The sequence below is a fragment of the Kitasatospora sp. NPDC096128 genome, from assembly GCF_040303105.1.
In the GTDB taxonomy this organism is placed as follows: Bacteria; Actinomycetota; Actinomycetes; order Streptomycetales; family Streptomycetaceae; genus Kitasatospora.
The window spans coordinates 8,824-65,378 of the sequence record NZ_JBEOSP010000033.1; the positions used below are offsets into that span (position 1 = coordinate 8,824).

Genomic DNA, 56,555 nt, shown 5'->3' on the forward strand with positions numbered 1-56,555 from the left:
TTCCGCAAGGGATCGCCAGGATGCCCCCGTTGTGTAGCGGCCTAGCACGCTGCCCTCTCACGGCAGTAGCGCCGGTTCGAATCCGGTCGGGGGTACTGATTCCGCAAGGGATCGCCAGGATGCCCCCGTTGTGTAGCGGCCTAGCACGCTGCCCTCTCACGGCAGTAGCGCCGGTTCGAATCCGGTCGGGGGTACTTCAGAGCAGGAAGCCGGTGGCTGTGTTCCTTTCGAGGGCATTCCCATCGGCCCTTGCTTTGCGTTGGGGTATGGTGTAATTGGCAGCACGAGTGATTCTGGTTCATTTAGTCTAGGTTCGAGTCCTGGTACCCCAGCCAGAAATTGGAAAGGCCCCGCCCGGCGGGGTCTTTTTGTTTTTCCGCCACCCGGGCATTCGAAGGGCCCCGCTCGATCCGAGCGGGGCCCTTTCGATTTCGGTGGGGGTGGGGGGAGTGGGGGTGGGTGGGGGATCCCGCCGGATCAGCTGCGGCGCAGGGCCTCGGTGAGCCGGTTCGCGGCCTCGATGATGGCCTGGGCGTGCAGCCGGCCCGGGTGGCGGGTCAGGCGCTCGATCGGGCCGGAGACGGAGACGGCGGCCACCACCCGGTTGGAGGGGCCGCGCACGGGAGCGGAGACGGAGGCGACGCCCGGCTCCCGCTCGCCGATCGACTGGGCCCAGCCGCGGCGCCGCACGCCGCTCAGCGCGGTGGCGGTGAACCGGGCGCCCTGGAGGCCGCGGTGGAGCCGCTCGGGCTCCTCCCAGGCCAGCAGGACCTGGGCGGCCGAGCCGGCCTTCATCGGCAGGGTGCTGCCGACCGGGACGGTGTCCCGCAGGCCGGACAGCCGCTCGGCGGCGGCGACGCAGATCCGCATCTCGCCCTGGCGGCGGTAGAGCTGTGCGCTCTCGCCGGTGACGTCGCGCAGGTGGGTCAGGACCGGGCCCGCGGTGGCGAGCAGCCGGTCCTCGCCCGCCGCGGCGGAGAGTTCGGAGAGACGGGGGCCGAGGATGAACCGCCCCTGCATGTCCCTGGTGACCAGACGGTGGTGTTCGAGTGCGACGGCGAGTCTGTGGGCCGTGGGGCGCGCCAGACCGGTGGCGGCGACCAGCCCCGCCAACGTGGCGGGGCCCGACTCCAGTGCGCTGAGCACCAGAGCGGCCTTGTCGAGAACGCCGACGCCGCTAGAGTTGTCCATGCCCTAAGACTGCAGTCTCATTCCGCGAGACGCAAGTTCAATCTTCCCGGAAAAGCGCCACTCTGGATGCAGCAGCCCGGGAGACATCCAGGATGGGGCCTCGTCAGAGTGTCCGCATCGTGGACAGCGATCCGGCGTGCAGGTCTCGCGAACGCGCTCCCCACGGGCGGATGAGCAGTGACCTCGACGACACGAGAAGGCCGGCAACGCGGCCGGCTGGAGGGAATCCGATGGGACGGACACTCGCAGAGAAGGTCTGGGACGACCACGTCGTGCGGCGCGCGGAGGGCGAGCCCGACCTCCTGTTCATCGACCTGCACCTGCTCCACGAGGTGACCAGCCCGCAGGCCTTCGACGGGCTGCGACTGGCCGGCCGTACGGTCCGCCGCACCGATCTGACGATCGCCACCGAGGACCACAACACCCCGACCCTGGACATCGACAAGCCGATCGCCGACCCGGTCTCCCGGGTGCAGCTGGAGACGCTGCGCCGCAACGCGGCCGAGTTCGGCGTACGGATCCACTCGCTCGGCGACGTCGAGCAGGGCGTGGTGCACGTGGTCGGCCCCCAGCTCGGCCTGACCCAGCCCGGCACCACCGTGGTCTGCGGCGACTCCCACACCTCCACCCACGGCGCCTTCGGCGCGCTGGCGTTCGGCATCGGCACCAGCCAGGTCGAGCACGTGCTGGCCACCCAGACCCTGCCGCTGGCGCCGTTCCGGACCATGGCGGTCACCGTCGAGGGCGAACTGCCCGAGGGCGTCACGGCCAAGGACCTGATCCTGGCCGTCATCGCGAAGATCGGCACCGGCGGCGGCCAGGGCTACGTCCTGGAGTACCGCGGTTCGGCGATCCGGAGCCTGTCCATGGAGGCCCGGATGACCGTCTGCAACATGTCGATCGAGGCGGGTGCCCGGGCCGGCATGATCGCCCCGGACGACACCACCTTCGCGTACCTCGAAGGCCGCCCGCACGCCCCGCAGGGCGAGGACTGGGAAGCCGCCGTCGAGTACTGGCGGACCCTGGCCACCGACGAGGACGCGGTCTTCGACCACGAGGTGTTCATCGACGCGAGCACCCTCACCCCGTTCGTCACCTGGGGCACCAACCCCGGCCAGGGCGCCCCGCTCGGCTCCGCCGTCCCGGACCCGGCGGACTTCGCCGACCCGCAGGAGCGCGCGGCCGCCGAGAACGCCCTCGCCTACATGGGCCTTGAGGCGGGCACCCCGCTGCGCGAGGTCGCCGTCGACGCCGTGTTCGTCGGCTCCTGCACCAACGGCCGGATCGAGGACCTGCGCGCCGCCGCCGCCGTCCTGGAGGGCCGCAAGGTCGCCGACCGGGTGCGGATGCTGGTCGTCCCCGGCTCCGTCCGGGTCGCCCTGCAGGCCGTCGAGGAGGGCCTGGACAAGGTGTTCACCGCCGCCGGGGCCGAATGGCGGCACGCCGGCTGCTCGATGTGCCTGGGCATGAACCCCGACCAGCTCGCCCCGGGGGAGCGCTGCGCCTCCACCTCGAACCGCAACTTCGAGGGCCGCCAGGGCAAGGGCGGGCGCACCCACCTGGTCTCCCCGCAGGTCGCCGCCGCGACCGCCGTCCTGGGCCGACTGGCCGCACCGTCCGACCTGTCCGCCGACATCGCCGTGGAGGCCTGAGCCATGGAGAAGTTCACCACCCACACCGGCCGGGCCGTCCCGCTGCGCCGCAGCAACGTGGACACCGACCAGATCATCCCGGCCCATTGGCTCAAGAAGGTCACCCGATCCGGTTTCGAGGACGGCCTGTTCGAAGCCTGGCGCAAGGACGAGTCGTTCGTCCTCAATCGGCCCGAGCGCCGGGGCGCCAGCGTCCTGGTGGCCGGCCCCGAGTTCGGCACCGGCTCCTCCCGCGAGCACGCCGTCTGGGCGCTGCAGAACTACGGCTTCCACGCGGTCATCTCCTCGCGCTTCGCCGACATCTTCCGCGGCAACTCGCTGAAGAACGGACTGCTGACCGTCGTGCTGCCGCAGGAGGCCGTGGAGCGCCTCTGGTCGCTCACCGAGAGTGACCCTTCGGCCGAGATCACCGTTGATCTGGAGAAGCGGGAAGTCCGGGCCGAAGGCGTCCACGAGCCCTTCGAACTGGACGACAACGTCCGGTGGCGGCTGCTCAACGGCCTGGACGACATCAGCATCACCCTGCAGAACGAGGCCGACATCGCCGCCTACGAGGCGACCCGCCCGGCGTTCAAGCCCCGTACTCTGCCGGTCTCCTGAGTTCCCCTCAGAACAAGCATTCTGACGATCCACCGGATGGCCCGCGCTCCCCCTCGGGGGGGCCGGGCCATCCGGCGTTCCGGAGCACGAGTTAGCGCCGGGGCCTCCCCGGATTGCCCATTCGGCTTTGCGGAAGAGGGCCCCGCGCAAGTACAACTGCGGGTAGATGGCACAATCAGTACATGCACCGGCACCATGAACCTCCGTACGCGGGCGGCGAACCCGCGTCCGAGGAGTCCACGGGCCGGGGATCCGAACGCCGAATTGACGATCGGCCGGACGTCACCTCCGCAACACCAGCTGAGGCGCCGGACGACCAGGAAGTCGCAGCGCTCTACGCGCTTGTGGCCGAGCGGTTGAAGCAAGCTCACGCCCGCGTGCATGCGCTGAACGTGTCTGTCGATGCAAAGACCGCTCTCACCCGTCAACTGCTCATCGTCACGGAGACCGCCAAGCGCGATCTTCCGGAGGCGGCAAGGCGGTTGAGTCGCTTTGTACATGACCTCGACGAGGGGCACCCGCCCCGCGCCTGAGGTCGCGGACGCGCAAATCCATTGCGACACTAGGGTGATTCGCGCGTTTGGTAATTGAAAGTCCGCAGATACATACCTAACGTGCGAAAAGAACGGATGGAATCATCCGGCGCCCGTTTCCGAAGGGGAAGACGTGAACAAGGCTCAGCTTGTCGAAGCGGTGGCCGAGCAGCTGGGCGGTCGCAAGGCTGCCGCAGAGGCTGTCGACGCAGTGCTCGACACCATGGTCCGTGCCGTTGTGGCCGGTGACCGGGTTTCGGTCACCGGTTTCGGCACCTTCGAGAAGGTGGAGCGCTCCGCGCGCTTCGCCCGGAACCCGCAGACCGGCGAGCGGGTCAAGGTCAAGAAGACCTCGGTCCCCCGCTTCCGCCCGGGCCAGGGCTTCAAGGACCTGGTCAGCGGCAGCAAGAAGCTGCCGAAGGAAGGCCCCTCGGTGAAGAAGGCCCCCAAGGGCTCCCTCACCCCGGGCAAGACCGGTGTCGCCGCGACCCCGGCCGCCAAGCGTGCCGCCACCAAGCGCGCCGCCACCGCTGCCGCCGCCGCCCCGGCCGCCGCCAAGAAGGCCGCCGCCAAGAAGGCCACCACGGCCGCCGCCGCCAAGAAGACCACGGCCACCGCCGCGAAGAAGGCGACCGCCACCAAGAAGGCCACCACGGCCGCCGCCGCCAAGAAGACCACGGCGACCGCGACCAAGGCTGCTGCGACCAAGGCCGCTGCGACCAAGTCCGCCGCGACCAAGAAGACGGCCGCCGCCAAGAAGGCGACCACCACGGCTGCCGCCAAGAAGACCACGGCCACCGCCAAGAAGGCGACCGCCACGGCCAAGAAGACGGCGCCGGCGAAGAAGACCGCCACCCGCAAGACCACTGCGCGCAAGACCTCCGCCAAGTAAGTCCCGCGCGACTGTCCTCGGACGGCCTTCGGCTCAGAGCCGCGGCACCCCCCCTTCCGCGAATTGCGGAGACCGGGTGGCCGCGGCTCTTTCGATTTCCGGGCGCTTAGTCAGGAATCCCCGGCAGCCGTTGCCCGGGCGCGGAAAAGCACGGGAGCGCCGGAGTTCCGGGAAGGTTTGTGGAGATCCGGGGCGGACGGTGCGGGCGGACCGGCGGGACGGTCAGCGGGCGTTGACGCCGCTCAGCTTCCGTCGGCCGGGTCGGGGAAGGTCTGCAGGGTCACGAAGACCACCCGGCAGGCCTCGCCGGCACCCTCGGTGCGGATCCGCACCCGCTGGCCGGGCCGCAGCAACAGCAGGCCGCCGGCGTCGAACGCGGCCGCGTCGAACGGCACCGGGGTCCCGTCGTCGAGCAGCACGGAGCCGGCTCGGGTGGCGGGGTCGAAGGTGAACGCGGTGGCCTGCATGCCAGCAGCATAGCGAGCGGGCCCGCCGGGCCCGCTGGTCAGGAGCGGTCCAGGCGGGCGAACAGCGCACTGGTGTACGGGCCGAGGCCGAGCGTCGCGGCCTCGCCGAGGTCGGCGCCGGTGTCGACGTCCCGTCGCACCGACTCCACGTCCGCCAGGCGCAGTTCGAGCGCCCCGCCGGCCGCGTGCCGGGCCCGTGAGCCGTCCCCGAACGCGGGGGCGAGCGGCCGGCCGGGGCCGCTGGCGAGCAGGGTGGTGCCCAGGCCGGGGGAGTCCGGCAGGAAGGCCCGGCCGTCCGCCGGCACCGCGCCCAGCACCCGGGCGAGTTCGGCCGGGCGCAGGGCCGGCAGGTCCGCCGAGAGGGCGGCCAGCGGGGTCCGCGGGGCGAGCGCCAGGGCGGCCGAGGCGCCGTGCGCCAGCGCCCGGTTGAGCCCGCCGCCGGGCTCGTCGGCGACCACCACGGCGCCGAGCTCGGCCAGCCGGGCGCCGGCGGCGGCGTCCGGGGTGACCACCAGGACGCGCGCGACGCCCGGGGTGGCCAGCGCGGCGGTGACCGTGTCGAGGGCGAAGGACAGGGCCAGCGCGGCCCGGTGCGGGCCCGCGTACGGGGCCAGTCGGCTCTTCGCGAGGGCGAGCGGCTTGAGCGGCAGCACCAGCGACCAGTCGGCGGCGGGTGCGGCGGGCGCGGCGGGCCCGCTGGGGCGTACGGTGTCCTGGGTCATCGGCGTCATTGTGACGCCGGTCCCGGAGCCCTCGCCAGGCCGTCCGAGCTGTGCGGACGTGCGTTTGATCACGCCCGCCCGGCGGGTTGGCGCGGCCGCTCGACAGCCGGTGAGCAGGCGGGCGACACTGTTCCGCGCCCGTGCGCCGGGCCCCGGTCGCAGCCGTGCGCGGCACCGGGAGGCTATGACCGCGGCACCCCACGTGCCGCATCGGATGAGAAGGAGCTGGGGTGGCTCGCCGCTCGTACGCCAAGTTCGGCAACGCCGACTACGGCATCTGGTACCGCTTCGCGGCCGTGCTGGTGAAGCCGGTGACGACCGCGCTGGTGAAGCCCGACTGGCGGGGCTGGGAGCACATTCCCGAGAAGGGCGGCTTCATCGCCGCCGTTAACCACAACTCGATCATCGACCCGGTGATCTACGCGCACTGGCAGTACAACAGCGGGCGTCCGCCGCGGATCCTCGGCAAGTCCTCGCTGTTCTCGATCCCCTTCATCGGGTTCATGCTGCGCAAGACCGGCCAGATCCCGGTGTTCCGGGAGTCCACCGACGCCGCGCAGGCCTTCCGGGCCGCGATCGACGCCGTCAACAACGGGCAGTGCGTGCAGTTCTACCCGGAGGGAACGCTCACCCGGGACCCGGACCTGTGGCCGATGACCGGCAAGAACGGGGTCGCCCGGGTCGCGCTGATGACCGGTGCGCCGGTCATCCCGGTCGCGCACTGGGGCGCCCACGAGATCATCCCGCCGTACGGCCGGGCCGGTTACGGCAAGGGCAGGTTCAACCTGTTCCCGCGGCACCGGGTGACCGTGGCGGCCGGGCCGGCGGTGGACCTCAGCAAGTACGCGGGCATGGAGCTCACCGCCCAGGTGCTCAACGACGCGACCGAGGACATCATGGCGGCGATCACCGACGTGCTGGCCGGGATCCGCGGCGAGGAGCCGCCGGCCGAGCGCTACGACATGCGCAAGGCCGCCCGCGAGCGGGCCGCCGCCGCGGTGGCCGAACGCCGCCGCGCCAAGGGCGGCCGGAACGGCAACGACGAAGAGGGGACGGGCCGGTGACCCGCTGCGCAGTGATGGGGACGGGCTCCTGGGGCACCGCCTTCGCGATGGTGCTGGCCGACGCGGGCTGCGAGGTCGTGCTGTGGGCCCGCCGCCAGGAGCTGGTGGGCGCCGTCAACACCACCCACGAGAACCCGGACTACCTGCCGGGCGTCCGGCTGCCGGACGGCGTCCGGGCCACCACCGACGCCGCCGAGGCGCTGGCCGGCGCCGACTTCGCGGTGCTGGTGGTGCCCTCGCAGACGCTGCGCGACAACCTGGCCGCCTGGGCGCCGCTGATCGAGCCGCAGACCGTGCTGGTCAGCCTGATGAAGGGCATCGAGCTCGGCACCGCGAAGCGGATGAGCGAGGTCATCGACGAGGTCACCAAGGTCGGCCCGGAGCGGGTCGCCGTGGTCAGCGGACCCAACCTGGCCAAGGAGATCGCCAACCGGCAGCCCGCCGCCAGCGTGGTCGCCTGCACCGACGAGGCGGTCGCCAAGCGGCTCCAGGCCGCCTGCCACACGCCGTACTTCCGCCCGTACACCAACACCGACGTGATCGGCTGCGAACTCGGCGGTGCGGTCAAGAACGTGATCGGCCTGGCGGTCGGCATGGCGGCCGGGATGGGGCTCGGCGACAACACCAAGGCGACCCTGATCACCCGTGGGCTGGCCGAGACCACCCGGCTCGGCGAGGTGCTGGGCGCCGACCCGCACACCTTCGCGGGACTGGCCGGGATGGGCGACCTGGTCGCCACCTGCTCCTCGCCGCTGTCGCGCAACAACACCTTCGGGATGAACCTGGGCCGGGGCATGTCGCTGGCCGAGACCATCGCGGCCACCCGGCAGACCGCGGAGGGCGTCAAGTCCTGCGAGTCGGTGCTGGACCTGGCCCGGCGCAGCGGGGTCGACATGCCGATCGTCGAGGCCGTGGTGGACGTGGTGCACAACGGGCGGCCCACCCAGGAGGCGCTGCAGGTGCTGATGTCCCGCGCGGCCAAGGCGGAGCGCCGCTGAGTGAGGCACGGCCGGTCCGGCGCCGTGCGCGGTGCCACGCCCGGGGGGGCGAGGTGCCGGGCGCGGACTCTCCGGACCTGCGTTGACTTCCCGGAAACACCTCGCACGGTAGTCTCAAAGACGATATGAGCATCGAACAGACCTCCCCGAACCCGTCCGCCCCGAAGCCGCGCGTGGCGCTGGTCTTCGGCGGGCGCAGCTCCGAGCACGCGATCTCGGTCTCCACCGCGGGCAGCGTTCTCCGGGCGATCGACCGTGACAAGTACGACGTGCTGCCGATCGGTATCACCCACGAGGGCCACTGGGCGCTGACCAGCGACGAGCCGGCCCGGATGGCCATCACCGACGGCAGGCTGCCGGACGTGGCCCACGTCGCCGAGGACGTCGACGGGCAGGTCACGCTGCCGGTCTCCCCGGGCAGCCGGGAGGTGCTGCTGAGCGAGCCGGGAAGCGCCCCCAAGGTCCTCGGCGAGGTCGACGTGGTGTTCCCGCTGCTGCACGGCCCGTGGGGCGAGGACGGCACCCTCCAGGGCCTGCTGGAGCTCTCCGGCGTCCCGTACGTCGGCAACGGCGTGCTGGCCAGCGCGGCCGGCATGGACAAGGAGTTCGCCAAGCGGATCCTGGCCTCGCACGGTCTGGGCGTCGGCCACTACACGATCGTGCGGCCGCGCGACTGGGAGACCGAGCAGGGCCGCGCCGCGGTGCGCGAGCGGGTCGCCGAACTCGGCCTGCCGGTGTTCGTGAAGCCCTGCCGGGCCGGCTCCAGCATCGGCATCACCAAGGTCCGGGACCTGGCCGAGCTGGACGCCGCGATCGAGGAGGCCCGCCGGCACGACCCCAAGCTGATCATCGAGGCGGGCGTGTCCGGCCGCGAGATCGAGTGCGGCGTGCTGGAGTTCGAGGACGGCCCGCGGGCCAGTGTCCCGGCCGAGGTGCTGGTCGGCGAGGGTTTCGACTTCTACGACTTCGAGGCCAAGTACATCGACTCCTCCGAGGTGCGGATCCCGGCCGAGCTGACCGCCGAGGAGGTCGCGGAGATCCGGCGCCAGGCGGTGGCCGCGTTCGAGGCCTTCGGCTGCGAGGGCCTGGCCCGGGTCGACTTCTTCCTGCTGGAGGACGGCAGCTGGATGATCAACGAGATCAACACCATGCCGGGCTTCACCCCGATCTCCGCCTACCCGAAGATGTGGGAGGCCGGCGGGGTCTCGTACGCGGAGCTGATCGACCGGCTGCTGCAGACCGCGCTGCGCCGCTCGACCGGGCTGCGGTAGCGGGACCGGACACGCGACAGGACCGGACACGCGACAGGACCGGACACGCGACAGGACCGGACACGCGACAGGGGCGGGCCGGAAGCCTCCGGCCCGCCCCGTGTGCGTGTTCAGCCCGGGACGTTCGCCTTCACCGCGTCGGTCAGGGCGGCCGCCGGGTCGAAGGGGTTCTGCGCGGCGCCGGCCGGGACGGTCACCTCGACGTAGGCGGCGCGCATGGTCGTCACGAAGCGGTAGCCGCCGTCGGTGAGCTTCTGCGACCACCAGGTGACGTCGTCGACGGTCGGCGACCAGTCCTTGGCGTGCTCGCCGTCCAGCTCGTCCGGCCGGTCGATGCCGCAGCGCAGCACCACCCGGGGCGAGTCGCCCCAGGCGGCCACGTACGGCGAGGCCGGCGAAGGGTCCCGGCGGGTCCGGCCGAGCAGATCCCGGGGCAGCGCGGCGCCCAGCGCCCGGCAGTAGTCCGCGGCCTTCCCGCTCGGCTGCGGGACCTCCACCGCGGGGTCGTCGGCCGAACTCCAACTGCCGATCAGCACCACCGCGGTGCAGGCCAGGGCGACGGGCGCGGCCAGCCAGCGGACCGGCGCGGGAAGCGCGGTCAGCGCCTCGGGGATGCGGAGTTCTCTGGCCACCCGCCGATGGTAGCCGGGCTCAGAGGTGCACCACCGGACAGGTGAGGGTGCGGGTGATGCCCTCCACCTTCTGGATGTTGGCGACCACCATGCGGCCCAGGTCGTCCATGGTCTCGGCCTCGGCCTTGACGATCACGTCGTACGGGCCCGTGACGTCCTCGGCGGTGAGCACTCCGGGGATCTTGCCGATCGTGTCGGCCACGGCGCTGGCCTTGCCGACGCCGGTCTGGATCAGGATGTATGCGTGTACCACGGGGGCCTCCCGGCGGCTGCTCTACGGGGATCGCCGCCGTGTTCGCCCGGTCTGGCGCAGGGGTGGATGCGGGCTCACCGGCAGGCTGATCACCACGCTACCGCGCAGCGGGCCGGGGAGGGGAGACTTCGGCACCCCCGGAAGGGCGTACGCTGCGCGCGGGGGAGCGACGGGGACCGGGTTCCGGATGGCGGCGCCATCCGGGAAGGTAAGGCGAGAGGACGGCAGATGCAGGGGACCGTGGGCGAGCTCGGCGAGTTCGGCCTCATCAGGGAGCTGACCGCGCGGGTACCGCTCACCGACGCGGTCGACCTCGGCCCCGGGGACGACGCCGCGGTGGTGAAGGCCCCGGACGGTCGGGTGGTGGCCACCACGGACGTCCTGATCGAGAACCGGCACTTCCGCCGGGACTGGTCCACCGCCTACGACGTGGGCCGCAAGGCCGCCGCCCAGAACCTCGCCGACGTGGCCGCGATGGGCGCGGTGCCGACCGCGATACTGCTCGGGCTGGTCACCCCCGCCGACCTGCCGACCACCTGGGCCACCGAGCTGATGGATGGGCTGCGCGACGAGTGCCAGGTCGCCGGGGCGACGGTGGTCGGCGGCGACGTGGTGCGCGGCGACACCGTCATGCTGGCGATCACGGCGCTCGGCGACCTCCAGGGGCGCGCGGCGGTGACGCGCTCCGGCGCCCAGGTCGGCGACGTGATCGCGGTGTGCGGCTGGCTCGGCTGGTCCGCGGCCGGACTGACGGTGCTGCAGCGCGGCTTCCGCTCGCCGCGGGCCTTCGTCGAGGCGCACCGCCGGCCCGAGCCGCCGTACCACGCGGGCCCGGCCGCGGCCGAGTTGGGCGCGACCTCGATGATCGACGTGAGCGACGGGCTGGTCGCCGACCTCGGCCACGTGGCCCGGGCCAGCGAGGTGGACATCGACCTCAAGGCCGCCGACTTCGACGTCCCGGCGCAGATGGCCGACATCGGCCAGGCCGTCGGGGTGGACCCGTTGGTCTGGGTGCTGTCCGGCGGGGAGGACCACGCGATCGTGGCGACCTTCCCGCGCGGGGTCCAACTCCCGTCCCGCTGGCGGGTGGTGGGCGAGGTGACCGGTCGCCCGCGGGGTTCGCGCAGCGGCCGGGTGACGGTGGACGGGGCGCCCTGGGACCGGGTCGGCGGCTGGGACCACTTCGCCGAGTGAGCTACGGAGTACGGCTGATGGGGCGTGGACGCCGGTACGGCGCGTAACGCTCCGGACGTGCGGCGGACGGGATTCGCGGGTGCGTTTTGCGTAGGCTTGCGGCATCCGAGCCCGCCCGCCGCCGTGCGCGGGCGGGCCGAACCACGGCGAGCGGGAGCACCCCACAGATGCGCATCGGTGTCCTGACCAGCGGCGGCGACTGCCCCGGTCTCAACGCGGTGATCCGCTCGGTGGTGCACCGGGGTACGGACGTCCACGGCGACGAGATCGTGGGCATCGAGGACGGCTTCCTCGGCCTGATCGAGGGCCGCACCCGGCCGGTCTCGCACGACGACGTCACCGGTCTGCTCACCCTCGGCGGCACCATCCTGGGCTCGGCCCGGGTGCGGCGCGAGCGGATCGCCTGGGCGGTGGAGAACGCCAAGACGCTGGCCCGGGACATCGGCATCGACGCGCTGATCGCGATCGGCGGCGAGGGGACGCTCACCGCCGCCAAGCTGTTCAGCGACGCCGGACTGCCGGTGGTCGGGGTGCCCAAGACCATCGACAACGACATCGGCGCCACCGACGTCACCTTCGGCTTCGACACCGCGGTGCACGTGGCGACCGAGGCGATCGACCGGCTGAAGACCACCGCGGAGTCCCACCAGCGCGTCATGGTCGTGGAGTTGATGGGCCGTCACACCGGCTGGATCACCCTCACTGCGGGCATGGCCGGCGGCGCCCACGGCATCCTCCTCCCGGAGAAGCCCTTCGACATCGAGGCGGTGGCCCGGATGGTCGAGGACCGCTTCGCCCGCGGCAAGAAGTTCGCCATCATCGCCGTCGCCGAGGGCGCCGCCCCGATGCCCGGCACCATGCGCTTCGACCACGGCGAGGTCGACCAGTACGGCCACCGGACCTTCGGCGGGATCGGCAACCGGCTCGCCCACGAGCTGGAGAACCTGCTCGGCAAGGAGGCCCGCCCGGTCATCCTCGGCCACACCCAGCGCGGCGGCACCCCGACCGCCCGGGACCGGGTGCTCGCCACCCGCTTCGGCTGGCACGCGGTGGAGGCCGTCCACCTGGGCGCGTTCGGGCACTTCACCGCGCTGCGCCGGACCGGCATCGAGCTGGTGCCGATCGGCGACGCGGTGACCAGGCTGAAGACGGTGCCGGAGGACCGCTGGGCGGAATCGGAAGCGGTGCTCTGAACGCGGCGCCCTGACCGCGCGCGGGTAGGTTGGGGGCCATGTCTTCGACCGCACCTCCCCGCGTCCTCACCGTCGCCGGCTCCGACTCCGGCGGCGGCGCCGGCATCCAGGCCGACCTCAAGGCGATGCTCGCCCTCGGCGTCCACGGCATGAGCGTGATCACCGCCGTCACCGCGCAGAACTCGCTCGGCGTCCAGGGCTACTGGGAACTGCCCGCCGAAGCCGTCCGGGCCCAGTTCCGCAGCGTGGTGGACGACATCGGGGTGCAGGCCGTGAAGACCGGCATGCTCGCCTCGACCGAACTGGTCGAGACGGTCGCCGAACTGCTCGCCGGGGTGGCCGCCCCGGTGGTGGTCGACCCGGTCGGGGTCTCCAAGCACGGGGACGCGCTGCTGGCCGCCGAGGCGGTCGCCACCGTCCGGGAGCGGCTGCTGCCGGTCGCCACCGTGGTCACCCCCAACCTGCACGAGGTGACGCAGCTCACCGGTCGGACCGTCGAGGACGAGTCGCAGATGCTGGCCGCGGCCGAGGCGCTGCTCGACCTCGGGCCGCGCTGGGTGCTGGTCAAGGGCGGCCACCTGGAGGGCGAGGCCGCCGACCTGCTGTACGGCGGGCCCGGCGAGGCGCACTGGTACCGCGCGCCGCGCTACGACAACCGGCACACCCACGGCACCGGCTGCACCCTGGCCAGCTCGATCGCGGCCGGCCTGGCCAAGGGCGAGTCGGTGCCCGAGGCGGTGGGCACGGCCAAGGAGTACGTCACCGGCGCGATCGCCGGGGGCTTCGCACTGGGCGCCGGGATCGGACCGGTCGACCACGCCTGGCGCTGGCGCTGAGCCCCGCCCGGCCCGGAACGCGGTGATGGGCGGGTTCCCTGGGGAACCCGCCCATCACCGGTGCGTGCGGAAAGCCCGACCGGTCCCGGAAACAGCGAAGCCGGCCCATCCGGGGATGAGCCGACTCACTGGAGGACCGGCATGCCGGTCTGCGCGTCAGCGCGAGACCTTACCGGCCTTGATGCACGAGGTGCAGACGTTGAGCCGCTTCGGCGTACGCCCAATCACAGCGCGCACCGTCTGGATGTTGGGGTTCCAACGACGGGGGGTACGGCGGTGAGAGTGGGAGATGCTGTTGCCGAAGCCCGGCCCCTTGCCGCAGACGTCGCAGTTGGCAGCCACAGGAGTCACTCCAAGACTTCAGATCAGATACTTTCGAAAACCCACTCACCCACCAGAACACTCGCGTGAACCGGACCGGACAAGGGGGTGAGCCTGGACGGTTCCAGGCAACCGGAAGAGCATACAACGCTTGCTTCCGTCCCACGAAACTACCATGACCGGCCGAGTGATCGCTCCGGTCGGCAGCCCCGGCGGCCCTCCCCGGGCCCCGATAATCTGCCGGTATCACCCCTCGCCGCCGCCCCCGGGCCAGGTCGGCGTCCCGTTCCGGAGGAGACCTGGTGCTGCACACGCTCGACGCCCCGGCCGTGCGCACCTGGTGCCAGCTCGCCCTGCGCGCGCTCGGCCAGGCGCGTGAGGAGATCGACGCGCTCAACGTGTACCCCGTCCCGGACGGTGACACCGGCACCAACCTCTACCTGACCGTCGAGTCCGCCGCCGCCGAGGTGGAGAGCCGCTTCGCCGACCCCGCCGCCGGCCCGGCGCCCGGGCTGGCCGACGCCGTCCGGGCGATGGCCCGCGGCGCGCTGATCGGCGCCCGCGGCAACTCCGGGGTGATCCTCGCCCAGTGGCTGCGCGGCACCGCCGAGACGCTCGCCGAGGGCGGCGGCGCCGAACAGCTGCGGGCCGCCCTGCTGCGCGCCGCCGACTCCGCCTACCAGGCCGTCGCGGAGCCCGTCGAGGGCACCCTGCTCACCGTCGCCCGGGTCGCCGCCCGCGAGGCGGTGCGGGCCGGGGACGGCCTCGCCCAGGTCGCCGACACCGCCCACCGGGCCGCCCGGGACGCGCTGCGGCACACCCCCGAGCAGCTCGCCGTGCTGGCCGAGAACGGGGTGGTGGACGCCGGCGGGCGCGGCTTGGTGGCCGTCCTCGGTGCGCTCGCCGACGCCGTCGCCGGGCAGCAGCCGATGGGGCCGGTCGCGCTGCGCGGGGACGTCCGGGCGGTGGAGAGCTGCGAGGTGCACCTGCGCCCGCCCGGCCCGGGCCACCCCGCCTTCGAGGTCATCTACCTGCTGGACGCGCCGGACGAGGCGCTGCCCGCGCTGCGCGAGCGGCTCGGCGGGCTCGGCGACTCGCTGGTGATCGGCGGCGGCGACGGCCTGTGGAACGTGCACGTCCACGTGGACGACGCGGGCGCCGCGGTGGAGGCCGGGGTCCGGGCCGGGCGCCCGCACCAGATCCGGATCACCCACTTCGCCGAGGCCGCCGCCCGGGCCGGGACCGCCGCCGAGCGCGGCGAGCGCGAGGAGCGGGCCCGGGCGGTGCTCTCCGTGGTGTCCGGCGACGGGCTGGCCGAGCTGTGCGAGCAGGCCGGCGCCGTCGTCCTGCACGCCGACCCGGACCGCCGCCCGGCCAGCGCCGAACTCGCCGACGCCGTCCGCGGCTCGGCCGCCCGCGAGGTGGTGCTGCTGCTCAACGACCCCGAACTGCGCGCCGCCGCCGGGGCCGCCGCCGACCAGTTGCGCGAGGAGGGGGTGCGGATCGCCGTGCTCCCCACCCGCTCCCCGGTGCAGGGCCTCGCCGCCCTCGCGGTGCACGAGGGCGGCCGCCGCTTCGACGAGGACGTGGTCGCCATGACCTCCGCCGCCGGTGCCACCCGGTACGCCGAACTCGCCGTCGCCGAAGGGGAGTCCTGGACCATGGCCGGGGTCTGCCAGGCCGGCGACGTGCTCGGGCTGATCGACGGGGACGTCGCGGTGATCGGCGCCGGACTGGCCGAGGTCGGCGAGAGCGTGCTCGACCGGATGCTCGGCGCGGGCGGCGAACTCGTCACCCTGATCCTCGGCGAGGGCGCCGACCGGGCGCTCGCCGACCGGCTGGTGGCGCACGTCCGCCAGCAGCGGCCGGAGGTGGACTCGGTGGTCTTCCACGGCGGCCAGGAGTTCACCCCGCTGCTCATCGGGGTGGAGTAGCGCCCACCCGCCCCGGAGGCGAGCGGGCGAGTACCAGCCCGGTTCGTCGGTGCCTTGGTGTAAACAAGGGCCTGATGGGCGCTCTCGATGAACCACTGACCAAACTCGTCGGCGACCGCACCGCGAAGGTGCTCGCCGACAGCCTCAAGCTGCGCACGGTCGGGGACCTGCTGCACCACTACCCGCGCCGGTACGTCGAGCGCGGCCAGCTCACCAGCCTGGACGAGCTGGAGGTCGACGAGCACGTCACCGTGCTGGCCCGGATCGAGAAGGTCACCCTGATCCCGTTCCGCGGCCGCAAGGGCGACCGGCTGGAGGTGGTCGTCACCGACGGCCGCAGCCGGCTCTCGCTGGTCTTCTTCAACCAGGGCTGGCGGCAGAAGGAGCTCAAGGCCGGCGCCCAGGGCCTGTTCGCGGGCAAGGTCGGCGTCTTCAACCGCAGCCGCCAGCTGGTCTCGCCGGACTACCAGCTGCTCGACGAGGACGCGGGCTCCGACGCGGCGAAGCAGTTCGCCGGCCGGCTCATCCCGGTGTACGGCGCCAGCGCCCAGATGCCCAGCTGGAAGCTGTCCATCTGCATCGAGACCGCGCTCACCAAGCACCTCGGCGACGTCGGCGAACCGCTGCCCGCCGAACTGCGCGAGCGCCACGACCTGATCCCGCTGCCCGAGGCGCTGGAGCTGATCCACCGCCCGCGCGGCCAGGCCGACCGCGAGCGCGCCCAGAGCCGGCTGCGCTGGGACGAGGCCTTCGTCCTCCAGGTCGCCCTCGCCCAGCGCCGGGCCGCCGACTCCGCGCTGCCGGCCAAGCCGCGGGTGGCCCGTACCGGCGGGCTGCTGGACGCCTTCGACGCCCGGCTGCCGTTCACCCTCACCGAGGGCCAGCGGAAGGTGTCCGCCGAGATCGCCGCCGACCTGGCCACCGAGCACCCGATGCACCGGCTGCTCCAGGGCGAGGTCGGCTCCGGGAAGACCCTGGTGGCGCTGCGGGCCATGCTCGCCGTGGTGGACGCCGGCGGCCAGGCCGTACTGCTCGCGCCCACCGAGGTGCTGGCCCAGCAGCACCACCGCTCGATCGTCGAGATGATGGGCGACCTCGCCGAGGGCGGGATGCTGGGCGGATCCGAGCACGCCACCCGGGTGGTGCTGCTGACCGGCTCGATGGGCACCGCCGCCCGCCGCCAGGCGATGCTGGACATGGCCTGCGGGGACGCCGGGCTCGCCATCGGCACCCACGCGCTGATCGAGGACAAGGTCCAGTTCCAGGACCTCGGCCTGGTCGTGGTGGACGAGCAGCACCGCTTCGGCGTCGAGCAGCGGGACGCGCTGCGCGCCAAGGGCGAGCAGCCGCCGCACCTGCTGGTGATGACCGCCACCCCGATCCCGCGCACCGTCGCGATGACCGTCTTCGGGGACTTGGAGACCTCCGTCCTGGACCAGCTCCCGGCCGGCCGCTCGCCGATCTCCACCCATGTCGTCCCCGCGCTGGAGAAGCCCAACTTCCTCACCCGGGCCTGGGAGCGGGTTCGCGAGGAGGTCGGCAAGGGCCACCAGGCGTACGTGGTCTGCCCCCGGATCGGGGACGAGGAGCCGGCCGCCGACCCGAAGGCCGCGAAGAAGCGGCGCAAGGCGGCCGAGGAGGACTTCGAGGAGGTCGGCGACGCCGACGCCGGTGCCGGGAGCGACGAACGGCGGCCCCCGCTCTCGGTGGTGGAGACCGCCGAGAAGCTGGTGAAGGGCCCGCTGGCCGGACTGCGGGTGGAGATCCTGCACGGTCGGCTCGCCCCCGAGGCCAAGGACGACGTGATGCGCCGGTTCGCCGCCGGGGAGGTGGACGTGCTGGTCGCCACCACGGTCATCGAGGTCGGCGTCAACGTCCCCAACTCCACCGCGATGGTCATCATGGACGCCGACCGCTTCGGCGTCTCCCAGCTCCACCAGCTGCGCGGCCGGGTCGGCCGGGGCAGCGCGGCGGGCCTGTGCCTGCTGGTCAGCGAGATGCCCGGCGGCAGCGCGGCCCGGGCCAGGCTGGACGCGGTGGCCGGCACCCTGGACGGCTTCGAGCTGTCCCGGATCGACCTCGAACAGCGCCGCGAGGGCGATGTGCTGGGCCAGGCGCAGTCCGGGGTGAAGTCCTCGCTCAAGGTGCTGTCGGTGCTGGAGGACGAGGAGGTCATCCTGACCGCCCGGACCGAGGCCACCCGACTGGTCGCCGAGGACCCGGAACTGGCCGCCCACCCGGAGCTGCGCACCGCGCTGGAGAGCCTGATCGACGAGGACCGCGCGGCCTACATGGAGAAGGGCTGAGCGCGCCTGCGGACAGCCCGGATTGTCAGACCCCCGGGAGAGAATGTAGTTGTTCAGGGCGCACCCCCAAGGTGCGTTCCTGGCACGACACTTGGGGGTCCTGCCATGGCATTCCGTCATCTCAACGAGCTCCCGCTGGGCGACAAGGTCTTCCGGATCGAACTCGCCAGCGACGACGACCGCGAGGTCACCCTGACCCTCACCGGCTGGCGCGAGGGGGCGGCCGCCGCACCGCTCGCCTCGGGCAAGCTCCGCCTGCCGGTCGAGGACGTCGCCTCGCTGCGGATCGCGCTCAACCGCGCGCTGCGGGCGCTGGCGATCGTCGCCGATGTCGCCGAGCCCATCCCCGACCGTGACGTGCTGCGCGAGCTGTACCCCGGCCACGGCGCCCCGTGGGTGCCGCAGCACGAGGAGGAGCTGGTCCGGCGCTTCCACGACGGCGAGACCGTCGCCCGGATCGCCGCCCGCTTCGGCCGCACGCCCGACTCCGTCCGGACCAAGCTGCGCGAGCTCGGGCACGACCCGCGCCGCCCCGAGTTCTGCCCGCCCGACGGCTGCCTGTCCTGGTCCCGCTACGCCTCGCCGGCGCTGCTCGGCGCGGCGGTCCCGAGCCAGGGCGCGGGCTCCGAGGCGAGCTAGCCGCACTGCCCCCGGGCCCCGCCGACCCGTCGGCGGGGCCCTACCGCGCGTCCCCCTTCGGCGTGGGGCGGGATAGCGTGGTCGGGCAGCGACGAAAGGACCTTCCACCACCATGACCCGCGTGATCGCCGGGGCGGCCGGCGGCCGCCGACTGGCCGTACCGCCCGGCCGGGGCACCCGGCCGACCTCCGACAAGGCCCGCGAGGCGATGTTCTCCACCCTGGAGGCGTTCCGCGGCACCCTGCACGGGGCTCGGATGCTGGACCTGTTCGGCGGATCGGGCGCGGTCGGCCTGGAGGCGCTCTCGCGCGGCGCCGAGCACGTCCTGCTGGTCGAGGCGGACGCCCAGGCGGTCCGGGTGATCCGGGAGAACGTCCGCACGATCGGCCTGCCGGGCGCGGAGGTGCGGGCCGCCAGGGCCGAGAAGGTGATCGCCGGGCCGCCCCCGCAGTCCCCGTACGACCTGGTCTTCCTCGACCCGCCGTACGTGGTGACGGACGACGAGGTGCGCGAGATGCTGATCACACTGTCGGCTGGGGGCTGGCTCGCGGAGGACGCACTCGTCACCGTGGAGCGCAGCACCCGTGGCGGCGAGTTCGGCTGGCCCGAGGGCTTCGAGGTGCTGCGCTCCCGCCGCTACGGCGAGGGCACGCTCTGGTACGGTCGCGCCGCCGCCGGGGCCAGCGATCACGAGTAGCGGGCCGCGGCCCGCAGCAGCCGTCACCCCACGAGGGAGCACACACGCCATGCGCCGAGCCGTCTGCCCGGGTTCGTTCGACCCGATCACCAACGGTCACCTCGACATCATCGAGCGGGCCTCGAAGCTGTACGACGTGGTGCATGTCGTGGTCGCGATCAACCCGAACAAGCAGGGCATGTTCACCACCGAGGAGCGGATCGGCCTGATCGAGGAGGTCACCGCCCCGCTCGGGAACGTGGTGGTCGAGTCGCACCACGGCCTGCTGGTGGACTTCTGCCGGGAGCGCGGCATCCCCGCGATCATCAAGGGCCTGCGCGCGGTCAGCGACTTCGACTACGAGCTGCAGATGGCCCAGATGAACAACGGGCTGACCGGCGTGGAGACGCTGTTCGTGCCGACCTCGCCGACGTACAGCTTCCTCTCCTCGACGCTGGTCAAGGAGGTCGCGGCCTACGGCGGCGACGTCTCCCACCTGCTGCCGCCGACGGTGCACGACCGCCTGGTCGAGCGGATCGCGGAGCGTAGGGCCGCGCAGTAGGGCCGGACGGCGGGCCGGGTCCCTTTCTGCCGGTTCGTCACGGCTTGTCCGGGGTGGTGGAGGCCGGTTCGGCGCAGGCGTTGTGAGCTCACCGCGCGAGGGTCGTACAGTCTGTAGTCCTGCCCTGCGGTGAGGTTTCACCGCGCCGGGCCTGCCTCCGCCGGACCGTCGGCGGCACACGGAAAGACGAAGCCCCCGTGGACGTGCAGAACAAGGTCGACGAGATCGTGGCGGCGGTGGAGAACGCCCGCTCGATGCCGATGTCGGCCTCCTGCGTGGTGAACCGGGCCGAGCTGATCGGCCTGCTCAACGACCTCAAGGCGGCCCTGCCCGCCGAACTCGCCCAGGCCCAGTCGGTGATGGCCGACCACGAGCTGGTGGTGGCCGACGCCCAGGCCGAGGCGGACCGGATCATCCAGGGCGCGCACTCCGAGCGCGGTTCGCTGATCTCCGACACCGAGGTGGTCCGCCGGGCCCAGTCCGAGGCCGACCGGCTGCTGGCCGAGGCCCGCGCCGACGTCGAAGCCAAGCGCGCCGAGGCCGATGACTACGTGGACAGCAAGCTCGCCAACTTCGAGGTCGTGCTGACCAAGACGCTCGGCGCGGTCGGCCGCGGCCGGACCAAGCTGCGCGGCGACGCCGGCGGCTTCGAGACCGAGGGCGAGAGCGACGGCGAGGAGTTCCGGCCGCAGCAGCTCAGCCCGAGCCCCGAGGTCGACGAGTACGTCGATGTGAAGCTCGCCACCCTGGAGAACGTGCTCAGCGCGACCCTGGAGGCGGTCGGCAAGGGCCGCGACAAGCTGCTCGGCAAGAAGCCGATCGACGAGCTGGGCGCCTACCTGGCCGCCGCCGACGAGGCCCAGCAGGCCAAGGAGCGCGCCGAGGCGGTGGCCGCCGGCTTCGCCGAGGACGCCGACGGCACCGAACTCGCCTGGTACCGCGAGGACGTCCCGCAGCAGCAGACCTGGCCGGAGCAGACCCCGGCCGCGGGGGGCTGGCAGGCCCCCGGCGCCGACCAGTACGCGGCGGTAGCCCAGCACCAGACCGGCCAGCACCAGACCGACCAGCACCACCAGCAGCAGGCCGACCCGCACCACCAGCAGCACCAGGGCGACCAGCACCACACCGGCCAGCTCCAGGCCGGGCAGTACGCCGAGGTGTACGGCGGGGGCTTCGACCCGGCCGGCCAGGGCGACCCGTACCACGCCCAGTGGGGCCAGCAGCAGGGCGGCTACCCCCAGCAGCAGCCCCACTACGAGGGCCAGCCGCACCAGGGCCAGCAGCAGGGCGCCTACGGCTATCCGCAGCAGCAGGACGGCTACGCGGCCCAGCCGTACGACGGCTACGCCTACCCGCAGCAGCCCGCGCTGCCCCCGGCCGTGCCGCACCAGCAGCAGCAGAACCTGGACGAGACCAGCTTCTTCGACACCAGCATGATCGACATGACCAGGCTGCGGGAGCTCGGCGGCCGCTGAGCGGCCGCCCGCGGGGTCCGCGGAGTCTCCTGACGGGACCGAAGTTGGGCCTGGCGGGAGACTCCGGTAGTCTGACCACTCCGGCATCCCCATGTCCGGCTGTCGGCTTGCCCTCGCAACGCCGACTCGTGATGGGGAACACAGCGCTGATCCCTATGGAAGTCAGGACACCTTGAACCGCCTCGACCACCGCGACCCCCTCGTGTTCGACACGCACGAGCTCGGCCGTCGCCCGGGCTCGATGCGCAAGGTGAGCCGGACCCTGGAGGCCCCCGAGGGCTTCGGGATCATCGACGTGATCGGCGTCCCGGAGAAGAGCCCGATCGAGCTGGAACTCCGCCTGGAGTCCGTGGTCGAGGGCGTGCTGGTCACCGGCACCGCCGACGCCCACGTCGAGGGCGAGTGCGTCCGGTGCCTGGAGCCCGTCGACTTCGACATCGACGTGGACTTCCAGGAGCTGTTCTACTACCCGGAGTCCGAGGAGCGTCACCGCGCCCGGACCACCGGGGCCGAGGACCTCGACGAGGACTCGGAAGAAGAGACTTACCGCCTGGAGGGCGACCTGTTCGACCTCCAGCCGGTGCTGCGTGACGCGGTGGTGCTCGCACTGCCGCTGCAGCCGGTGTGCCAGGACGACTGCCTGGGCCTGTGCTCCGAGTGCGGAGCGCGCCTGAGCGACGACCCGGCGCACCACCACGACGCCGCCGACCCCCGGTGGGCGGCTCTGCAGGGACTCTCCGCCGCCCCCGGCGACGAGGGTGACGGGATCAAGAACAGCGACACCCGTGAGGGTGCCGCCGAGAACCAGGAGAAGTAGCCGTGGCTGTTCCGAAGCGGAAGATGTCGCGCAGCAACACGCGCCACCGTCGGTCCAACTGGAAGGCCGTTGTTCCGGCTCTCGTGGCGTGCGACCGCTGCCACGAGCCGAAGCTCGGCCACATCGCGTGCCCCAGCTGCGGCACGTACAACCGCCGCCAGGTCCTCTCGGTCTGATCGGCGGGGTGCACGGATCGATGTCGGACGGTAACTCCACCCGCAAGGCGTCCTCTGCCTCGAAGGGTTCTTCGGGCAGCGGCAAGGCCGGTGGGCCGGCTTCGACCGAATACGACGTCCTGGAAGGGCGCCTCGGGTACACGCTCGAGCGCGCCCTTCTGGTACGCGCCCTGACCCACCGCTCGTACGCGTACGAGAACGGGGGTCTGCCCACCAACGAGCGCCTGGAATTCCTCGGCGACTCGGTGCTGGGCCTGGTGGTGACCGACACCCTCTACCGCGTCCACCCGGACGTCCCGGAGGGCACGCTCGCCAAGCTGCGCGCCGCGGTGGTCAACTCCCGCGCGCTCGCGGACGTCGGCCGGGGCCTGGAGCTCGGCACCTTCATCCGCCTCGGCAAGGGCGAGGAGGGGACCGGCGGACGCGACAAGTCGTCGATCCTCGCCGACACCGTCGAGGCCGTGATCGGCGCCGTCTACCTGGACCAGGGCCTGGACGCGGCCACCGAATTCGTCCACCGCCTGTTCGACCCGCTGATCGAGGAGTCCTCTCAGCTGGGCGCGGGCCTGGACTGGAAGACCAGCCTCCAGGAGCTCACCGCCTCGGTGGGCATCGGCGTGCCCGAGTACGTCGTCATGGAGTCCGGTCCGGACCACGAGAAGACCTTCACCGCGGCGGCCCGGGTGGCCGGCGAGGACTTCGGCAGCGGCGTCGGCCGCTCGAAGAAGGAAGCCGAGCAGAAGGCTGCCGAGAGCGCCTGGCGCGCGATCAAGGAGAAGTACGCCGACCGGCTTCCCGCCGGGGCGTAGGCGCGAGTGCAGCGGGCGACCAGCCGGAAGGTGCCCGCTGCGCGGAGTGCCCGCCGAGCGGGGCGGGGCGGGGGCTGACCGCAGTAGCCTTGCGTCCTGCTGATCCCATCGATGCAGGAGGCCTGCTTCCGTGCCCGAACTCCCCGAGGTCGAGGTCGTCCGCCGAGGTCTGGCGAACTGGGTCGCCGGGCGGACCGTCGAGCACGTCCAGGTGCTGCACCCGCGCGCGGTGCGCCGCCAGCCGGGCGGCGCGGCCGACTTCGCGGACCGGCTGACCGGCACCGTCCTCGGCGCCGCGCAGCGCCGCGGAAAGTACCTCTGGGTTCCGCTGAGCGGCCCGGGAGCGGGATTCTCGCTGATCGGCCACCTCGGGATGAGCGGCCAACTCCTCGTCCAGGACCCGACGGCGGCGGACGAGACCCACTTGCGGGTCCGGCTGCGCTTCGCCGACGGCGGGCGCGAGCTGCGCTTCGTCGACCAGCGGACCTTCGGCGGCCTGGCCGTCGAGGAGGCCGAGGAGGACGCCGAGGGCACCCCGCTCTCCATCGCGCACATCGCCCGCGACCCGCTCGACCCCCGGTTCGACGACGCGGCCTTCGTCGCCGCGCTGCGCGCCAAGCGCACCACGGTCAAGCGCGCCCTGCTCGACCAGACCCTGATCAGCGGCGTCGGCAACATCTACGCCGACGAGGCGCTCTGGCGTTCCAAGCTCCACTACGACCGCCCCACCGCGGCCCTCACCCGCCCGCAGGCTGAGCTGTTGCTGGCCAACGCCCGGGACGTGATGACGGCGGCGCTGGCCGTGGGCGGCACCAGCTTCGACAGCCTGTACGTCAACGTGAACGGCGAGAGCGGCTACTTCTCCCGGGACCTCGACGCCTACGGCCGCGAGCACGAGCCCTGCCGCCGCTGCGGCACCGCGATCCGGCGGGCCGCCTGGATGAACCGCTCCAGCTACTTCTGCCCCCGCTGCCAGCGTGTGCCGCGGACCCGCAGCGGGGGCTGACCGCCGCTACTTGTGGGCGAGTTCCGGCTGATCGGCGGGCGTCCCGCCGGGGCTGCCGTGGGTGTCCTGGCCGAAGTAGGCGACGCCGACCGCGGAGACCACCGCGAGCAGGAAGCCGACCACGCCGAGCCAGCCGAGGCCGGCCTTGGAGGAGTCGCCGAGCCAGAGCACGCCGATCGCGCCGGGCAGCACCGTCTCGCCGACCACCAGGGCGGCGGTGGCGCCGTTCACCGAGCCGATCTGCAGGGCCACGGTGTGCACGTACATGCCGCCGAGGCCGCCGATCAGGATCGCGTACAGCGCCGGGTCGGAGACCAGCCGGACCAGGTCGAAGGGTTCCACGCCGTTCAGGATGCGCACGCCGACGCCCAGCGCGCCGAAGCCGAGGCCGGACAGCAGACCGGCGACGATCGCGCCCTTGGAGCCCATCCGGCGCACCAGCAGGCTGCCGCCGGCCAGCAGCACGGTGGTGACGATCAGCAGCCCCCAGTGGAAGGCCGTCGACGCGTGGTGGCCGCCCTCGGGTCCGGCCGAGACGGCCAGCAGCACCAGGGCCGAGCAGAGCACGCCGATCGAGGCCCACTCCAGCTGCTTGAGCCGGATGCCCAGCAGCTTGATGCTGAGCACCGCGGTGATCACCAGGTTGGCACTGATGATGGTCTGGGAGAGGAACAGCGGCAGCAGCCGCGCGGCCAGGGCACCGAGCCCGAAGCCGATCAGGTCCAGCACCGTGCCGGTGATGAACTCCCAGGTGACGGCGGCCTTGGCGGTGGAGGACAGGCTCGGCCCGCCGTGCTCGGTGGTCGAGCCGGCGGCGCCCTTCGCTGCCTCCTCCCGGGCCGAGCGGCGGGATCCGACGGCCTGCAGGACCGAGCCGGTGCCGTAGCAGGCGGATGCCGCCACGGCCGTGACGAGGCCGATGATCACCGAGTGCTCCGATCGGGAGTTGGGTCAAGAAGAAGTAATGGGACGAGCGGTCCGGGACCAGTGTGCCCGTTCGCGCGGTACGGTCGGGACGCCCCCTCGAACCGCGCCGGACCGGCCCCCCGCGCCGCCCCGGGCCTGCCGGGACGTACGTCCGGCCGCCTCATGTGGTTCCCGCGTCCCACCCGTCTCAGGGTCGACTCGGGGAAATGTCATCCGCGAGAAGGGGAGCCGCCCCGGCGGACGGCGGGGAATCCTGTCATAACCAGTATGCGAAGGGTATGCCGTGCTCTGCCGCCGGTCACGGTAGCGTCGGGGACATGAGAACCCTTGCACGACGTTCCCGGGGCGCCGGGCCACTTGCCCTGGTGGCGGCGCTGCTCGGGCTGCTGTTGATGTTCGCCCCGGCGGCCTCGGCCGCCGGCGGTCTGAGCGATGCCGCGGCCACCCTGAAGAAGGGCCAGGTCTACGTCGCCCCGGCGATGCAGGACCGCTTCAGCCAGGCGCAGGCGGACGCGCTGACCAAGAAGATCGAGAAGGCCGACAAGCCGATCTTCGTCGCGGTCGTCCCCGAGAACGCCAACAAGAACACCATCCTCTCGGACCTGCGCACCCTGGTCGGCATCGACGGCGTCTACGCCGTCTGGCTCGGCGCCGACGGGTTCAAGGCGGACGCGGACCGCGGTGCGATGGCCCCCGGCGCCGCGTCGCGGATCTCGGGCGCCGTCCTGCGCGCCGACAAGGGCGACATCAACGCGACCCTGAACGACTTCGTCGACCAGGCCGCCCCGCAGACCAAGGGCACCGGGGTCAACCACAGCACCTCGATCGCCTGGGTGATCATCCCGGTCCTGCTGGTGGCGCTGGCCGGCGCCGGTGTCTTCTTCCTCTTCCGCCGCGCCAAGAAGCGCAAGGAGGAGCAGGCCCGGGCCGAGCTGGAGCAGCTGCGCCGCGTCGTCGACGAGGACATCACCGCCTTCGGCGTCGAGCTGGAGCGGCTCGACTTCGACCCGCGCGCGAGCGACGCCGACGACGCCCAGCGCGCCGACTACAGCCACGCCCTGGACTCGTACGAGAAGTCCAAGCGGCTGATGGACGAGGCCAAGAAGCCCGAGGACGTCAAGCAGGTCACCGAGGCGATCGAGGACGGCCGGTTCCAGCTGGCCACCCTGGCGGCCCGGCGAGAGAAGCGCCCGCTGCCCGAGCGCCGTCCCCCGTGCTTCATGGACCCGCGGCACGGCCCGTCCGTCAAGGACGTCGACTGGGCCCCGGCCGGCGGCTCCGCCCGCAGCGTCCCGGTCTGCCAGGCCGACGCGGACCGGGTCGCGGCCGGCCTCGACCCGGCGGTGCGCACCGTCGACACCGAGCACGGCCCCCAGCCGTACTGGAACGCCGGCCCGGCCTACGCGCCCTACGCGGGCGGGTACTACAGCAGCTTCGGCGGCGGCCTGCTGCCCGGCCTGCTGGTCGGCACCGTGCTCGGTTCGATGATGAGCAGCCCGGCCTACGCGGCGGCGCCGATGATGGAAGGCGGCCACGGCGGCTACCAGGACCAGTACGAGGGCGGTGACTTCACCGGCGCCGACTTCAACGCCTCGGACTTCGGCGGCTTCAGCGACTCCGACTTCGGCGGCGGTGGCTTCGGTGGCGGTGGCGACGACTGGTGACCCGCTGACCCGGGCATGACCCACGGCTCCACGGCCCCGCCGGTTCCGACCGGCGGGGCCGTTCGCCGTCCCGGGCCGGCGCTGGGGACGGGACCCGCTGCGGCGGGCCGGCGCTGTGACCGCCGACACCCCCGCCCTCGTCCCCACCCCGCCGCTGGACGGTCGAGGGCCCGGTGGAGCGGTGACCCGCCCGGCGGCCGGTTAGGGTCGGGGGCATGCACGGTCGTGATGCCCACAGTGATGAACCGGTCCGGGTGACCGCCTGGGTCCGGGGGAAGGTCCAGGAGGTCGGGTTCCGCTGGTGGACCAGGGCACGGGCGCTGGAGATCGGGCTGACCGGGTACGCCGGCAACCTCGGCGACGGCCGGGTGCAGGTGGTGGCCGAGGGCCCGGCCGCCGACTGCGAGCTGCTGCTGGACCTGCTGCGCGGCCCCGACACGCCCGGCGCGGTGAGCGGTGTGACCGAGATCTGGACCGCCGTCGGCGCAGGTTACGAGGGTTTCGAGATCCGCTGAGCCACCGCCCCGGAGGGCGCCGCGGTCGCGGCCCGGAAATGATCGGCAACCGTCGGTGTCATACGGTTGCCATTCGGGCAGACTCGTGGTTGACTCCGCATCGAACGATGATCCACGAGCACGTGGTGGACCCGGGCCCGAGACCCCCAGGCGTGACGACACCGCCGGGCAGGTGACAGGGGCGCGGTAGCGTGCGGTGATCGTGTTGACCCTTTCCGTCTTTGGTGAGACGCTTGAAGCCCGCGCACACGATCGCGTTCCCCGGCAGGCGCATGCTCTCGTGAGCCCAGCTCACGGCGGTTGTGCCGTAGTGCCCAGCCAGCACTTCCGGAGCGCGCCGCGCGTGCGTCCCCCTTCCCCCTAGACCTGTACCGTTCCGGTTCGGTCACTCAGCGTGGAGGACCATTCATCATGGCAAAGGCGCTTCTCGGGTACGTCGGCGGCCCCGACCCGCGAATGCTCTCCGAGATGCGACGGCTTCAGCAGCGCGTCCAGGATCTTGAGTCGGAGCTCCTTCGGATGCAGGCTGAGAACGACGCGCTCACCGCTGTCGCTGACGAGCACTCGCTGCTCAACAGCATCGATCTGGACCAGCGGGAGCCGGCTCTGACCTGAGCCCGTCCCGGCCCTCCCAGATCGACGCCGCTGTGCACTGAGCCGCCCCGAAAGGGACGCAGCTTTGCAAGGGACGCCCGGATGTGGCGTCCCTTCGTCGTGTCGGACTCCGGATACAGTCGGTTCCCTCGTGAGTGGATGAGGAGACCGGCCGCGTGCACCTGAAGAGTCTGACGCTGCGCGGATTCAAGTCCTTCGCCTCCAGCACCACCCTGCGCTTCGAACCGGGCATCACCTGCGTGGTCGGCCCGAACGGCTCCGGCAAGTCCAACGTGGTGGACGCGCTGTCCTGGGTGATGGGCGAGCAGGGTGCCAAGACGCTGCGCGGCGGCAAGATGGAGGACGTCATCTTCGCCGGGACCAGCGGGCGCGCCCCGCTCGGCCGGGCCGAGGTCAGCCTCACCATCGACAACGCCGACGGCGCCCTGCCGATCGACTACTCCGAGGTGACGATCACCCGGACCATGTTCCGCAACGGCGGCAGCGAGTACGCGCTCAACGGCGAGACCTGCCGCCTGCTGGACATCCAAGAGCTGCTCTCCGACTCCGGCATCGGCCGGGAGATGCACGTCATCGTCGGGCAGGGTCGGCTCGACTCCGTCCTGCACGCCGACCCGATGGGCCGACGCGCCTTCATCGAGGAGGCGGCCGGGGTCCTCAAGCACCGCAAGCGCAAGGAGAAGGCGCTGCGGAAGCTGGACGCGATGCAGGCCAACCTCAACCGCGTCCAGGACCTGGTCGCCGAACTGCGCCGCCAGCTCGGACCGCTCGGCCGGCAGGCCAGGGTGGCCCGGCGCGCCGCCGGCATCCAGGCCGACCTGCGCGACGCCCGGCTGCGGCTGCTCGCCGACGACCTGCTGACCCTGCGCCGGGCCGTCGAGGCCGAGGTCGCCGACGAGCTGGCCCTGCGGCTGCGCCGCACCACCGTCGAACAGGAACTGGCCCGCGCCGTGCAGCGCGAACGCGTCCTGGAGGCGCAGGTCCAGCAGCTCGGGCCGAGCCTGGAGGCCGCCCGGCAGACCTGGTACCGGCTCTCCGCGCTCGCCGAGCGCACCCGCGGCACGATCGGGCTGGCCGAGGCCCGGGCCCGGCACGCCGTCGCCGGGGGCACCGCCGAGGAACGGCGCGGCCGGCACCCGGAGGAGCTGGAACGGGAGGCCGAGCGGGTCCGCGAGGAGGAGGCCGTGCTCGCCGAGGCACTGGAGGAGGCCCAGTACGCGCTGGCCGAGGCGGTCGAGCGCAAGGGCGAGCTGGAACGCGCGCTGGCCGTCGAGGACGGCCGGCTGCGGGACGCCGCCCGGGCCATCGCCGACCGCCGGGAGGGCCTGGCCCGACTCCAGGGGCAGGCCGCCGCCGCCCGCTCCCGAGCCGGTGCGGCGCAGGCCGAGATCGGCCGGCTCACCGAGGCCAGGGACGAGGCCCTGCTGCGTGCCGAGGCTGCCCAGGGCGAACTGGACGAGCTCCAGCAACAGGTGGACGGCTCGGCCGGGGACGAGGCCCGGGTCGAGGACGGGTACCAGCGGGCCCGGGCCCGACTGGCCGAGGTAGAACGGGAGTTGGCCGGGGCCCGGGAGACGGCCGGAGCCGCCGAACGCGAGCGGGCCGGGCTGACCGCGCGGCACGAGGCGCTCTCGCTCGGGCTGCGGCGCAAGGACGGCACCGGCGCGCTGCTGGCGGCGGGGGAGCGGCTGACCGGGCTGCTCGGCCCGGCCGCCGCACTGCTGCGGATCGAACCCGGCCACGAGCTGCCGCTCGCCGCGGCGCTCGGGGCGGCCGCCGACGCGGTGGCCGTCGACTCGCCCGGCGCCGCCGCCGGGGCGCTGCGGCTGCTGCGCGCCCAGGACGCGGGGCGGGCCGCACTGTTGGTCGCCGGGGCCGCGGAACTCCCGCAGGCCGACGGCGAGTTGCCCGAACAGGCCCGGTGGGCCGCCGAACTGGTCGACGGGCCGGACGAGTTGCTCGCCGCCGTGCGCAACCGGCTGGCCGGGATCGCGGTGGTCGCCGACCTGGACCAGGCGTTGCGGCTGGTCGCCGACCGCCCCGAACTGTCCGCCGTCACCGCGGAGGGCGACCTCCTGGGCGCCGGCTTCGCCCAGGGCGGCTCCGGCGGCGCGCCCAGCCTGCTGGAGACCCAGGCGGCGGTGGACCAGGCCGCCCGGGCGATCGGGGAACTCGACCTGCGCTGCGCCGAGGCGGCCGGGCGGCTGGCCGAACTCACCGAACTGCGCGGGGAGTCGGCCGCCGAACTGGAGCGCCTGGGCGAACAGCGGCGGCGGACGGAGCAGGAGCGGGCCCGGGTGGCGGGCACGCTCGGCCGGCTCGGCGGGCAGGCCCGGGCCGCCGCCGGCGAGGCCGAACGGCTCTCGGCCGCCGCCGCGCGGGCCGAACAGGGCCTGGCCGAACTGCTCGCCACCGCCCAGGAACTGGCCGAACGACTGGCCGCCGCCGAGGAGTCGGCGGACGCGGGGGAGGACGAGCCGGACCGGGCCGAGCAGCAGCGGCTCACCGAGGCCGCCTCCGCCGCCCGGCAGGCCGAACTGGAGGCCCGGCTCGCGGTGCGCACCCACGAGGAGCGGGTCCGCGCCCTGACCGGCCGGGCCGACCAGCTGGACCGGGCCGCCCGCGCCGAGCGCGAGGCGCGCGCCCGGGCCGCCGAGCGCCGCCGGCGCGCCGAGCACGACGCCCGGGTGGCGAACGCCGTCGCGGCGGGCGCCCGGCAGCTGCTCGCCTGCCTGGAGGTGTCGCTGGCCCGGGCGGACGCCGGGCGCGCGGCCGCCGAACAGGCGCTCGCCGAGCGGGAGCACGAGCTCCGGGAGCACCGCGAGCACGGGCGCGGGCTCAAGGAGGAGCTGGACAAGCTGGTCGACGCCGGGCACCGGGACGAGGTGCTGCGGGCCGAGAAGCGGCTGCGGATCGAGCAGCTGGAGGCCCGCGCGCTGGAGGAGTTCGGCATCGACGGCGGCGAGCTGCTGGCCTCGTACGGGCCGGACCGGCCGGTGCCGCCGTCCACGGCGGAGGAGGGGCAGGAGCCGGGGGAGCCGTACCCGTACGTCCGGGCCGAGCAGGAGAAGCGGCTCCGGGCCGCCGAGAAGGCGTACCAGCAGCTGGGCAAGGTCAACCCGCTGGCGCTGGAGGAGTTCGCCGCCCTGGAGGAGCGCCACAAGTTCCTCGGCGAGCAGCTGGACGACCTCAAGCGCAGTCGGCGGGACCTGCTGGACATCGTCCGGGACGTGGACCAGCGGGTCGAGCAGCTGTTCACCTCCGCCTACCACGACACGGCCGCCCAGTTCGAGGGTGTCTTCGCCCGGCTCTTCCCGGGCGGCGAGGGGCGGCTGGTGCTGACCGACCCGGACAACATGCTCACCACCGGCGTCGAGGTGGAGGCCCGTCCGCCCGGCAAGAAGGTCAAGCGGCTGTCGCTGCTCTCCGGCGGCGAGCGCTCGCTGACCGCGGTGGCGCTGCTGGTGGCGATCTTCAAGGCCCGGCCCAGCCCGTTCTATGTGATGGACGAGGTGGAGGCGGCGCTGGACGAGACCAATCTGCGCCGGCTGGTCGGGATCATGGAGGAGCTGCGGGAGAGCTCCCAGCTGATCGTGATCACCCACCAGAAGCTGACCATGGAATCCGCCGACGCCCTGTACGGGGTGACCATGCAGGGCGACGGGATCTCCCGGGTGATCAGCCAGCGGCTGCGCGAGGAGCGGCGCGATCGGCGGCCGGAAGGCGTCCGTACGGTGACGGTCTAGCCGGGCTGCGGTCCGGAACGGCTCCCGTCACGGATACTGGACGGGATATGGAATACGTGATCCTTGCCGTAGTCATCGCCGTGGTCGCCGTCGGCGCGATCGCGGGCCTCGTCGTTTCCGGCAGACGACGCCAGCAACTGCCCCCGAAGTCGCAGGCGCCGGTCATCACGGCGCCGAAGACCACCCCGCAGGAGCCCCAGGTCGGCGAGGAGGCCGCGCCGCCGACCGAGGAGCCCCGCCGCACCGTCGAGGAGGTGCCGCTTCCCGAGGCCGCCGAGGAGGAGGTGGTCGAGGCCCCGGCCGAGGCCGAGGCGGCGCCCGCCGTCGAGGTCCCCGAGCCCACCGCCGGCCGGCTGGTCCGGCTGCGCTCCCGGCTCTCCCGCTCGCAGAACTCGCTCGGCAAGGGCCTGCTCTCGCTGCTCTCCCGCGAGCACCTGGACGAGGACACCTGGGAGGAGATCGAGGAGACCCTGCTCACCGCGGACGTCGGCGTCGCCCCGACCCAGGAGCTGGTCGAGCGGCTGCGCACCCGGGTGAAGGTGCTCGGTACCCGCACCCCCGACGAGCTGCGCGGCCTGCTGCGCGAGGAGCTGGTCGAGCTGGTCGGCAAGGACGCCGACCGCACCGTCCGCTCCACCAAGCACGAGGAGGGCCCGGCCGTGGTCCTGGTCGTCGGCGTCAACGGCGTCGGCAAGACCACCACCACCGGCAAGCTGGCCCGGGTCCTGGTCGCCGACGGCCGCACGGTGGTGCTCGGCGCGGCCGACACCTTCCGTGCCGCCGCCGCGGACCAGCTCCAGACCTGGGGCGAGCGGGTCGGCGCGCGCACCGTGCGCGGCCCGGAGGGCGGCGACCCGGCCTCGATCGCGTTCGACGCGGTCAAGGAGGGCATCGCCGAGGGCGTCGACACCGTGCTGATCGACACCGCCGGCCGACTGCACACCAAGACCGGCCTGATGGACGAGCTGGGCAAGGTCAAGCGGGTCGTCGAGAAGCACGGCCCGGTGGACGAGGTGCTCCTGGTGCTGGACGCCACCACCGGTCAGAACGGTCTGATCCAGGCCCGGGTGTTCGCCGAGGTGGTGGACATCACCGGCATCGTGCTGACCAAGCTGGACGGCACCGCCAAGGGCGGCATCGTGGTCGCGGTCCAGCGCGAGCTGGGCGTGCCGGTCAAGCTGATCGGTCTGGGCGAGGGTGCGGACGACCTGGCGCCGTTCGAGCCCGGTGCGTTCGTGGACGCGCTGATCGGGGACTGACCGGGATCTCCCCGTCGGTCGGGGTCCGCTCCTCCGGGGGCGGGCCCTTTCGCGTACCCGGAGGGCTTGCGGCCGGGGGTGCGCCCCGCCCCGGGCGGGCCAGGAGGCGAGCGGGCGAGTCAGTGGGTCACGAGGCGATCCAGGCGGGCTCGGCGGTGCGCTCGCGGCTGCGGTGGCAGGCGTACGCGAGGGTGCCGAGCAGCAGCCGGGCCTCGGGCGGGCAGCCGGCGTTGTCGCGGGTCGGGCGGCGCAGCCAGCGGACCGGGCCGAGTCCGCCGAGGACGGTGGGCGGGGCGGCGACGTAGCTGCCCTCGCCGTGGCAGGCCAGGTCGAGCGCGGCGTCGTCCCAGCCCATCCGGTACAGCAGGTCGGGCAGTCGGCGGGCGGTGCCGGCGGCGACCAGGAACTGCAGCCGGCCGGTCGGCGGGGCGAGCACCGGGCCGACCTGGGTGCCCATCCGCTCCAGCCGGACCAGGGCCTGGAGGCCGGCGGGCTCGGGCACGTCCAGTACGTCGAAGGCGCGGCCGGTGGGGAACAGCACCGAGCCCTCGGCGCCGGTGGCGCCGGCCCGGTCGGCGGTGCCCGGTACGGGATGCAGGCCGGGGGCGGCGCAGCACCGGGAGCCGCAGGGACAGCGGGTCGGGGCGGCGGCGCCGGTGTCCGGGGTGCCGGTGGCCGGTTCGCCGGTGGCGACGGTCCAGCCCCAGCGGCCGGTGTACTCCGCGGCGGCCTGGGACGCGGTGACCTTGGTGCGGCGGCGCGCGCCCAGCGGTGCCAACCGCAGGTGCCCCAGTCGAAGTTCGCCGAACAGGTTGTCCATGCCTCCCCCAACAGGTTCTCGTTGCCGATGGTTACGGGATGGTGACTGTGTGTTGATTGTCCGTTGCGTGGTGCGTGGTGCGGTGGCGGCGCGCAGCGCTTGGCGTGCGCCTGTTGCGGCGGTGCGCCTCGGGCGCCGCCTTGTGGGGGCGGCGCCGATGCCGGATCGTCGTGTGCGCGGGACGGTTGCCGCCCCGAGTGGGCGGCGAACTCGCCTGGGGCAGCGATGGATTGCGGGGTCTGCCGGGTCTGCCGGGGTTGGCCGGGGGACTTGGCGGCCCGCATATGCCGGACCGTCGCGACTACCCAGTCAAGCGCCTGCCTCCGGGCTTCGGTTCACTCCTGGGGGTGGCGAAAGGTGGCGTTTCGCCAGGGACGCTCCCACGGGTGGCTCACGGGGCACTACGTTCAGCACACGGACGTCGTCGGATCACCTGCTCCGAGCCGTCGGGGAACGGGAGTTGGGGATCTGACGGACCGTCCGCGACGATGGCACACCAGTACGACGAGCGGTACTGACACCGCAGGCACGGCACGTCTGGCAAGAGCCCGCAACCGTCGGGCGGTCACGATCGGGGGCCCCGCAGGGGCCGGGCGGGATGGGGACGTTCCCATGGCAGAGAAGCAACCCAACGAGAAGCTGACCACGTGGTTCGCCCGCAGCGGCTGGTCCAAGGGCGAGTTGGCCCGGCAGGTCAACCGCCGGGCCCGGCAGATCGGCGCCCACCACGTGTCCACCGACACCTCCCGGGTGCGCCGCTGGCTCGACGGGGAGCAGCCGCGCGAGCCGATCCCCAAGATCATGTCGGAGCTGTTCTCGGAGCGCTTCGGCTCGGTGGTCTCGGTCGAGGACCTCGGCCTGCGCGCCGCCATCCCGGTCTCCACCGTCGGCGGCGGCGTCGACCTGCCGTGGAGCGCCCCGCAGACCGTCCAGCTGGTCAGTGACTACTCCCGCAGCGACCTGATGCTCAACCGCCGGGGCTTCCTCGGCACCTCCCTCGCGCTGACCGCCGGCGCCGCGCTGATCGAGCCGATGCAGCGCTGGCTCGCCCCCGGCCCGACCGGCGTCCCCACCCCGATCCTCACCGCGGCCAACGGCGGCGAGGCGTTCACCGGCCGGCTCTCCGAGCCCGAGCTGGAACTGCTGGAGCAGACCACGGTCATGTTCCGCCAGTGGGACGCCCAGAACGGCGGCGGGCTGCGCCGCAAGGCCGTGGTCGGCCAGCTCCACGAGGTCACCGACCTGCTCCAGGAGACGTACAGCGAGGACACCACCAAGCGGCTGTTCCGGCTCACCGCCGAACTCGCCCACCTGGCCGGCTGGATGTCCTACGACGTCGGGATGCACCCGAGCGCGCAGAAGTACTACGTGCTGGCGCTGCACGCGGCCAAGGAGGCCGGCGACCGCCCGTTCGGCGCGCTGATCCTCACCGACATGAGCCGCCAGATGATCCACCTCAACCGGGGCGAGGACGCCCTGGAGCTGATCCACCTGGCGCAGTACGGCAGCCGTGACACAGCCACCCCCCGCCAGCAGTCCCTGCTGTACGCGATGGAGGCGCGCGCCTACGCCACCATCGGCGAGGTGAACCGCTGCGCCCGGGCGATCCGGCTGTCCGAGGACACCTTCACCGACATCCGCGACGGCGACGGCGACCCGGACTGGCTGAAGTTCTTCTCGCCGGCCGAGCTGAACGCGGAGAACGCCCACTCCTACCGCGACCTCGCGTACCACTCGGACAACGCCCAGCTGTACGCCTCGCTGTCGGCGCCGGTGATGGAGCGCGCGGTCGACCTGTTCCGGCAGGACGACGACCACGTGCGCTCGTACGCCTTCAACCTGATCGGCATGGCCAGCGTGCACCTGCTGCAGCGGGAGGCCGAGGAGGCGGCGAGGTACGCCGAGCAGGCGGTGGACATCGCGACCAAGGTGCGGTCGGAGCGGCTGAACTCCCGGGTCCGCAAGACCACGGAGGCGGCGGCGGCCCGGTTCCAGGGCGTGGACGCGGTGAGCCGGCTCCAGGAGCGGGTGGTTCAGGACATCCCGGAGTTCGTCTCGGTGGTCTGAGCGGACCCCTGCGGCACACTCCACCGACCGTGACGGCCGCCGCCGTCACGGTCGGTGGCACTTCTGTCGCGGACCGGTCAGTGCGGCGGCACGGTAACCCATCCGGCCCAGTGTCGGGGGCACGGTTCACGTGCCCGTAACCCGCGCGTCGCACGCGTCACGGCCGCGAAACAACCGGTCGCACTGGCCGAAACCAGGCTTCGGCACTCTCCTCTTCATCGCCGCCGCCCCGGGTGGCACGGGACAGGTACCCGGGGGTGGAGCGGCTTTCACGCAGAGGAGACGCCGATGCCGGACGGCTTCAGCGCGGGCGACACCGCCTTCGTGCTCATCAGTGCGGCCCTGGTCATGGTGATGACCCCGGGCCTGGCCTTCTTCTACGGGGGCATGGTCAGGGCCAAGAGCACACTGAACATGCTGGCGATGAGTTTCCTCTCGCTAGGCATCGTCAGTGTGCTCTGGGTCCTCTACGGCTACTCGCTCAGCTTCGGGCCGGACGCCTTCGCCGGACTCATCGGCAACCTGGACTTCCTCGGGATGCGCGGCATCGGGCTGAACGAACTCAGCGGATCGATCCCGGTCACGGCGTTCGCGGTGTTCCAGCTGATGTTCGCCATCATCACCCCGGCGCTGATCAGCGGCGCCGTCGCGGACCGGGCCAAGTTCTCCGCCTGGGGCCTGTTCATCGCGCTCTGGGTGTCGGTCGTCTACTTCCCGGTCGCGCACTGGGTCTTCATGACCGACAACGGCAACGGCGGCTGGCTGGGCGACCGGAACGGCGTGATCGACTTCGCCGGCGGCACGGCCGTGCACATCAACGCCGGTGTCGCGGGCCTCGCGCTCTGCCTGGTGCTGGGCAAGCGGGTCGGCTTCAAGAAGGACCCGATGCGCCCGCACAGCCTGCCGCTGGTGATGCTCGGCTCCGGGCTGCTCTGGTTCGGCTGGTTCGGCTTCAACGCGGGCTCGGCGCTGGCCGCCAACGGCGTGGCCGCGATGGCCTTCGTCAACACCCAGGTCGCCACCGGCGCGGCGCTGATCGGCTGGCTGGTCTTCGAGAAGCTCAAGCACGGCGCGTTCACGACGCTGGGCGCCGCCTCCGGCGCGGTGGCCGGACTGGTCGCGATCACCCCGGCCTGCGGCTCGGTCAGCCCGCTCGGCGCGGTGGCGATCGGCCTGATCGCGGGCGTCGCCTGCGCCGCCGCCGTCTCGCTCAAGTACCGCTGGGGCTTCGACGACTCGCTCGACGTGGTCGGCGTGCACGCGGTGGGCGGGGCGATCGGCTCGCTGCTGATCGGCCTGTTCGCCACCGGCGGGGTCGGCCAGGCCGCCAAGGGCCTGTTCTACGGCGGCGGGCTGGGCCAGCTCGGCAAGCAGGCGCTGGGCGTGGCGGTGGTCGCGGCGTACTCCTTCGTGCTCTCCTGGCTGCTGGCCAAGGCGGTCGACAAGCTGGTCGGCTTCCGGGTCCCCGAGGAGGTCGAGGTGGCCGGCATCGACCAGGCCGAACACGCCGAGTCCGCCTACGACTTCAGCGCCGTCGGTGCGGGGCTGGCCCGGGCGCTCACGTCGGTGGGGACCGGCGCCGCGTCCGGCGGGAAGCCTGCCGACAAGTCCGTTGAGACGTCCGTTGAGAAGACCGAGGTCGACGCCTGATGAAGCTCATCACCGCTGTGATCAAGCCCTACCGCCTGGACGAGGTGAAGGCCGCCCTGCAGGCCTTCGGGGTCCACGGCCTGACCGTCACCGAGGCCAGCGGCTACGGCCGCCAGCGCGGACACACCGAGGTCTACCGGGGCGCCGAGTACACCGTCGACCTGGTACCGAAGGTCAGGATCGAGGTCCTGGTCGAGGACGAGGACGCCGACGACCTGATCGACGTCCTGGTGAAGGCAGCCCGCACCGGGAAGATCGGCGACGGGAAGGTGTGGAGCGTGCCGGTCGACACGGCCGTCCGGGTCCGCACCGGCGAACGCGGCCCGGACGCCCTGTGAGGCACTGACCGATCCGGCGGATCCGCCCCCAGCGGGGGCGGGTCCGCCCTTCGGCGTACCGGCGCCCGGGGCGCAGGCCGCCCGGGGCGCCCCCGCTCAACCGCAGGACCAACCGCAGGACTCCAACCGCACGAAGGTTCGACCGCAGGACGGCTCAACCCGCACGCACGGACGGGACCCCACGCGCATGACCACCGAGACCAGCCCCTCCGACCCCTTCGACGGCCCCGCGGGCCCCGCGGACCCGGCCGTCCGGTCGGACCACACCGCCGCCCGCGCCGAGCTGCTCGACCGGCCCGGGCTGACCGGCCGCCCGCGCCGGGCCGCGCTCGCCCGGCTCACCGACGACTGGCTCGCCGCCCTGCTCGCGGCCGCCGGGGCCCCGCCGGCCGGCGTCGCACTGGTCGCCGTCGGCGGCTACGGCCGGGGCGAGCTGTCCCCGCGCAGCGACCTGGACGTTCTGCTGCTGCACGACGGCCCGATCGCCCGCGAGCTGCCCGAGCGGATCTGGTACCCGGTCTGGGACGCGGGCGCCAAGCTCGACCACTCGGTGCGCACCGTCGCCGAGGCCCGCGCGGTGGCCGCCGCCGACCTCAAGGCCCAGCTCGGCCTGCTGGACGCGCGCCACCTCGCCGGGGACCCGGCGCTCACCGCCGCACTGCGCTCCGCCGTGCTGACCGACTGGCGCGCGAGCGCCCCCGCGCGGCTGCCCGAGCTGCGCGACCTGGGCCGGGAGCGGGCCGAGCGGCACGGGGAGCTGTCCTTCCTGCTGGAGCCCGACCTCAAGGAGGCCCGCGGCGGCCTGCGCGACCTGGTTTCGCTCGACGCCGTCGCCGCCACCTGGCTCGCCGACGCGCCCCGGGACGGCCTGGACGCGGCCGCCGAGCGCCTCGCCGACGTCCGCGACGCGCTGCACCTGGCCACCGGCCGGGCCACCGAGCGGCTCAGCCTCCAGGACCAGGACCAGGTCGCCGAGCGGCTCGGCGTGCTGGACGCCGACACCCTGCTGCGCCAGGTGTACGAGGCCGCCCGGACCATCGCCTACGCGAGCGACGTCACCTGGCGGGCGGTGGACCGGGTGCTCGCCGCCCGGTCCGGCCGGGGCCGCCGGGTGGGCCGGCTGGGCTTCCCGTTCACCGGTGCCGGGCGCGGCCCGGGCGCGGTGGCCCGGGGCACCGTCGCCCGCCGCCCGCTCGCCGAGGGCGTGGTCGAACAGGACGGCGAGGCGGTGCTGGCCCAGGCGGCCCGCCCGGCCGCCGACCCGGTGCTGCCGCTGCGCGCCGCAGCCGCCGCCGCCCAGAACGGGCTGACCGTCTCGTACGCGACGGTGCGCCGACTGGCCGCCGAGTGCCGTCCGCTGCCGGTGCCCTGGCCGGACGAGGCGCGCGAACAGCTGGTGACCCTGCTGGGGGCGGGGGAGGCGGCCGTCCCGGTGTGGGAGGCGCTGGAGGCGGAGGGGCTGGTGACCAGGCTGCTGCCGGACTGGGAGCGGGTGCGCTGCCGACCGCAGCGCAACGCGGTGCACCGCTGGACGGTGGACCGGCACCTGGTCGAGACGGCCGTGCGGGCCGCCGCGATGACCCGCCGGGTGGCCCGGCCGGACCTGCTGCTGGTCGCCGCGCTGCTGCACGACATCGGCAAGGGCTGGCCCGGCGACCACAGCGAGGCCGGCGAGGTGATCGTCCGCGACCTGGCCGCCCGGATGGGCTTCCCGGCCGAGGACACCGCGACCCTGGCGGTGCTGGTCCGCCACCACCTGACGCTGGTCGACACCGCGACCCGGCGCGACCCCGACGACCCGGCCACCGTGGAGGCGATCACCAAGGCGGTCGGCACCGTGACGGAGCTGGAACTGCTGCACGCCCTCACCGAGGCCGACGCGCTGGCCACCGGCCCGGCGGCCTGGAGCAGCTGGCGGGCCTCGCTGGTGGACGGCCTGGTGGCCCGGGCCGCCGGCCGACTGGCCGGGGGCGGGACCCCGGCGGTGGAGGCCGAGCCCAGCGCCGAGCAGGAGCGGCTCGCGGTCGAGGCCGCCCGCACCGGCGCCCCCGCGCTGTCGGTGCTCGCCCAGGCCGTGGGGGCGGCCCCGGAGACCGAGCCGATGGGCGTCGAGCTGACCCTGGCCGTCCCGGACCGGCCCGGGCTGCTCGGGACGGTCGCCGGGGTGCTGGCGCTGCACCGGCTGACCGTCCGCTCGGCGGGCCTGAGCGAGCTGGACCCGATCGGCGCCGGCCCGGTGCTGCTGCTGTCCTGGCGGGTGGCCGCCGAGTTCGGCGAGCTGCCGGAGGCGGCCAGGCTGCGCGCCGACCTGCGCCGGGCACTGGACGGCTCGCTGGACGTCACCCGCCGCCTCGCCGAGCGGGACGCCGCCGCCCCGCGGCGCAGGGGCATACCGACTCCGCCGCCCCTGGTCGCGGTGGCGCCCGCGGTGGCCTCGGCGACCGCGACCGTGCTGGAGGTCCGGGCGCACGACGCCCCCGGGCTGCTGCACCGGATCGGCCGGGCGCTGGACGGGGCGGGCGTGCGGGTGCGCACCGCGCACGTCTCCACGCTGGGTGCGGAGGCCGTCGACTCCTTCTACCTGACGGACCCGGCGGGCCGTCCGCTGACCGCCGAGCGGGCCCGGGAGGTGGCGGCGGCGGTCCGGGCGGCGCTGGGCTGAGGACCGGTGCCGAGGGCCGGTCCCGGGAGCCGGTCCCGGGCCGCCGCGGGGCCGGTGCCGGGCCGCCGCGGGGCCGGTGCCGGGCTGCTCCGGGGGTCTCCCGCACGGGGGTGGAGACCGTACCCGGGGCGGCCGGATACCCTGGGGGACGACGACCGTACTGATACCGATGCCGCAGAGGACCCGCGACGACGTGTTCGACACCCTTTCCGATCGCCTCGCAGCGACGTTCAAGAACCTCCGGGGCAAGGGCCGCCTGAGCGAGGCGGACATCGACGCCACCGCCCGCGAGATCCGCATCGCGCTGCTCGAGGCGGATGTCGCGCTGCCGGTCGTCCGGGCCTTCATCAAGCAGGTCAAGGAGCGGGCGACCGGCGTCGAGGTCTCCGGCGCGCTGAACCCTGCCCAGCAGATCATCAAGATCGTCAACGAGGAGCTCATCGCGATCCTCGGTGGCGAGACCCGCCGGGTGCGGTTCGCCAAGAACGGCCCGACGGTCATCATGCTCGCCGGTCTCCAGGGCGCCGGTAAGACCACCCTCGCGGGCAAGCTCGGCCACTGGCTGAAGAGCCAGAAGCACACCCCGCTGCTGGTCGCCTGCGACCTCCAGCGCCCCAACGCGGTCAACCAGCTCCAGGTCGTCGCCGAGCGCGCGGGCGTGGCCTTCTACGGTCCGCAGCCGGGCAACGGCGTCGGCGACCCGGTGCAGGTCGCCCAGGACTCGATCGAGTACGCCAAGCAGAAGCAGTACGACGTCGTCATCGTCGACACCGCGGGCCGCCTCGGCATCGACGCCGAGCTGATGCAGCAGGCCGCCGACATCCGCGCCGCGGTGAACCCGGACGAGGTCCTGTTCGTCGTCGACGCGATGATCGGCCAGGACGCGGTGACCACCGCGCAGGCCTTCCTCGAAGGCGTCGACTTCACCGGTGTCGTGCTCTCCAAGCTCGACGGCGACGCCCGCGGTGGTGCCGCCCTGTCGGTCGCGCACGTCACCGGCCGCCAGATCATGTTCGCCTCCAACGGCGAGAAGGTCGACGACTTCGACGCCTTCCACCCGGACCGGATGGCCTCGCGCATCCTGGGCATGGGCGACGTCCTCTCGCTGATCGAGAAGGCCGAGCAGACCTTCTCGCAGGCCGAGGCCGAGAAGATCGCCGCCAAGCTGCGCGGCGGCCCGAAGGCCTTCACGCTGGACGACTTCCTGTCCCAGCTGGAGCAGGTCCAGAAGATGGGCTCGATCTCCAAGCTGCTCGGCATGCTGCCCGGCATGGGCCAGATCCGTGAGCAGATCAACAACATCGACGACAAGGACGTCAACCGGGTCGGCGCGATCATCAAGTCGATGACCCCGACCGAGCGGGCCGAGCCGGAGCTGATCAACGGCTCCCGCCGGGCCCGCATCGCCAAGGGCGCGGGCGTCCAGGTCGGCGAGGTGAAGAACCTGGTCGAGCGGTTCTTCGACGCCCGCAAGATGATGTCCGCGATGGCCTCCGGCAAGGGCATGCCCGGCATGCCGGGGATCCCCGGCATGGGCGGCGGCGCGAAGAAGTCCGGCAAGAAGGCCCCGCAGGCCAAGGGCAAGCGCAAGAGCGGCAACCCGCTGAAGCGGGCGCAGGAGGAGGCCGCTGCCGCCGAGCGCCGCGCGCTCGGTCCGGGCGCCGGTCAGGGCCCGGCCGACGGCGGTGCGTTCGGTCTCGGGGCGGGCAAGGGCCCGGCCGACTTCGAACTGCCCAAGGAGTTCAAGGACCTGCTGTAGTCCTCGGCGTCCTGTCGTGCGGCCCGTCGTCCGGAGCTTTCCGGGCGGCGGGCCGTTCGCGCGTCCGACGGCCGGTGCCGTGCCGGATGATGTCGGCATGTCAGATGATGTCGGCGTGCGAGTGGTGATCAGGGCCCCGAGGGCCGAGGACGAGGTTGTGTACGCGGAGGCGGTCCGACGGTCCGCCGAGCACATCGGGCGGTGGAACCCGGTCGAGCCGGACGGCCTGCCGGAACTGCTGGGACGCCAGGGGGCGGGCCTGCACACCTTCCTGATCTTCGACCGGGACACCGGCGGGCTGGTCGGCAAGGTGAACGTCGCCAACATCGTGATGGGCCGGTTCTGCAACGCCTCACTGGGCTACGACTCGTACCTGCCGTACGCCGGCACCGGGCGGATGACCGAGGGGCTGCGGCTGGTCCTGGACCGCTGCTTCGCCCCGCAGTCGGCCGACGGGCTGGGCCTGCACCGGCTGGAGATCAACGTGCAGCCGGACAACGAGCGCTCGATCGCGCTGGCCAAGCGGCTGGGCTTCCGGCACGAGGGCTACACCCCGCGGATGCTGTTCCTACAGGGGGACTGGCGCGACCACGAGCGGTTCGCGCTGACCGCGGAGGAGTGGCCGGGCAGCGCGGCGTAGGCCGCCGACGGGGTGTCATATCCGCTGGTCGCGAGCCTGGGAGCGGCCGTACGGGCGGTCGGGCGCGGCGTTGCGGTTGGCCCGCCCGAGCGGCTGTCCGTATCGTCCGGTGGGTGACCGAACCCGTACCGCCGCGCCAGACCCCCGACCAGCCCTGGCGGTCCGAGGGCGCCCCGCCCCCGCCGCCGCCCCGCCGCCGGATGCCCGGCGGTTGGGCGGGCCTCGTCCTCACCGCGCTCGTGGTGTTCCTGATCTCCGACCTGCTGCTGTCGTTCTTCGGCAACCAGGGCGCCACCACGATCTCCTACACCGAGTTCAACAACCAGCTGAACAAGGGCAACATCACCAAGATCTACTCCAAGGGCGACGCGATCGAGGGCACCCTCAAGAGCGCCCAGCCCAAACCCGACGGCGGCAAGGGCGACTACACCGAGTTCGACACCCAGCGCCCCTCCTTCGCGGGTGACAACCTGTGGACCACCCTGCAGCAGCAGGGCGTCGAGGTCACCGCCACCTCGCCGGTCCAGCAGCGCAGCTTCCTCACCAACCTGCTGCTCTCGCTCGCCCCGATGCTGCTGCTGGTCTTCATCTGGGTGCTGCTCGCCCGTCGGATGGCCGGCGGCCTGGGCGGCGGACCGCTCGGCCGCAAGGCCCCGCCCAAGCCGGTCGCCGCCGACCAGGGCAAGCGCACCACCTTCGCCGACGTGGCCGGCATCGACGAGGTCGAGGCCGAACTCACCGAAGTGGTCGACTACTTGAAGAACCCCGAGCGCTACCGCAAGCTCGGCGCCAAGATGCCGCGCGGGGTGCTGCTCAGCGGCCCGCCCGGCACCGGCAAGACCCTGCTCGCCCGGGCCGTGGCCGGCGAGGCGGACGTGCCGTTCTTCTCCGCCTCCGCCTCCGAGTTCATCGAGATGATCGTCGGCGTCGGCGCCAGCCGGGTCCGCGAACTGTTCGCCGAGGCCCGCAAGGTCGCCCCGGCGATCATCTTCATCGACGAGATCGACACCATCGGCCGCCAGCGCGGCGCCGGCGGCGGCATGGGCGGGCACGACGAGCGCGAGCAGACGCTCAACCAGATCCTCACCGAGATGGACGGCTTCACGGGCTCCGAGGGCGTCATCGTGATCGCCGCGACCAACCGGGCCGACGTGCTCGACCCGGCGCTGCTGCGCCCCGGCCGCTTCGACCGCCGGATCACCGTCAGCCCGCCCGACCGGGAGGGGCGCGCCGCGATCCTGCGCATCCACACCCGGACCGTCCCGCTGGCCGGTGACACCGACCTCACCCAGCTGGCCAAGGTCACCCCCGGGATGACCGGCGCCGAACTCGCCAACCTGGTCAACGAGGCGGCCCTGCTGGCCGTCAAGCGGGAGCAGGACGCGGTCAACGAGCGGGACCTCTCGGACGCCCTGGAGAAGGTCCAGCTCGGCGCCGTGCGGCCGCTGGTGATGCCGCAGGAGGAGCGCGAGCGGACGGCGTACCACGAGAGCGGCCACGCGCTGCTGGGCATGCTCCAGCCGGGCGCGGACCCGGTCCGCAAGATCACCATCGTGCCGCGCGGCCGCGCCCTCGGCGTCACCCTCTCCACCCCGGAGAACGACCGCTACTCGTACACCGAGCCCTACCTGCGCGGCCGGATCATCGGCGCGCTCGGCGGGATGGCCGCCGAGCAGGTGGTCTACGGGGTGATCACCACCGGCGCGGAGAGCGATCTGGAGCAGGTCACCAACATCGCCCGCGGGATGGCCGGGCGCTGGGGGATGAGCGAGCGGGTCGGGCGGCTCACCGCCGTGCCCGCGGACGCGCAGGGCGCGTACGGGCTGTCGGCGGCGCCGACCACGCTGGACGCGGTGGACGAGGAGGCCCGGCGGATCGTCGCGGAGTGCTACGAGGACGCGGTGCGGATCCTGAACGAGGAGCGGCACCGGCTGGACGCGCTGGCGGCGGCGCTGCTGGACGCGGAGACGCTGGACGAGGAGGCGGCCTACCGGGCTGCGGGAGTGCCGAGGAAGACCTCCGACGAGGAGGCGTGAACGGGTGACCGGGGGCGCCCGCCGTGGTGGCGAGCGCCCTCGGTTTTCGCGTTCTCGGGGGCTCTCAGCCCGGCCGCTCGGCGATCAGGTAGCGGAAGACGTTCTCCATCCGGACCGAGCCGTCCGGGCGCAGGTACGGCTGCAGCGCCTCCTCCAGCTCCTTGGCGACCAGCGGGGCACCCGAGAACTCCTCGGCCGCCTCGAACAGCCCGGTGGAGAGCAGGCCGCGCACCGCGCTGTCGAGGTCCGGGTAGGCGAACGGGCAGGCCACCCGGCCGCTGCCGGCCGGGCGCAGGCCGACCGGGGCGAGCAGGTCCTCCAGCGCGCCCGGCGCGCTCAGTTCGAACGGGTCGCGCGAGGTGGTCCGCCCCGCCATCCGGCGGGCCGTGTCCAGCACCGGCGCGCTCTCGCAGCGCTCCGGCGGGCCCCAGGCGGCAAGCACCACGTGCCCGCCCGGGAGGGTGAGCCGGGCCGCCTCGGCGACCACCGGGCCGGGCTCGGCGGAACCGGGCAGCTGGTCGAAAACCGTCACCAGCGAATGGGCCGAGCGGGGGACGGCGGCGGTCGGCCGGGCCCCCGCGCACACCCGCAGCCGACGGTCCCGGGCCAGCTCGCGCAGCTCGTCCGCCGGCTCCTGCCCGGCGACCTGGGCGCCCCGTCCGGCGGCGAGCAGCAGGGCCAGCCCGGACCGGCAGCCCAGCCCCAGCACGCTGCTCGCCGGGCCGACCTCCAGGCGGTCGTACACCGCCTCGTAGAGCGGCACCAGCATGCGCTCCTGGATCTCCGCCCAGTCGCGCGCCCGCGCGGGCCCGGCGGTCCCCTGTGGGGGGTGGTGCGGTCGTGCGCCCGTCGGTCGTTCGCCCGCCGGTCGTGCGGTCCCTGGTCGTGCGGTCGTGCCGGTCGTCCGAGCTGCGGCCATCGCGGCCTCCCATCCGGTCCTTCGGTGTGCTGCTACGGCTCCCCCAAAGTCCCGCCCCACTCCAGCGAACAGCGGGTCGGGCCCGGCGTCCAGAGGGGTGCAGGGTGGTGCGCCCGTGTCGCGGTCGTGCGCCCCCTGCGGGCGGCGTTCCACGGCTGCGGGTGTCCTCACCCCCTCCCGGGGGTGTGACGGCGATTCGAGGTGAGGGGGCCGATCGCCGTACCATTTCGCCCATGGCCAAGGCACCCGTTCTCACCCCTCAGGCGGAAGACTTCCCGCGCTGGTACCAGGACCTCATCAACAAGGCCGAGCTGGCCGACAACGGTCCGGTGCGCGGCACCATGGTCATCCGACCGTACGGCTACGGCCTGTGGGAGCGGATGCAGCAGGAGATGGACGCGCGGATCAAGAAGGCGGGCGCCCAGAACGCCTACTTCCCGATGTTCATCCCGCAGTCCTACCTGACCAAGGAAGCCGAGCACGTCGAGGGCTTCGCGCCCGAGCTCGCGGTGGTCACCCACGGCGGCGGCAAGCAGCTGGAGGAGCCGGTCGTCGTCCGGCCCACCTCCGAGACCATCATCAACGAGTACTTCTCGAAGTGGGTGCAGAGCCACCGCGACCTGCCCCTGCTGATCAACCAGTGGGCCAACGTGGTCCGTTGGGAGCTCCGCCCGCGCGTCTTCCTGCGCACCACCGAGTTCCTCTGGCAGGAGGGCCACACGGCCCACGCCACCTACGAGGACGCCCGCGAGTACGCGTCGATGATCCACACCCAGGTCTACGGCGACTTCATGACCAACGTGCTCGGCATCGACGTCGTGCTCGGCCGCAAGACCGCCAAGGAACGCTTCGCCGGCGCCATCAACACCCTCACCCTCGAAGGCATGATGGGTGACGGCAAGGCGCTGCAGATGGGCACCAGCCACGAGCTGGGCCAGAACTTCGCCAAGGCGTTCAACACCACCTACCAGCTGCAGGGCGCCGAGCGCGAGTACGTCTGGCAGACCTCCTGGGGCGTCTCGACCCGCATGGTCGGCGGCCTGATCATGTCCCACGGCGACGACAACGGCCTGCGGGTGCCCCCGCGCCTGGCCGCCGTCCAGGCCGTGGTCCTGGCCATCAAGGGTGACGACGCCGTCATCGCCAAGGTCCGCGAGATCGGCGCCCGGCTGGAGGCCGTCGGCATCCGGGTCGTGGTCGACGACCGCACCGACACCCCGTTCGGCCGCCGCGCCGTCGACTGGGAGCTCAAGGGCGTTCCGCTGCGCATCGAGGTCGGCCCGCGCGACCTCGCCTCCACCGAATTCCCGGGGGGCACCGCGATGCTGGCCCGCCGCATCCCGGGCGGCAAGGAGCCGGTCTCCATCGACGCCCTGGCCGCCCTGCTGCCGGGCATCCTGGAGGAGGACCAGGCGCTGCTGCTGCGCCAGTCCCGCGAGCGCCGCGAGGCCCGCACCGTCGATGTCAAGACCCTCGACGAGGCCGTCGAGGCCGCCGCGACCGGCTGGGGCCGGATCTCCTGGGCCGACCTCGGCGCGGAGGGCGAGGCCAAGCTGTCCGAGCAGGGCGTCACGGTGCGCTGCATCGTCGCGGCCGACGGCTCGGTGCCGCAGAGCGACGACCAGGACGGCAATATCGCGATCGTGGCGCGTGCGTACTGATGCGCGTGTGGTGCGCGTACTGATGTCGACGGTCGCGGTTAATGACCGTTAGCGGCGACATTTGCCCGGAATGCGGGTGGGTAAGAATCCGGTAACTCTGGCGGACGAGCCCGGGCAGGGTACATCCCTACTGGCCGGTCAACTCCCGGTATTAACGGAATAGCGGTACGGTGTACGGCCCGTGGCCCTGTCAACTTCGGCGGGTCCACGGGCCGTACGTCCTGGGTGCGACAGCCCGCCCCCGGACGGAATTCACGAGGCCCGCCGGCGTTGCGACGGGCCGAAACCCGCAGGGGGTTGGTCTTGCGTCAGATCCGGAACGCGCAATTCGCGCGCAGTCGTGCATTCCTGGGAGTTCCCTGGGAATTCCCGGAGAACGGGAACATGCGGAACATCGGCGCACTCTGCATCGTTGGTCTAGCGTGAGCACGACACAGCCCCTCGTCCTCGCGGCCGAACTGGCCGCCGCCTGGAGTGACATCCAGGCCCACCACCAGGACCTTCCCGATCTGGCCTCGCCCGAGGCACTGATCGGCGAGTCCTCCTCGGCCTGTGGCACGCGGCTCGGTTTCGAGCGGCTCCTCCACGAGGCTGCCCACGGTCTGGCCGCGGCCCGGGACATCCGGGACACCTCGCGGGCCGGCCGCTACCACAACCGGCGCTTCCTGATGCTCGCCTCCGAGCTCGGCCTGGCGCACCCGGTCGAGCCGCACGCCAGCAGCGGCTTCTCCCAGGTGACCATGCTCAAGGAGACGCAGGAGCGCTACGCCGAGACCATCGAGCGGCTGGACCGCGCCCTCGGGGCGCACCAGGAAGCAGTGGCCGGCGACGGCACCAACCGCGCCTTCCGCGGTCCGGCTGCCCGACACGGCTCCTCCGGGGGCGGCGTCCGGGTCAAGGCGGTCTGCGGCTGCGGGCGCAACGTCCGGGTCGTGCCGTCGGTGCTCGCCCAGGCGTCCATCGTCTGCGGCGCGTGCCAGCAACCGTTCAAGATCGCGTAATTCGGAGCCGGGACCGGTCGGCGACTGTGCGGGCAGTCGGCGCGGCCGGGATGAACGGCACCGATTGCATCGGTGGCATCGGTGAGTCTGTGGGCTGACCGGGAGCGGGGGCTCCCGGTCGAGTCCTGAGCGGTTCCCTGAGCGGTTCCCTGCGCGGTTCCCGCGCGGGGCCGCTCCTGATCTCGTTCGTGGTCCGGCTTTCGTCCTGCGCGCCGTCCTCCTGGGGTTGTTCCCGGGCTCCGCCTGTGACGGCCGGGTGAAGACCCCTGCCGCCGGTATGGCAGAATGGACAGCTGAGTACTCGGCAGCCGAGCAGGACCCCTCTCTCCTACGGCTGGCGTGTCCCTTGAACGGACCGCCCCGCAACCCCACGCGGACGGCGAGACCGCTCACCCACGTCAACACCAGGAGAATCCACTCCCGTGGCAGTCAAGATCAAGCTCAAGCGTCTCGGCAAGATTCGCGCCCCGCACTACCGCATCGTCGTCGCCGACTCGCGCACCAAGCGTGACGGCCGCGCGATCGAGGAGATCGGCATCTACCAGCCGACCTACAACCCCTCGAAGATCGAGGTCGACAGCGACCGCGCCCAGTACTGGCTGTCCGTCGGCGCCCAGCCGACCGAGCCGGTGCTCGCCATCCTCAAGCTGACCGGTGACTGGCAGAAGTTCAAGGGCCTGCCGGCCCCGGCGCCGCTGCTGGTCGCCGAGCCCAAGGTCGAGGACTTCTCGCACCTGTTCGCGAAGGCCGTCGCCGGCTTCGAGGACGCCACCACCGGTGTCGCCATCACCCCGAAGGCCAAGAAGTCGGACAAGGCCGAGGCCGAGGCCGACGCCGCCGTCGAGGCCTGATCGTGATCGAGGACGCCCTCGACCATCTGGTGAAGGGCATCGTCGAGCACCCCGACGAGGTGCAGGTGCGTTCGCGCAACCTGCGTCGGGGCAACACCATCGAGGTGCGTGTGCACCCCGATGACCTCGGCAAGGTGATCGGCCGGGGCGGCCGCACGGCGCGCGCACTGCGCACCGTGGTCGGCGCCCTCGGCGGTCGCAACGTCCGGGTCGACCTGGTCGACGTGGACAACATTCGCTGACGCAGCTGCTCGTTCAGCCGTCGGGCTTGAGGCCGACCGGGACGCATGTCGTCCCGGTCGGCCTTTTTCTGTCTCTGCCTTCCCGCTCAGCAACTCCCTCAGCAACTCCAGGAGAACGATCACCGTGCAGCTCGTCGTCGGCAAGATCGGCCGTGCCCACGGCATCCGGGGGGACGTCAGTGTCGAGGTCCGCACCGACGAGCCGGAACTCCGGCTCGGCCCCGGTGCCGTCCTGCTCACCGACCCGGCCTCGGCCGGACCCCTGACCGTCGAGTCCGGCCGGGTGCACAGCGGCCGACTGCTGCTGCGCTTCGCCGGGGTCAAGGACCGCAATGCGGCGGAGGCGCTGCGGGGCACCGTGCTCATCTCCGAGGTCGACCCGGAGGAGCGTCCGGACGACCCGGAGGAGTACTACGACCACCAGCTGATCGGTCTCGACGTGGTGCTGCTCGACGGCACCCGGGTCGGTGAGCTGACCGAGGTCCTCCACCTGCCGTACCAGGACCTGCTCACGGTGGAGAAGGCCGACGGCACGGAGGTGCTGGTGCCCTTCGTCACCCAGATCGTGCCGACCATCGACCTGGAGAACCAGCGGGCCGTGATCACCCCGCCGCCCGGGCTGATCGACCCCGAGGTCGCCGAGGTCGCCGAGGGTGCCGAGGACGCCGAGGACGCCGAGGACGCCCGCGGGGCGTCGGAGGAGCCGGAGGAGTCGGAGTGAGTGCCGAGCAGGACCCCGCCGTGCCGGCCGTTCCGGAGGCCGCTCCGGAGACCGTTTCGGAGACCGCTCCGGAGACGGCTGCGGAGAACGCCCCGGATGTTGCCCCGGAGAACGCTTCGGCGGTCGCTCCCGGCGTGCAGTCGGGGATGCGGATCGACGTCGTCTCGATCTTCCCCGAGTACCTGGAACCGCTGAACATCTCGCTGGTCGGCAAGGCCCGGGCCCGCGGCCAGCTGGACGTGCACGTCCACGACCTGCGCGGATGGACTCATGACGTGCACCGCACGGTGGACGACAGCCCGTACGGCGGCGGCCCCGGCATGGTGATGAAGCCCGAGCCGTGGGGCGAGGCCCTGGACGCGGTGGTGGCCGGCGGCCCGGAGGGTGAGGTGCCCACCCTGGTCGTGCCCACCCCGAGCGGACGCCCGTTCACCCAGGAGCTCGCCCAGGAACTGGCCGGGCGCCCGTGGCTGGCGTTCACCCCCGCGCGGTACGAGGGCATCGACCGCCGGGTGATCGAGGAGGCGGCCACCCGCATGCCGGTGGTCGAGGTCTCGATCGGCGACTACGTGCTGGCCGGCGGCGAGGTCGCGGTGCTGGTGATGGTGGAGGCGATCGCCCGGCTGCTGCCCGGCGTGCTCGGCAACGCCGAGTCGCACCGGGACGACTCCTTCGCGCCCGGCGCGATGGCCGACCTGCTGGAGGGCCCGGTCTACACCAAGCCCGCCGAGTGGCGCGGCCGGACCGTACCGGAGGTGCTGCTCAGCGGCAACCACGGCAAGATCGCCCGCTGGCGGCGGGAGCAGGCCTTCGCCCGCACCCTGGCCAACCGGCCCGACCTGGTCGGGCGCTGGCAGTACGGCGGCTTCGACAAGAAGGACCGGGCGGCGCTCAGCGTCCTGGGCCTGGCCTGGGACGAGGAGCTCGGCCGATTTCGGTCCGCGGCCCCCGATGTGGAAGAATAGGCCGCTGCTGTCTGTCGCTGGTCCCCTTTCGTAGGGGGCACGTGGACCGGCGCCCCCGCCACGGGGGGACCGCCGTCAGCCGATGCGGCCCGCAGCTCACCCCATTGTGACGAACTTCCGTGGGCGGCCCGTGGCGCCTGCGATGGAGAGCAACATGAGCAACAAGCTCGCTGCTGTCGACGCGGCCTCGCTGCGCACCGACATCCCGGCCTTCCGCGCCGGTGACACCCTGAAGGTTCACGTCCGGGTCATCGAGGGCAACCGCTCCCGTGTCCAGGTCTTCCAGGGCGTCGTCATCCGTCGCCACGGCGCCGGCATCGGTGAGACCTTCACCGTTCGCAAGGTCAGCTTCAACGTCGGCGTGGAGCGCACCTTCCCGGTGCACACCCCGGTCGTCGAGAAGATCGAGGTCGTGACCCGCGGTGCGGTTCGCCGCGCCAAGCTGTACTACCTGCGTGACCTCCGCGGCAAGGCCGCGAAGATCAAGGAGAAGCGCGACCGCTGATCCGCCGCCCCCCGGCCGCGCCGGGGGAACGGAGCGCTCCGAGGGGCTGGGCCACCGCAAGGTAAGCTCAGCGCCCGATGAGCACGCACGAACCACCCGCGGACCGCGACGGCAGTCCCGCACCCACCGGTGCGGACTCGCTGTCGCGGTCCGCGGTCGTTTCCGGTCCGGAAGGTCCGGAAGGTCCGGGGTGTCCGGGGCGTCCGTCGGGGGCCGGACGCGGCGAGGGCCGGAACCTGGGCCGGGGTGAGGGCCAGGGCCAGGGCAAGGGTCAGGGCTCGATCGCACCGGTGGCCGAGAAGGCCGCCGAGGAAGCGGACGAGGAAGCCGCCGAGGAAGCGGACGAGACAGCGGACGAGGACGAGGAGCCCGGGCGTTCGCGCTCGCGGGACCTGCTGCTGCTGGTCGGGATCTGCCTGGCGGCCCTGCTCCTGGTGAACGCGTTCGTAGCCCGCCCGTTCACCGTGCCCTCCGGTTCGATGGAGGACACCCTGCGGCCCGGCGACCGGTTGATCGCCAACCAGCTGGCCTACGCCTTCGGCGGCCACCCGCACCGCGGTGACGTGGTGGTCTTCGACGGGACGGGCTCCTTCCTCCCCGAGTCGGCCGAACCGCCGGGGTTCTGGGACAGCGTGCGCTCGGTCGGCCGGGACCTCGGGCTGGCCCCGGCCGGCGACACCGTCTACGTCAAGCGCGTGATCGGCGTCGCCGGGGACCGGGTGCGGAGCACCGGCCCGGGTGCGCCGCTCACCGTCAACGGCGTACCGGTGGACGAGAGCGCCTACCTGGCCCCGGGCGACCAGCCCTCCGCAGTGGCCTTCGACGTCCTGGTGCCGAACGGCAAGCTGTTCGTGCTGGGCGACCACCGGAGCGCTTCCCGGGACTCCCGCGACCACCTCGGGGAGCCCGGCGGCGGCTTCGTGCCCGAGGACAAGGTGATCGGCCGGGCGGACTGGGTGGTCTACCCGTTCTCGCGCCTGACCGGCCTGGACCGGCCCGCGGCCTTCGCCGCCATTCCGGGGGCGGGTGGTCATGGGGACCAGGGGTAGGGCGCGGGTCACCGACCGCCCGGCCCCGGAGCCGGGCGAGGGCGGGGTCTCGCACGTCGGGGCCGATCCGGGTGTGCCGGTCCGCGGCCGCGCCGAGCGCCGCCGCAGCGCCCGCCGCGCGGCCCGACGGCGCAAGCGCTCGCTGCTGCGCGAGTTCCCGCTGATCATCCTGGTGGCCCTGCTGGTGGCGCTGGTGCTGAAGACCTTCCTGGTCCAGGTGTTCGTGATCCCCTCCGGCTCGATGGAGCAGACCATCCAGGTCGGTGACCGGGTGCTGGTGGACAAGTTGACCCCCTGGTTCGGCAGTGAGCCGCAGCGCGGCGACGTGGTGGTGTTCAAGGACCCGGGCGGCTGGCTGGAGAACGGTCACCAGCGGTCCGACGACGGTCCGGTACTGGGCCCGGCCAAGCAGGCGCTGACCTTCGTCGGACTGCTTCCCTCCGACAACGAGCAAGACCTGATCAAGCGCGTGATCGGCGTCGGCGGGGACACCGTCGAGTGCTGTGATCCGCAAGGGCGGCTCAGCGTCAACGGCCGTCCCGTGGAGGAGCCCTACCTCGCCCCGGGCAACCCGCCGTCCCGCCAGCCGTTCAAGGTGACGGTGCCGAAGGGGCGGATCTGGGTGATGGGCGATCACCGCGACGTCTCCGCCGACTCCCGCTTCCACATGGGCAATCCCGGGCAGGGAACCGTCCCGCTGAGCGACGTGGTCGGCCGTGCGTTCCTGATCGGGTGGCCGCTGGGCCGCTTCCATCAACTCGATGAACCGAGTTCACTCTCCTCTCTCGGCGCGACCTCGCAGCTCCGCAGAACCGTGCCGGAATCGATGGGCTTTGGGCCGGTTCCCTTGGAACCGCCGCTCGTTATGGGTGTGTTGGGCATCCTTCCGCTCGTCGTCCGCCGGTCGAGGCGGCCTCCGAAGTGAGCCGCTCCGGCGTCGGACGGCCGGACGGCGCGTGTGGAACCGCGAGCCGGATGTCCTGGAGTGATAGAGAAGTGCAGGTGCGGCCGGGAGCGGTTCCGGTCGTGCGCCGGGACCGGGTCGGTGTCAGGGGAGTCCGCTGTGGGCAGCCCTGATGCGTTCATGGTCGTGGTGAGCGTGGTGCCCGCTGTGCGGCACTCTGAGCGCGGGCGCGCGGGCGTCCGCACAGCAGGGAGGAGACGTTGTGGGGGATTTGGTGATCGGCGCCCGCTCAGGTGCCGGGGAGCCCGAGGGCCCGGGCGGTCGGGTGACCCGGTCCGCCGAGTCCTCGGCGCCCTCCGCCGCGGTCGAGGACGCGGCTGCCCAGACCGCCGATGAGCACGGCACCGGGGCCGACGGTCCCGCGGAGCCCCCGCGGCCGGAGAGCGGGCCGGCCGAGGAGTCGGAGTCGGAGGCTCCGGCCAAGCCGCGCAAGCAGCGCTCCTTCCTGAAGGAGCTGCCGATCCTGGTCGGCATCGCGCTGATCCTCGCGTTGGTGATCAAGACCTTCTTCGTCCAGGCGTTCTCCATTCCGTCCGAGTCGATGCAGAACACGCTGCAGGTCGGCGACCGCGTGCTGGTGGACAAGCTGACCCCCTGGTTCGGTGCCGAGCCGGAGCGTGGCGACGTCGTGGTGTTCCACGACCCGGGTGGCTGGCTGAACGACGAGCCGGCCCAGCAGAGCAGCAACTCCTTCGTCCGCGGGGTCCAGGACGTGCTCAGCTTCGTCGGCCTGATGCCCTCCGCCAACGAGAAGGACCTGATCAAGCGGGTCATCGCGGTCGGCGGCGACACCGTCGAGTGCAAGGACGACGGGCCGGTCAAGGTGAACGGTGTCGCGCTCAACGAGCCGTACATCTACGCGGGCAACACCCCCTGCGGGACTCAGCCCTTCGGCCCGATCAAGGTGCCGAACGGGCGGATCTGGGTGATGGGCGACCACCGCGCGGACTCGCTGGACTCCCGCTTCCACATGGACCAGCCGGGCGGCGGGTCCGTGCCGGTGGACAACGTGATCGGGCGCGCCTTCGTGGTGGCCTGGCCGGTCAGCCACTGGTCCACGCTCCCGGTGCCGGACACCTTCGACCAGAAGGGTCTGGCGGCGGCCTTGCCGGTGGCGCCCCCCGTGGCCGGTGCGGTGGGGGCCGTCGCCCTGCTTCCGCTGGTGCGCCGGGTGCGGGCCCGGACGGAGCGCCGGAAGGAGTCCTGAGCTCCACCTGGTCCTCCCCGACCCTTGCGCGGGCCGTGGTACCGACGAGTAATCTGCTCGGACGTGCCACGGCCCGTCGGCGTTCGCTCCCGAGCCACCGGCGTGCCAGTGGTGTTCTCCGGTGGGCCAAAGGTGGACGGTGTCGATGAGCAGTGTCGTGGAACAGTCGGCCGACCACGCGGCCGCGCCCGCCCGGCCCGGCCGTCGGCCCGCCGCGGTGCTGCAGGGGGTCGCGATCGCGCTCGGGCTGGTGTTGATGATCGGCGGATTCGCCCTCATCGCGGTCGACTACCGGCCGTACAAGATCCCCACCGCCTCGATGCACCCGACGCTCCAGGTCGGTGACACCGTGCTCGCCCGCAAGGTCGACGGCGGCGCCGTCGGCCGGGGCGACGTGGTGGTCTTCCGCGACCAGGCCTGGGGCGGGGAACTCATGGTCAAGCGTGTCGTCGCGGTCGGCGGCGACACCGTCGCCACCACGGCCGCCGACCCCCGGCTGACGGTCAACGGACAACCGGTGGACGAGCCGTACCTCGCGACCCAGGGCCGTCAGGGCGATTCGTTCAGCGTGACGGTGCCGCAGGGCCGGTTGTTCCTGCTCGGCGACAACCGGGTCGGCTCGCTCGACTCCCGCACCCACCTGGAGGTGGACGGCGGGACCGTCCCGGCCACGGCCGTCGAGGCCAGGGTCGAGGCCACCCTGCTCCCCACGGGCCGGACCGGTCTGCTGGACCGGACCCCGGCCTTCGACGGATTCGCCGGTCCGCGGGCCGCGGACCCGGGCCCGCTGGAGCCCGCCGCCTACGCCACCGTCGCGGGCGCCGCGCTGATCGTGGTGACCTCGGCGGCGGGCGGGGTGGCGGGCCTGGCGCGCCGGCTCCGCCGGGGGCGCAGCTCCTGAGCGCGGCCGTCGCAGGTCGGGCCGCTCTGCCGAACATCGCCCCGGACGGACGCGGCGGGTGGCAGGATCGGTAGCGCCACCGAAGCGAACGGAAGGAGCGTTGAGCGCTGCCATGACTGCACAGCGTCGCCGGGCGGCGCGGATCCTGCTGCTGGACGGGCAGGACCGCATCCTCCTCTTCCTGGGCGTCGATCCCGCGGTGCCCGACGAGGCGTGGTGGTTCACGCCCGGGGGCGGCTTGGAGCCGGGGGAGGACGTGCGGGCGGCCGCCGAGCGGGAGCTCGCGGAGGAGACCGGCTTGCGGGGTGTGGACCTGGGGCCCTTGGTGGCGTACGGCACGGTGTCGTTCTCCTTTCAGGGGCAGCGCTACGAGCAGGAACAGTGGTTCCACCTGGCCCGGACCACGGAGACGGGTCTGGACCACTCGGGCATGGGCGAGGAAGAGCACGCCCAGCTGCTCGCGGCACGCTGGTGGACGGTCGAGGAACTGCGGGGGACCGCCGAGACGGTCTATCCGGCCGGACTGGCGGACTTCCTGGGACGGCTGCTGGCAGAGGGCCCGCCGGTCGATCCGGTACGGCTCTGAGCATGGGTGCAGTGGTCCACAATGGGTGGACGTGACAAGTTGAGGGGACGCCTGGATGAGTGCCGA

The 56,555-nt window shown here is 72.9% G+C and carries 54 protein-coding genes and 3 tRNA genes (1 of these 57 running past the window's edge); 48 read left to right on the forward strand and 9 right to left on the reverse strand.

Annotated elements, in window-relative coordinates; translation table 11 throughout:
• Window positions 1–22 precede the first annotated feature (22 nt).
• From ABTY61_RS29940 to ABTY61_RS29950, 3 genes are all read left to right on the forward strand, one after another.
• Window positions 23–95: transfer RNA gene (locus ABTY61_RS29940), tRNA-Glu, on the forward strand.
• A 26-nt stretch (window positions 96–121) separates the two neighbouring features.
• Window positions 122–194, forward strand: a tRNA-Glu gene (locus ABTY61_RS29945).
• A gap of 66 nt (window positions 195–260) precedes the next feature.
• A tRNA-Gln gene (locus ABTY61_RS29950) sits at window positions 261–335 on the forward strand.
• A gap of 142 nt (window positions 336–477) precedes the next feature.
• Here ABTY61_RS29950 and ABTY61_RS29955 read toward each other — a convergent pair.
• Window positions 478–1,191 carry an IclR family transcriptional regulator gene (locus tag ABTY61_RS29955; protein ID WP_030306825.1) on the reverse strand — a complete coding sequence of 238 codons (714 nt, stop codon included), beginning with the start codon at window positions 1,189–1,191 and terminating at the stop codon, window positions 478–480.
• A 230-nt stretch (window positions 1,192–1,421) separates the two neighbouring features.
• Here ABTY61_RS29955 and leuC point away from each other — a divergent pair, with 230 nt between their 5' ends.
• From leuC to ABTY61_RS29975, 4 genes are all read left to right on the forward strand, one after another.
• Entirely contained in the window at window positions 1,422–2,843 is a 1,422-nt protein-coding gene (leuC, locus tag ABTY61_RS29960; RefSeq protein WP_350508235.1) for a 3-isopropylmalate dehydratase large subunit, read from the forward strand.
• 3 nt (window positions 2,844–2,846) lie between these two features.
• Window positions 2,847–3,443, forward strand: a complete 597-nt coding sequence (gene leuD, locus ABTY61_RS29965; protein ID WP_350508236.1) for a 3-isopropylmalate dehydratase small subunit — start codon at window positions 2,847–2,849, stop codon at window positions 3,441–3,443.
• Window positions 3,444–3,625: 182 nt separating this feature from the next.
• The gene (locus ABTY61_RS42030) at window positions 3,626–3,976 is read left to right on the forward strand and encodes an SCO5555 family protein (RefSeq protein ID WP_375891718.1); all 351 of its coding nucleotides are present in this window, start codon (window positions 3,626–3,628) and stop codon (window positions 3,974–3,976) included.
• Window positions 3,977–4,109: 133 nt separating this feature from the next.
• Window positions 4,110–4,868 carry an HU family DNA-binding protein gene (locus ABTY61_RS29975; protein ID WP_350508237.1) on the forward strand — a complete coding sequence of 253 codons (759 nt, stop codon included), beginning with the start codon at window positions 4,110–4,112 and terminating at the stop codon, window positions 4,866–4,868.
• 242 nt (window positions 4,869–5,110) lie between these two features.
• Here the strand turns inward: ABTY61_RS29975 and ABTY61_RS29980 are convergent, their stop codons facing one another.
• Window positions 5,111–5,335, reverse strand: a complete 225-nt coding sequence (locus ABTY61_RS29980; protein WP_350508238.1) for a hypothetical protein — start codon at window positions 5,333–5,335, stop codon at window positions 5,111–5,113.
• 38 nt (window positions 5,336–5,373) lie between these two features.
• Window positions 5,374–6,057, reverse strand: coding sequence for a 2-phospho-L-lactate guanylyltransferase (gene cofC / locus ABTY61_RS29985; RefSeq protein ID WP_350508239.1), 684 nt, complete (start codon window positions 6,055–6,057; stop codon window positions 5,374–5,376).
• A 230-nt stretch (window positions 6,058–6,287) separates the two neighbouring features.
• On the opposite strand from cofC, the gene ABTY61_RS29990 reads away from it, so the two are divergent.
• The 3 genes from ABTY61_RS29990 to ABTY61_RS30000 all read left to right on the forward strand — a co-directional run bounded on the left by ABTY61_RS29990 (window position 6,288) and on the right by ABTY61_RS30000 (window position 9,390).
• A complete protein-coding gene (locus ABTY61_RS29990) occupies window positions 6,288–7,121 on the forward strand; it encodes a lysophospholipid acyltransferase family protein (protein WP_350508240.1) in 834 nt (277 codons plus the stop codon).
• 14 nt (window positions 7,122–7,135) lie between these two features.
• Complete coding sequence (locus ABTY61_RS29995; RefSeq protein WP_350508302.1) at window positions 7,136–8,119, forward strand: NAD(P)H-dependent glycerol-3-phosphate dehydrogenase; 984 nt, start codon at window positions 7,136–7,138, stop codon at window positions 8,117–8,119.
• A 125-nt stretch (window positions 8,120–8,244) separates the two neighbouring features.
• Window positions 8,245–9,390: a D-alanine--D-alanine ligase family protein gene (locus tag ABTY61_RS30000; RefSeq protein WP_350508241.1), complete on the forward strand. Its 1,146-nt coding sequence runs from the start codon at window positions 8,245–8,247 to the stop codon at window positions 9,388–9,390.
• 110 nt (window positions 9,391–9,500) lie between these two features.
• On the opposite strand, the gene ABTY61_RS30005 is transcribed toward ABTY61_RS30000, so the two are convergent.
• Window positions 9,501–10,022 carry a DUF3515 domain-containing protein gene (locus tag ABTY61_RS30005; RefSeq protein WP_350508242.1) on the reverse strand — a complete coding sequence of 174 codons (522 nt, stop codon included), beginning with the start codon at window positions 10,020–10,022 and terminating at the stop codon, window positions 9,501–9,503.
• Window positions 10,023–10,041: 19 nt separating this feature from the next.
• Complete coding sequence (locus ABTY61_RS30010) at window positions 10,042–10,275, reverse strand: Lrp/AsnC family transcriptional regulator (RefSeq protein ID WP_350508243.1); 234 nt, start codon at window positions 10,273–10,275, stop codon at window positions 10,042–10,044.
• Window positions 10,276–10,503: 228 nt separating this feature from the next.
• On the opposite strand from ABTY61_RS30010, the gene ABTY61_RS30015 reads away from it, so the two are divergent.
• The 3 genes from ABTY61_RS30015 to thiD all read left to right on the forward strand — a co-directional run bounded on the left by ABTY61_RS30015 (window position 10,504) and on the right by thiD (window position 13,498).
• Window positions 10,504–11,469 (forward strand): thiamine-phosphate kinase, encoded by a 966-nt coding sequence (locus tag ABTY61_RS30015; RefSeq protein ID WP_350508244.1) that lies wholly within the window; start codon window positions 10,504–10,506, stop codon window positions 11,467–11,469.
• A 167-nt stretch (window positions 11,470–11,636) separates the two neighbouring features.
• Window positions 11,637–12,662 (forward strand): ATP-dependent 6-phosphofructokinase, encoded by a 1,026-nt coding sequence (locus tag ABTY61_RS30020; protein ID WP_350508245.1) that lies wholly within the window; start codon window positions 11,637–11,639, stop codon window positions 12,660–12,662.
• Window positions 12,663–12,700: 38 nt separating this feature from the next.
• On the forward strand, window positions 12,701–13,498 hold the full coding sequence (gene thiD, locus ABTY61_RS30025; protein ID WP_350508246.1) for a bifunctional hydroxymethylpyrimidine kinase/phosphomethylpyrimidine kinase: 798 nt from the start codon (window positions 12,701–12,703) through the stop codon (window positions 13,496–13,498).
• 156 nt (window positions 13,499–13,654) lie between these two features.
• Here the strand turns inward: thiD and rpmB are convergent, their stop codons facing one another.
• Complete coding sequence (gene rpmB / locus ABTY61_RS30030) at window positions 13,655–13,840, reverse strand: 50S ribosomal protein L28 (protein ID WP_014138233.1); 186 nt, start codon at window positions 13,838–13,840, stop codon at window positions 13,655–13,657.
• Between the two features lie 281 nt (window positions 13,841–14,121).
• Between rpmB and ABTY61_RS30035 the strand changes: the two genes are divergently transcribed.
• The 10 genes from ABTY61_RS30035 to mutM all read left to right on the forward strand — a co-directional run bounded on the left by ABTY61_RS30035 (window position 14,122) and on the right by mutM (window position 24,219).
• Window positions 14,122–15,753 (forward strand): DAK2 domain-containing protein, encoded by a 1,632-nt coding sequence (locus ABTY61_RS30035; RefSeq protein ID WP_350508247.1) that lies wholly within the window; start codon window positions 14,122–14,124, stop codon window positions 15,751–15,753.
• A 74-nt stretch (window positions 15,754–15,827) separates the two neighbouring features.
• Window positions 15,828–18,059, forward strand: coding sequence for an ATP-dependent DNA helicase RecG (gene recG / locus ABTY61_RS30040; protein WP_350508248.1), 2,232 nt, complete (start codon window positions 15,828–15,830; stop codon window positions 18,057–18,059).
• A 105-nt stretch (window positions 18,060–18,164) separates the two neighbouring features.
• Window positions 18,165–18,698 (forward strand): hypothetical protein, encoded by a 534-nt coding sequence (locus ABTY61_RS30045; RefSeq protein WP_350508249.1) that lies wholly within the window; start codon window positions 18,165–18,167, stop codon window positions 18,696–18,698.
• A gap of 112 nt (window positions 18,699–18,810) precedes the next feature.
• Window positions 18,811–19,395, forward strand: coding sequence for a 16S rRNA (guanine(966)-N(2))-methyltransferase RsmD (gene rsmD / locus ABTY61_RS30050; RefSeq protein ID WP_350508250.1), 585 nt, complete (start codon window positions 18,811–18,813; stop codon window positions 19,393–19,395).
• A gap of 49 nt (window positions 19,396–19,444) precedes the next feature.
• On the forward strand, window positions 19,445–19,936 hold the full coding sequence (gene coaD, locus ABTY61_RS30055; RefSeq protein WP_350508251.1) for a pantetheine-phosphate adenylyltransferase: 492 nt from the start codon (window positions 19,445–19,447) through the stop codon (window positions 19,934–19,936).
• A 197-nt stretch (window positions 19,937–20,133) separates the two neighbouring features.
• Entirely contained in the window at window positions 20,134–21,411 is a 1,278-nt protein-coding gene (locus tag ABTY61_RS30060; protein WP_350508252.1) for a F0F1 ATP synthase subunit B, read from the forward strand.
• 172 nt (window positions 21,412–21,583) lie between these two features.
• On the forward strand, window positions 21,584–22,228 hold the full coding sequence (locus ABTY61_RS30065; RefSeq protein ID WP_350508253.1) for a YceD family protein: 645 nt from the start codon (window positions 21,584–21,586) through the stop codon (window positions 22,226–22,228).
• A 2-nt stretch (window positions 22,229–22,230) separates the two neighbouring features.
• Window positions 22,231–22,404: a 50S ribosomal protein L32 gene (gene rpmF, locus ABTY61_RS30070; RefSeq protein WP_030056747.1), complete on the forward strand. Its 174-nt coding sequence runs from the start codon at window positions 22,231–22,233 to the stop codon at window positions 22,402–22,404.
• Window positions 22,405–22,424: 20 nt separating this feature from the next.
• Window positions 22,425–23,213 carry a ribonuclease III gene (rnc, locus tag ABTY61_RS30075; RefSeq protein WP_350508254.1) on the forward strand — a complete coding sequence of 263 codons (789 nt, stop codon included), beginning with the start codon at window positions 22,425–22,427 and terminating at the stop codon, window positions 23,211–23,213.
• A 130-nt stretch (window positions 23,214–23,343) separates the two neighbouring features.
• Entirely contained in the window at window positions 23,344–24,219 is an 876-nt protein-coding gene (mutM, locus tag ABTY61_RS30080) for a bifunctional DNA-formamidopyrimidine glycosylase/DNA-(apurinic or apyrimidinic site) lyase (RefSeq protein ID WP_350508255.1), read from the forward strand.
• Between the two features lie 6 nt (window positions 24,220–24,225).
• On the opposite strand, the gene ABTY61_RS30085 is transcribed toward mutM, so the two are convergent.
• Window positions 24,226–25,146, reverse strand: a complete 921-nt coding sequence (locus ABTY61_RS30085) for a DMT family protein (protein WP_350508256.1) — start codon at window positions 25,144–25,146, stop codon at window positions 24,226–24,228.
• Between the two features lie 317 nt (window positions 25,147–25,463).
• Here ABTY61_RS30085 and ABTY61_RS30090 point away from each other — a divergent pair, with 317 nt between their 5' ends.
• The 5 genes from ABTY61_RS30090 (at window position 25,464) to ftsY (ending at window position 32,945) form a co-directional block, all read left to right on the forward strand.
• The gene (locus ABTY61_RS30090; RefSeq protein WP_350508257.1) at window positions 25,464–26,810 is read left to right on the forward strand and encodes a DUF4381 domain-containing protein; all 1,347 of its coding nucleotides are present in this window, start codon (window positions 25,464–25,466) and stop codon (window positions 26,808–26,810) included.
• Between the two features lie 215 nt (window positions 26,811–27,025).
• The gene (locus ABTY61_RS30095; protein WP_350508258.1) at window positions 27,026–27,325 is read left to right on the forward strand and encodes an acylphosphatase; all 300 of its coding nucleotides are present in this window, start codon (window positions 27,026–27,028) and stop codon (window positions 27,323–27,325) included.
• A 411-nt stretch (window positions 27,326–27,736) separates the two neighbouring features.
• Complete coding sequence (locus tag ABTY61_RS30100; RefSeq protein WP_030243474.1) at window positions 27,737–27,940, forward strand: hypothetical protein; 204 nt, start codon at window positions 27,737–27,739, stop codon at window positions 27,938–27,940.
• A 155-nt stretch (window positions 27,941–28,095) separates the two neighbouring features.
• On the forward strand, window positions 28,096–31,686 hold the full coding sequence (gene smc / locus ABTY61_RS30105; protein WP_350508259.1) for a chromosome segregation protein SMC: 3,591 nt from the start codon (window positions 28,096–28,098) through the stop codon (window positions 31,684–31,686).
• A 47-nt stretch (window positions 31,687–31,733) separates the two neighbouring features.
• Complete coding sequence (gene ftsY / locus ABTY61_RS30110; protein WP_350508260.1) at window positions 31,734–32,945, forward strand: signal recognition particle-docking protein FtsY; 1,212 nt, start codon at window positions 31,734–31,736, stop codon at window positions 32,943–32,945.
• Between the two features lie 127 nt (window positions 32,946–33,072).
• On the opposite strand, the gene ABTY61_RS30115 is transcribed toward ftsY, so the two are convergent.
• The gene (locus ABTY61_RS30115; protein WP_350508261.1) at window positions 33,073–33,765 is read right to left on the reverse strand and encodes a bifunctional DNA primase/polymerase; all 693 of its coding nucleotides are present in this window, start codon (window positions 33,763–33,765) and stop codon (window positions 33,073–33,075) included.
• 570 nt (window positions 33,766–34,335) lie between these two features.
• Between ABTY61_RS30115 and nsdA the strand changes: the two genes are divergently transcribed.
• The 7 genes from nsdA (at window position 34,336) to ftsH (ending at window position 44,917) form a co-directional block, all read left to right on the forward strand.
• Window positions 34,336–35,832 carry a transcriptional repressor NsdA gene (gene nsdA, locus ABTY61_RS30120; protein ID WP_502895455.1) on the forward strand — a complete coding sequence of 499 codons (1,497 nt, stop codon included), beginning with the start codon at window positions 34,336–34,338 and terminating at the stop codon, window positions 35,830–35,832.
• A gap of 288 nt (window positions 35,833–36,120) precedes the next feature.
• A complete protein-coding gene (locus ABTY61_RS30125; protein ID WP_350508263.1) occupies window positions 36,121–37,482 on the forward strand; it encodes an ammonium transporter in 1,362 nt (453 codons plus the stop codon).
• On the forward strand, window positions 37,482–37,820 hold the full coding sequence (locus ABTY61_RS30130; RefSeq protein ID WP_350508264.1) for a P-II family nitrogen regulator: 339 nt from the start codon (window positions 37,482–37,484) through the stop codon (window positions 37,818–37,820). Before ABTY61_RS30125 ends, ABTY61_RS30130 begins: the two co-directional genes overlap by 1 nt.
• Before the next feature lie 187 nt (window positions 37,821–38,007).
• Entirely contained in the window at window positions 38,008–40,482 is a 2,475-nt protein-coding gene (locus ABTY61_RS30135) for a [protein-PII] uridylyltransferase (RefSeq protein WP_350508265.1), read from the forward strand.
• A 193-nt stretch (window positions 40,483–40,675) separates the two neighbouring features.
• Window positions 40,676–42,241: a signal recognition particle protein gene (gene ffh, locus ABTY61_RS30140; RefSeq protein WP_350508303.1), complete on the forward strand. Its 1,566-nt coding sequence runs from the start codon at window positions 40,676–40,678 to the stop codon at window positions 42,239–42,241.
• Window positions 42,242–42,338: 97 nt separating this feature from the next.
• Window positions 42,339–42,881 (forward strand): GNAT family N-acetyltransferase, encoded by a 543-nt coding sequence (locus ABTY61_RS30145; RefSeq protein ID WP_350508266.1) that lies wholly within the window; start codon window positions 42,339–42,341, stop codon window positions 42,879–42,881.
• A 113-nt stretch (window positions 42,882–42,994) separates the two neighbouring features.
• Window positions 42,995–44,917 (forward strand): ATP-dependent zinc metalloprotease FtsH, encoded by a 1,923-nt coding sequence (gene ftsH / locus ABTY61_RS30150; RefSeq protein ID WP_350508267.1) that lies wholly within the window; start codon window positions 42,995–42,997, stop codon window positions 44,915–44,917.
• A gap of 64 nt (window positions 44,918–44,981) precedes the next feature.
• Here the strand turns inward: ftsH and ABTY61_RS30155 are convergent, their stop codons facing one another.
• On the reverse strand, window positions 44,982–45,686 hold the full coding sequence (locus ABTY61_RS30155; RefSeq protein ID WP_350508268.1) for a class I SAM-dependent methyltransferase: 705 nt from the start codon (window positions 45,684–45,686) through the stop codon (window positions 44,982–44,984).
• Between the two features lie 383 nt (window positions 45,687–46,069).
• Here ABTY61_RS30155 and proS point away from each other — a divergent pair, with 383 nt between their 5' ends.
• The 13 genes from proS to ABTY61_RS30220 all read left to right on the forward strand — a co-directional run.
• Window positions 46,070–47,497, forward strand: coding sequence for a proline--tRNA ligase (gene proS / locus ABTY61_RS30160; protein WP_350508269.1), 1,428 nt, complete (start codon window positions 46,070–46,072; stop codon window positions 47,495–47,497).
• A 422-nt stretch (window positions 47,498–47,919) separates the two neighbouring features.
• Complete coding sequence (locus tag ABTY61_RS30165; protein ID WP_030287984.1) at window positions 47,920–48,498, forward strand: hypothetical protein; 579 nt, start codon at window positions 47,920–47,922, stop codon at window positions 48,496–48,498.
• Window positions 48,499–48,920: 422 nt separating this feature from the next.
• Window positions 48,921–49,349: a 30S ribosomal protein S16 gene (gene rpsP / locus ABTY61_RS30170; RefSeq protein WP_350508270.1), complete on the forward strand. Its 429-nt coding sequence runs from the start codon at window positions 48,921–48,923 to the stop codon at window positions 49,347–49,349.
• Between the two features lie 2 nt (window positions 49,350–49,351).
• Complete coding sequence (locus tag ABTY61_RS30175) at window positions 49,352–49,591, forward strand: RNA-binding protein (protein ID WP_030056773.1); 240 nt, start codon at window positions 49,352–49,354, stop codon at window positions 49,589–49,591.
• Window positions 49,592–49,715: 124 nt separating this feature from the next.
• A complete protein-coding gene (gene rimM, locus ABTY61_RS30180; RefSeq protein WP_350508271.1) occupies window positions 49,716–50,312 on the forward strand; it encodes a ribosome maturation factor RimM in 597 nt (198 codons plus the stop codon).
• 146 nt (window positions 50,313–50,458) lie between these two features.
• The gene (gene trmD / locus ABTY61_RS30185) at window positions 50,459–51,277 is read left to right on the forward strand and encodes a tRNA (guanosine(37)-N1)-methyltransferase TrmD (protein WP_350508304.1); all 819 of its coding nucleotides are present in this window, start codon (window positions 50,459–50,461) and stop codon (window positions 51,275–51,277) included.
• A gap of 154 nt (window positions 51,278–51,431) precedes the next feature.
• Window positions 51,432–51,782 (forward strand): 50S ribosomal protein L19, encoded by a 351-nt coding sequence (gene rplS / locus ABTY61_RS30190; protein ID WP_030056776.1) that lies wholly within the window; start codon window positions 51,432–51,434, stop codon window positions 51,780–51,782.
• A 290-nt stretch (window positions 51,783–52,072) separates the two neighbouring features.
• Window positions 52,073–52,831: a signal peptidase I gene (gene lepB / locus ABTY61_RS30195; RefSeq protein WP_350508272.1), complete on the forward strand. Its 759-nt coding sequence runs from the start codon at window positions 52,073–52,075 to the stop codon at window positions 52,829–52,831.
• Window positions 52,815–53,756, forward strand: a complete 942-nt coding sequence (gene lepB, locus ABTY61_RS30200; RefSeq protein ID WP_350508273.1) for a signal peptidase I — start codon at window positions 52,815–52,817, stop codon at window positions 53,754–53,756. The genes lepB (ABTY61_RS30195) and lepB (ABTY61_RS30200) overlap by 17 nt, the downstream gene beginning before the upstream one ends.
• Window positions 53,757–53,997: 241 nt before the next feature.
• Complete coding sequence (lepB, locus tag ABTY61_RS30205; RefSeq protein ID WP_350508274.1) at window positions 53,998–55,002, forward strand: signal peptidase I; 1,005 nt, start codon at window positions 53,998–54,000, stop codon at window positions 55,000–55,002.
• Between the two features lie 145 nt (window positions 55,003–55,147).
• On the forward strand, window positions 55,148–55,903 hold the full coding sequence (lepB, locus tag ABTY61_RS30210; RefSeq protein WP_350508275.1) for a signal peptidase I: 756 nt from the start codon (window positions 55,148–55,150) through the stop codon (window positions 55,901–55,903).
• Between the two features lie 112 nt (window positions 55,904–56,015).
• Window positions 56,016–56,489: an NUDIX hydrolase gene (locus tag ABTY61_RS30215; protein WP_350508276.1), complete on the forward strand. Its 474-nt coding sequence runs from the start codon at window positions 56,016–56,018 to the stop codon at window positions 56,487–56,489.
• A 55-nt stretch (window positions 56,490–56,544) separates the two neighbouring features.
• Window positions 56,545–56,555, forward strand: partial view of a DUF2469 domain-containing protein gene (locus ABTY61_RS30220; protein ID WP_030056781.1) — the beginning only. Its footprint extends 316 nt past the window's final position; only the first 11 of its 327 coding nucleotides appear in the window; the start codon lies at window positions 56,545–56,547; its stop codon lies beyond the right edge, outside the window.

Coding starts and splice junctions, on each gene's coding strand:
- ABTY61_RS29955 (WP_030306825.1), bottom strand. CDS start 1,191: ATGGACAACTCTAGCGGCGTCGGCGTTCTCGACAAGGCCGCTCTGGTG.
- leuC (WP_350508235.1), top strand. CDS start 1,422: ATGGGACGGACACTCGCAGAGAAGGTCTGGGACGACCACGTCGTGCGG.
- leuD (WP_350508236.1), top strand. CDS start 2,847: ATGGAGAAGTTCACCACCCACACCGGCCGGGCCGTCCCGCTGCGCCGC.
- ABTY61_RS42030 (WP_375891718.1), top strand. CDS start 3,626: ATGCACCGGCACCATGAACCTCCGTACGCGGGCGGCGAACCCGCGTCC.
- ABTY61_RS29980 (WP_350508238.1), bottom strand. CDS start 5,335: ATGCAGGCCACCGCGTTCACCTTCGACCCCGCCACCCGAGCCGGCTCC.
- cofC (WP_350508239.1), bottom strand. CDS start 6,057: ATGACCCAGGACACCGTACGCCCCAGCGGGCCCGCCGCGCCCGCCGCA.
- ABTY61_RS29995 (WP_350508302.1), top strand. CDS start 7,136: ATGGGGACGGGCTCCTGGGGCACCGCCTTCGCGATGGTGCTGGCCGAC.
- ABTY61_RS30000 (WP_350508241.1), top strand. CDS start 8,245: ATGAGCATCGAACAGACCTCCCCGAACCCGTCCGCCCCGAAGCCGCGC.
- ABTY61_RS30015 (WP_350508244.1), top strand. CDS start 10,504: ATGCAGGGGACCGTGGGCGAGCTCGGCGAGTTCGGCCTCATCAGGGAG.
- ABTY61_RS30020 (WP_350508245.1), top strand. CDS start 11,637: ATGCGCATCGGTGTCCTGACCAGCGGCGGCGACTGCCCCGGTCTCAAC.
- thiD (WP_350508246.1), top strand. CDS start 12,701: ATGTCTTCGACCGCACCTCCCCGCGTCCTCACCGTCGCCGGCTCCGAC.
- recG (WP_350508248.1), top strand. CDS start 15,828: ATGGGCGCTCTCGATGAACCACTGACCAAACTCGTCGGCGACCGCACC.
- ABTY61_RS30045 (WP_350508249.1), top strand. CDS start 18,165: ATGGCATTCCGTCATCTCAACGAGCTCCCGCTGGGCGACAAGGTCTTC.
- rsmD (WP_350508250.1), top strand. CDS start 18,811: ATGACCCGCGTGATCGCCGGGGCGGCCGGCGGCCGCCGACTGGCCGTA.
- coaD (WP_350508251.1), top strand. CDS start 19,445: ATGCGCCGAGCCGTCTGCCCGGGTTCGTTCGACCCGATCACCAACGGT.
- rnc (WP_350508254.1), top strand. CDS start 22,425: ATGTCGGACGGTAACTCCACCCGCAAGGCGTCCTCTGCCTCGAAGGGT.
- ABTY61_RS30090 (WP_350508257.1), top strand. CDS start 25,464: ATGAGAACCCTTGCACGACGTTCCCGGGGCGCCGGGCCACTTGCCCTG.
- ABTY61_RS30095 (WP_350508258.1), top strand. CDS start 27,026: ATGCACGGTCGTGATGCCCACAGTGATGAACCGGTCCGGGTGACCGCC.
- ABTY61_RS30100 (WP_030243474.1), top strand. CDS start 27,737: ATGGCAAAGGCGCTTCTCGGGTACGTCGGCGGCCCCGACCCGCGAATG.
- ftsY (WP_350508260.1), top strand. CDS start 31,734: ATGGAATACGTGATCCTTGCCGTAGTCATCGCCGTGGTCGCCGTCGGC.
- ABTY61_RS30115 (WP_350508261.1), bottom strand. CDS start 33,765: ATGGACAACCTGTTCGGCGAACTTCGACTGGGGCACCTGCGGTTGGCA.
- ABTY61_RS30125 (WP_350508263.1), top strand. CDS start 36,121: ATGCCGGACGGCTTCAGCGCGGGCGACACCGCCTTCGTGCTCATCAGT.
- ABTY61_RS30130 (WP_350508264.1), top strand. CDS start 37,482: ATGAAGCTCATCACCGCTGTGATCAAGCCCTACCGCCTGGACGAGGTG.
- ABTY61_RS30135 (WP_350508265.1), top strand. CDS start 38,008: ATGACCACCGAGACCAGCCCCTCCGACCCCTTCGACGGCCCCGCGGGC.
- ABTY61_RS30145 (WP_350508266.1), top strand. CDS start 42,339: ATGTCAGATGATGTCGGCGTGCGAGTGGTGATCAGGGCCCCGAGGGCC.
- ABTY61_RS30155 (WP_350508268.1), bottom strand. CDS start 45,686: ATGCTGGTGCCGCTCTACGAGGCGGTGTACGACCGCCTGGAGGTCGGC.
- proS (WP_350508269.1), top strand. CDS start 46,070: ATGGCCAAGGCACCCGTTCTCACCCCTCAGGCGGAAGACTTCCCGCGC.
- trmD (WP_350508304.1), top strand. CDS start 50,459: ATGCGGATCGACGTCGTCTCGATCTTCCCCGAGTACCTGGAACCGCTG.
- rplS (WP_030056776.1), top strand. CDS start 51,432: ATGAGCAACAAGCTCGCTGCTGTCGACGCGGCCTCGCTGCGCACCGAC.
- lepB (WP_350508273.1), top strand. CDS start 52,815: ATGGGGACCAGGGGTAGGGCGCGGGTCACCGACCGCCCGGCCCCGGAG.
- lepB (WP_350508275.1), top strand. CDS start 55,148: ATGAGCAGTGTCGTGGAACAGTCGGCCGACCACGCGGCCGCGCCCGCC.
- ABTY61_RS30215 (WP_350508276.1), top strand. CDS start 56,016: ATGACTGCACAGCGTCGCCGGGCGGCGCGGATCCTGCTGCTGGACGGG.